The sequence below is a fragment of the Saccharospirillum sp. genome (assembly GCF_040881935.1).
Lineage (GTDB): Bacteria > Pseudomonadota > Gammaproteobacteria > Pseudomonadales > Natronospirillaceae > Saccharospirillum.
On record NZ_JBBECH010000081.1, the window covers coordinates 1 to 57,671 of the forward strand.

51 protein-coding genes and 5 tRNA genes (1 of these 56 running past the window's edge) are annotated in these 57,671 nt (G+C 56.4%); 6 read left to right on the plus strand and 50 right to left on the minus strand.

Annotated features, from left to right (window positions below; translation table 11 throughout):
* From WEB54_RS14695 to WEB54_RS14750, 12 genes are all read right to left on the minus strand, one after another.
* Window positions 1–77: transfer RNA gene (locus WEB54_RS14695), tRNA-Asp, on the minus strand.
* A gap of 7 nt (window positions 78–84) precedes the next feature.
* A tRNA-Val gene (locus WEB54_RS14700) sits at window positions 85–160 on the minus strand.
* A gap of 212 nt (window positions 161–372) precedes the next feature.
* Complete coding sequence (locus tag WEB54_RS14705; RefSeq protein ID WP_368053498.1) at window positions 373–1,650, minus strand: TRAP transporter large permease; 1,278 nt, start codon at window positions 1,648–1,650, stop codon at window positions 373–375.
* Complete coding sequence (locus WEB54_RS14710) at window positions 1,647–2,129, minus strand: TRAP transporter small permease (RefSeq protein WP_368053496.1); 483 nt, start codon at window positions 2,127–2,129, stop codon at window positions 1,647–1,649. The genes WEB54_RS14705 and WEB54_RS14710 overlap by 4 nt, the downstream gene beginning before the upstream one ends.
* Window positions 2,126–3,124, minus strand: a complete 999-nt coding sequence (dctP, locus tag WEB54_RS14715) for a TRAP transporter substrate-binding protein DctP (protein ID WP_368056514.1) — start codon at window positions 3,122–3,124, stop codon at window positions 2,126–2,128. The genes WEB54_RS14710 and dctP overlap by 4 nt, the downstream gene beginning before the upstream one ends.
* 27 nt (window positions 3,125–3,151) lie before the next feature.
* A complete protein-coding gene (locus WEB54_RS14720) occupies window positions 3,152–4,027 on the minus strand; it encodes a TRAP transporter TatT component family protein (protein WP_368053492.1) in 876 nt (291 codons plus the stop codon).
* A gap of 51 nt (window positions 4,028–4,078) precedes the next feature.
* Window positions 4,079–4,579 (minus strand): hypothetical protein, encoded by a 501-nt coding sequence (locus WEB54_RS14725; RefSeq protein WP_368056516.1) that lies wholly within the window; start codon window positions 4,577–4,579, stop codon window positions 4,079–4,081.
* A 1-nt stretch (window position 4,580) separates the two neighbouring features.
* Window positions 4,581–5,282, minus strand: a complete 702-nt coding sequence (locus WEB54_RS14730) for a flagellar motor protein MotB (protein WP_368053488.1) — start codon at window positions 5,280–5,282, stop codon at window positions 4,581–4,583.
* The gene (locus WEB54_RS14735) at window positions 5,279–6,514 is read right to left on the minus strand and encodes a hypothetical protein (protein ID WP_368053486.1); all 1,236 of its coding nucleotides are present in this window, start codon (window positions 6,512–6,514) and stop codon (window positions 5,279–5,281) included. The genes WEB54_RS14730 and WEB54_RS14735 overlap by 4 nt, the downstream gene beginning before the upstream one ends.
* 150 nt (window positions 6,515–6,664) lie before the next feature.
* Entirely contained in the window at window positions 6,665–7,831 is a 1,167-nt protein-coding gene (locus WEB54_RS14740; protein WP_368053484.1) for a sodium ion-translocating decarboxylase subunit beta, read from the minus strand.
* 11 nt (window positions 7,832–7,842) lie between these two features.
* On the minus strand, window positions 7,843–9,642 hold the full coding sequence (oadA, locus tag WEB54_RS14745) for a sodium-extruding oxaloacetate decarboxylase subunit alpha (protein ID WP_368056519.1): 1,800 nt from the start codon (window positions 9,640–9,642) through the stop codon (window positions 7,843–7,845).
* 41 nt (window positions 9,643–9,683) lie between these two features.
* On the minus strand, window positions 9,684–9,914 hold the full coding sequence (locus tag WEB54_RS14750; protein ID WP_368053480.1) for an OadG family protein: 231 nt from the start codon (window positions 9,912–9,914) through the stop codon (window positions 9,684–9,686).
* Between the two features lie 345 nt (window positions 9,915–10,259).
* Between WEB54_RS14750 and WEB54_RS14755 the strand changes: the two genes are divergently transcribed.
* Window positions 10,260–11,207 carry a tRNA dihydrouridine synthase gene (locus WEB54_RS14755; protein WP_368053478.1) on the plus strand — a complete coding sequence of 316 codons (948 nt, stop codon included), beginning with the start codon at window positions 10,260–10,262 and terminating at the stop codon, window positions 11,205–11,207.
* Window positions 11,208–11,337: 130 nt separating this feature from the next.
* Here the strand turns inward: WEB54_RS14755 and WEB54_RS14760 are convergent.
* The 9 genes from WEB54_RS14760 to WEB54_RS14800 all read right to left on the minus strand — a co-directional run bounded on the left by WEB54_RS14760 (window position 11,338) and on the right by WEB54_RS14800 (window position 18,843).
* Window positions 11,338–11,414: transfer RNA gene (locus WEB54_RS14760), tRNA-Arg, on the minus strand.
* A gap of 126 nt (window positions 11,415–11,540) precedes the next feature.
* Window positions 11,541–11,617: transfer RNA gene (locus WEB54_RS14765), tRNA-Arg, on the minus strand.
* 87 nt (window positions 11,618–11,704) lie between these two features.
* A tRNA-Ser gene (locus WEB54_RS14770) sits at window positions 11,705–11,794 on the minus strand.
* A gap of 106 nt (window positions 11,795–11,900) precedes the next feature.
* On the minus strand, window positions 11,901–12,095 hold the full coding sequence (csrA, locus tag WEB54_RS14775) for a carbon storage regulator CsrA (protein WP_028670139.1): 195 nt from the start codon (window positions 12,093–12,095) through the stop codon (window positions 11,901–11,903).
* A gap of 252 nt (window positions 12,096–12,347) precedes the next feature.
* Window positions 12,348–13,580, minus strand: a complete 1,233-nt coding sequence (locus WEB54_RS14780) for an aspartate kinase (RefSeq protein ID WP_368053476.1) — start codon at window positions 13,578–13,580, stop codon at window positions 12,348–12,350.
* A 110-nt stretch (window positions 13,581–13,690) separates the two neighbouring features.
* Entirely contained in the window at window positions 13,691–16,294 is a 2,604-nt protein-coding gene (gene alaS, locus WEB54_RS14785) for an alanine--tRNA ligase (protein ID WP_368053474.1), read from the minus strand.
* Window positions 16,295–16,636: 342 nt separating this feature from the next.
* Complete coding sequence (locus tag WEB54_RS14790; RefSeq protein ID WP_368053472.1) at window positions 16,637–17,107, minus strand: regulatory protein RecX; 471 nt, start codon at window positions 17,105–17,107, stop codon at window positions 16,637–16,639.
* 72 nt (window positions 17,108–17,179) lie between these two features.
* Entirely contained in the window at window positions 17,180–18,268 is a 1,089-nt protein-coding gene (gene recA / locus WEB54_RS14795; protein ID WP_368053470.1) for a recombinase RecA, read from the minus strand.
* 86 nt (window positions 18,269–18,354) lie between these two features.
* Window positions 18,355–18,843: a CinA family protein gene (locus tag WEB54_RS14800; RefSeq protein WP_368053468.1), complete on the minus strand. Its 489-nt coding sequence runs from the start codon at window positions 18,841–18,843 to the stop codon at window positions 18,355–18,357.
* A gap of 69 nt (window positions 18,844–18,912) precedes the next feature.
* On the opposite strand from WEB54_RS14800, the gene mutS reads away from it, so the two are divergent.
* Window positions 18,913–21,501, plus strand: a complete 2,589-nt coding sequence (mutS, locus tag WEB54_RS14805; protein ID WP_368056552.1) for a DNA mismatch repair protein MutS — start codon at window positions 18,913–18,915, stop codon at window positions 21,499–21,501.
* A 157-nt stretch (window positions 21,502–21,658) separates the two neighbouring features.
* A complete protein-coding gene (fdxA, locus tag WEB54_RS14810) occupies window positions 21,659–21,982 on the plus strand; it encodes a ferredoxin FdxA (protein WP_127554848.1) in 324 nt (107 codons plus the stop codon).
* A 102-nt stretch (window positions 21,983–22,084) separates the two neighbouring features.
* On the opposite strand, the gene rpoS is transcribed toward fdxA, so the two are convergent.
* Complete coding sequence (gene rpoS, locus WEB54_RS14815; RefSeq protein WP_368053464.1) at window positions 22,085–23,116, minus strand: RNA polymerase sigma factor RpoS; 1,032 nt, start codon at window positions 23,114–23,116, stop codon at window positions 22,085–22,087.
* Window positions 23,117–23,170: 54 nt separating this feature from the next.
* Window positions 23,171–23,797, minus strand: a complete 627-nt coding sequence (locus tag WEB54_RS14820) for a peptidoglycan DD-metalloendopeptidase family protein (RefSeq protein ID WP_368056554.1) — start codon at window positions 23,795–23,797, stop codon at window positions 23,171–23,173.
* Between WEB54_RS14820 and WEB54_RS14825 the strand changes: the two genes are divergently transcribed.
* Window positions 23,738–23,902, plus strand: a complete 165-nt coding sequence (locus WEB54_RS14825; RefSeq protein WP_368056556.1) for a hypothetical protein — start codon at window positions 23,738–23,740, stop codon at window positions 23,900–23,902. The genes WEB54_RS14820 and WEB54_RS14825 overlap by 60 nt on opposite strands.
* A gap of 290 nt (window positions 23,903–24,192) precedes the next feature.
* On the opposite strand, the gene WEB54_RS14830 is transcribed toward WEB54_RS14825, so the two are convergent.
* The 27 genes from WEB54_RS14830 to rpsB form a co-directional block, all read right to left on the minus strand.
* Window positions 24,193–25,086 (minus strand): DUF368 domain-containing protein, encoded by an 894-nt coding sequence (locus WEB54_RS14830; protein WP_368056523.1) that lies wholly within the window; start codon window positions 25,084–25,086, stop codon window positions 24,193–24,195.
* A 66-nt stretch (window positions 25,087–25,152) separates the two neighbouring features.
* Window positions 25,153–25,827: a protein-L-isoaspartate(D-aspartate) O-methyltransferase gene (locus WEB54_RS14835; protein ID WP_368053460.1), complete on the minus strand. Its 675-nt coding sequence runs from the start codon at window positions 25,825–25,827 to the stop codon at window positions 25,153–25,155.
* A complete protein-coding gene (gene truD / locus WEB54_RS14840) occupies window positions 25,824–26,849 on the minus strand; it encodes a tRNA pseudouridine(13) synthase TruD (protein WP_368053500.1) in 1,026 nt (341 codons plus the stop codon). The genes WEB54_RS14835 and truD overlap by 4 nt, the downstream gene beginning before the upstream one ends.
* Complete coding sequence (gene ispF / locus WEB54_RS14845; protein ID WP_368056525.1) at window positions 26,849–27,334, minus strand: 2-C-methyl-D-erythritol 2,4-cyclodiphosphate synthase; 486 nt, start codon at window positions 27,332–27,334, stop codon at window positions 26,849–26,851. Before ispF ends, truD begins: the two co-directional genes overlap by 1 nt.
* 50 nt (window positions 27,335–27,384) lie before the next feature.
* Entirely contained in the window at window positions 27,385–28,092 is a 708-nt protein-coding gene (gene ispD / locus WEB54_RS14850) for a 2-C-methyl-D-erythritol 4-phosphate cytidylyltransferase (RefSeq protein WP_368056527.1), read from the minus strand.
* 27 nt (window positions 28,093–28,119) lie between these two features.
* Window positions 28,120–28,434, minus strand: coding sequence for a septum formation initiator family protein (locus tag WEB54_RS14855; RefSeq protein ID WP_368053454.1), 315 nt, complete (start codon window positions 28,432–28,434; stop codon window positions 28,120–28,122).
* A 180-nt stretch (window positions 28,435–28,614) separates the two neighbouring features.
* Complete coding sequence (eno, locus tag WEB54_RS14860; RefSeq protein WP_368053452.1) at window positions 28,615–29,910, minus strand: phosphopyruvate hydratase; 1,296 nt, start codon at window positions 29,908–29,910, stop codon at window positions 28,615–28,617.
* A 189-nt stretch (window positions 29,911–30,099) separates the two neighbouring features.
* Window positions 30,100–31,722, minus strand: a complete 1,623-nt coding sequence (locus WEB54_RS14865) for a CTP synthase (protein WP_368056529.1) — start codon at window positions 31,720–31,722, stop codon at window positions 30,100–30,102.
* Window positions 31,723–31,896: 174 nt separating this feature from the next.
* A complete protein-coding gene (tilS, locus tag WEB54_RS14870; RefSeq protein ID WP_368056531.1) occupies window positions 31,897–33,255 on the minus strand; it encodes a tRNA lysidine(34) synthetase TilS in 1,359 nt (452 codons plus the stop codon).
* Window positions 33,252–33,737 (minus strand): GNAT family N-acetyltransferase, encoded by a 486-nt coding sequence (locus WEB54_RS14875; RefSeq protein WP_368053446.1) that lies wholly within the window; start codon window positions 33,735–33,737, stop codon window positions 33,252–33,254. The genes tilS and WEB54_RS14875 overlap by 4 nt, the downstream gene beginning before the upstream one ends.
* 151 nt (window positions 33,738–33,888) lie before the next feature.
* Window positions 33,889–34,845 carry an acetyl-CoA carboxylase carboxyl transferase subunit alpha gene (gene accA, locus WEB54_RS14880; protein WP_368053444.1) on the minus strand — a complete coding sequence of 319 codons (957 nt, stop codon included), beginning with the start codon at window positions 34,843–34,845 and terminating at the stop codon, window positions 33,889–33,891.
* Window positions 34,846–35,095: 250 nt separating this feature from the next.
* The gene (gene dnaE / locus WEB54_RS14885; protein ID WP_368056533.1) at window positions 35,096–38,605 is read right to left on the minus strand and encodes a DNA polymerase III subunit alpha; all 3,510 of its coding nucleotides are present in this window, start codon (window positions 38,603–38,605) and stop codon (window positions 35,096–35,098) included.
* Window positions 38,606–39,072: 467 nt separating this feature from the next.
* Window positions 39,073–39,672: a ribonuclease HII gene (gene rnhB / locus WEB54_RS14890; protein WP_368054588.1), complete on the minus strand. Its 600-nt coding sequence runs from the start codon at window positions 39,670–39,672 to the stop codon at window positions 39,073–39,075.
* Complete coding sequence (gene lpxB, locus WEB54_RS14895; protein ID WP_368056535.1) at window positions 39,669–40,823, minus strand: lipid-A-disaccharide synthase; 1,155 nt, start codon at window positions 40,821–40,823, stop codon at window positions 39,669–39,671. Before lpxB ends, rnhB begins: the two co-directional genes overlap by 4 nt.
* The gene (gene lpxA, locus WEB54_RS14900; RefSeq protein WP_368054584.1) at window positions 40,823–41,593 is read right to left on the minus strand and encodes an acyl-ACP--UDP-N-acetylglucosamine O-acyltransferase; all 771 of its coding nucleotides are present in this window, start codon (window positions 41,591–41,593) and stop codon (window positions 40,823–40,825) included. The genes lpxB and lpxA overlap by 1 nt, the downstream gene beginning before the upstream one ends.
* Window positions 41,590–42,048 (minus strand): 3-hydroxyacyl-ACP dehydratase FabZ, encoded by a 459-nt coding sequence (gene fabZ, locus WEB54_RS14905; protein WP_368054582.1) that lies wholly within the window; start codon window positions 42,046–42,048, stop codon window positions 41,590–41,592. The genes lpxA and fabZ overlap by 4 nt, the downstream gene beginning before the upstream one ends.
* On the minus strand, window positions 42,048–43,106 hold the full coding sequence (lpxD, locus tag WEB54_RS14910; protein ID WP_368056537.1) for a UDP-3-O-(3-hydroxymyristoyl)glucosamine N-acyltransferase: 1,059 nt from the start codon (window positions 43,104–43,106) through the stop codon (window positions 42,048–42,050). Before lpxD ends, fabZ begins: the two co-directional genes overlap by 1 nt.
* Window positions 43,107–43,122: 16 nt before the next feature.
* The gene (locus WEB54_RS14915) at window positions 43,123–43,677 is read right to left on the minus strand and encodes an OmpH family outer membrane protein (protein ID WP_368054578.1); all 555 of its coding nucleotides are present in this window, start codon (window positions 43,675–43,677) and stop codon (window positions 43,123–43,125) included.
* A 124-nt stretch (window positions 43,678–43,801) separates the two neighbouring features.
* Entirely contained in the window at window positions 43,802–46,144 is a 2,343-nt protein-coding gene (gene bamA, locus WEB54_RS14920) for an outer membrane protein assembly factor BamA (RefSeq protein WP_368056540.1), read from the minus strand.
* 74 nt (window positions 46,145–46,218) lie between these two features.
* Entirely contained in the window at window positions 46,219–47,568 is a 1,350-nt protein-coding gene (gene rseP / locus WEB54_RS14925) for an RIP metalloprotease RseP (RefSeq protein WP_368056541.1), read from the minus strand.
* Window positions 47,565–48,767 carry a 1-deoxy-D-xylulose-5-phosphate reductoisomerase gene (gene ispC / locus WEB54_RS14930; RefSeq protein WP_368054570.1) on the minus strand — a complete coding sequence of 401 codons (1,203 nt, stop codon included), beginning with the start codon at window positions 48,765–48,767 and terminating at the stop codon, window positions 47,565–47,567. Before ispC ends, rseP begins: the two co-directional genes overlap by 4 nt.
* A gap of 2 nt (window positions 48,768–48,769) precedes the next feature.
* Window positions 48,770–49,594 carry a phosphatidate cytidylyltransferase gene (locus WEB54_RS14935; RefSeq protein WP_368054568.1) on the minus strand — a complete coding sequence of 275 codons (825 nt, stop codon included), beginning with the start codon at window positions 49,592–49,594 and terminating at the stop codon, window positions 48,770–48,772.
* A gap of 2 nt (window positions 49,595–49,596) precedes the next feature.
* Window positions 49,597–50,352, minus strand: a complete 756-nt coding sequence (gene uppS, locus WEB54_RS14940) for a polyprenyl diphosphate synthase (RefSeq protein WP_368054566.1) — start codon at window positions 50,350–50,352, stop codon at window positions 49,597–49,599.
* Between the two features lie 182 nt (window positions 50,353–50,534).
* The gene (frr, locus tag WEB54_RS14945) at window positions 50,535–51,092 is read right to left on the minus strand and encodes a ribosome recycling factor (RefSeq protein ID WP_368054564.1); all 558 of its coding nucleotides are present in this window, start codon (window positions 51,090–51,092) and stop codon (window positions 50,535–50,537) included.
* Window positions 51,089–51,829: a UMP kinase gene (gene pyrH, locus WEB54_RS14950; RefSeq protein WP_368054562.1), complete on the minus strand. Its 741-nt coding sequence runs from the start codon at window positions 51,827–51,829 to the stop codon at window positions 51,089–51,091. Before pyrH ends, frr begins: the two co-directional genes overlap by 4 nt.
* A 200-nt stretch (window positions 51,830–52,029) precedes the next feature.
* Window positions 52,030–52,896, minus strand: coding sequence for a translation elongation factor Ts (gene tsf / locus WEB54_RS14955; protein ID WP_368054560.1), 867 nt, complete (start codon window positions 52,894–52,896; stop codon window positions 52,030–52,032).
* Window positions 52,897–53,065: 169 nt separating this feature from the next.
* On the minus strand, window positions 53,066–53,812 hold the full coding sequence (rpsB, locus tag WEB54_RS14960) for a 30S ribosomal protein S2 (protein WP_368054558.1): 747 nt from the start codon (window positions 53,810–53,812) through the stop codon (window positions 53,066–53,068).
* 351 nt (window positions 53,813–54,163) lie between these two features.
* Between rpsB and map the strand changes: the two genes are divergently transcribed.
* Window positions 54,164–54,940, plus strand: coding sequence for a type I methionyl aminopeptidase (map, locus tag WEB54_RS14965; RefSeq protein ID WP_368054556.1), 777 nt, complete (start codon window positions 54,164–54,166; stop codon window positions 54,938–54,940).
* 91 nt (window positions 54,941–55,031) lie between these two features.
* A protein-coding gene (glnD, locus tag WEB54_RS14970; protein ID WP_368056544.1) for a [protein-PII] uridylyltransferase crosses the window boundary here: on the plus strand, window positions 55,032–57,671 show its 5' portion. It continues 42 nt past the right edge of the window; 2,640 of the gene's 2,682 nt are visible here — the first part of the coding sequence; its start codon is at window positions 55,032–55,034; its stop codon lies beyond the right edge, outside the window.

A 57,671-nucleotide genomic window follows, 5' to 3' on the forward strand; every position in this document is an offset into this window, starting at 1 on the left:
TGGCGGAACGGACGAGACTCGAACTCGCGACCCCCGGCGTGACAGGCCGGTATTCTAACCAACTGAACTACCGCTCCACGGTATTGGTGGGTGTGAACGGGATCGAACCGCTGACCCTCGCCTTGTAAGGGCGATGCTCTCCCAGCTGAGCTACACACCCACACCAAACGGATACAAAGCCTCCCGGCTATACTCTTGGCTGATGTACCCAAGGCACTTCGTGCCCCAGCTGCACCCTGCGGGCATAAAAGCTACACACCCACACCAAACGGATACAAAGCCTCCCGGCCCCTCTCCAAGACCACTATGTGAACCTCGAAAGTGGAGCGCATTTTAGCGATTTTCCCAATTAAGTCAAACGTTTAGCGCAGATTATTTTACCAGGAACAGGACCATGGCAGGCCAGTAGGTAATCAGCAGCACGACACCCATCAGCACCAACATCATCGGCAGAGTGGCTACATACAGCTCGGTAATGGAGCGTTTAAACCGATAACTGGCAATAAAAAGGTTCATGCCGACCGGCGGAGTAAAGTACCCGATCTGCATGTTGGCGACGAATATTATGCCCAGATGAATGGGGTCGATTCCGTATTCCAGTGCGACCGGCAGAATCAGCGGAACGATGATGATCAGCGCCGCGAAAATATCCAGAACGGCGCCCAACGCCAGTAAACCGACGTTTAAACACAGCAAAAACACCCATCGACTGTCGATGTGCGTGCTGACCCAGTCGAACACCTGTGCCGGCACTTGCAGATCAATCAGCAGGTTGGTAAAGGCCAGTGAGACACCCAGTATCAGCAAGATTCCACCCACCATTTTCATCGATTCCGCCGCCACAGCCGGTAAGCGACGCAATGGTATTTCCCGGTAAATAGCCACTTCAATGATCAACACATAAAGGGCGGTGATGGCGGCTATATCAGAAACCACCAGCCAACCACTGAACATGCCACCAATAACGATAGCCGGGATACCCAGTTCCCACTTTGATTCCCATACCGCGCTGCCCAGTTCCCGCAGATTAAACGGCGTCAGCGGCACTGGCTGATGACGCTGCTGCCACAAGCCGAGTAGCCAAAGTGATATGATCATAATGAGCGCGGGAATGAACCCGGCCAGAAACAGGGATTGAATATCGACGCCCTGCACATCCATTTGCTGAGCCACGATGCCATAAAGAATCAATGGGATGGCGGGCGGTAACAGCAACCCCAGACTGCCTGACGTAGTAATCAGCCCCAGGGCAAAACGCTCGGTGTAACCCGCCTGAGTCAGTGCTGGCAACAACAAGGCCCCCAGCGCAACAATGGTGACCCCGGAGCCACCGGTTAACATAGTAAAAAAGGCGCAGGCCAACAGCGCAATCAGAATCATGCCGCCAGGCAGCCAGCCCATCGCCGCACGGGAAACCCGAACCAGGCGTTCAGCCGTGCGCGATTCACTGAGCAGGAAGCCGGCAAAGGCGAACAAGGGCAAGGCCATCAGCAAGGTGTTTTCAGTCAACCGGTACAGTTCGATGGGCAGCACCATCAAATCGATACCGCTAACCCAGAAACCCCAGGCGGCCGCGGCCAGTATAATCACAAAGAGAGGCGTGCCCAGAGCGGCGATCAGGGCCAATAACGCGGAAACAAGAGCATTCATATCGCGGGTTTCACCGGTGGTTTAACGGTATTCAGGCCAAAGCGGAAACACATCCAGGCGAAGCCCAGCGGCATGATGATTTCAAATGGCCAGACCGGCAGGCCCGAAAAGGTGGTGCCGCCAAATTGCCACTCATCCAGCACAAAGCGGGTGGAGTGCCACGCCATCAGGCCAGTGACCAGGGCAGCAAACGCCTGCGCCAGGGCACTCACCAGCCGAGCCAGGCGCGGCTTCAGGTAATGGCCCAGGGCGTCGATGGCGATGTGTTCGCCGGTTCGGGTGGCGACCATGGCACCTAACAAAGCCAGCCAGAGCACCAGCAAGCGGGTAAACGGGTCGATCCAGTACCAACTGGTGTCCGCCAGGTTGCGCAGACCAATCTGCAACACACTCAGAGTGATCATTGTCAGTAATATCGCCGCCAGCAGCACACGTTCAACCGTGGCCATCCAACGGTCCAGCAGACGCCAATAGCTCACAGGGTGTCTCGGTGCGCGGTCAGAATAGCGTCCACCTTTTGGTAGATGTCGGCCGAGAACTGATCACGCTCGATCAGCAGTCGGGTCGCCGCCTCTGATTCTGCCTCCAGCGCTGTCCGGTTCGCTTCACCCGGCTCCACGATGTCGATACCCAGAGTTTCCAGTGCCGCGAAAGAGCGCAGGTTGTCCTGGCGCGTCTGTTGGTCGATGCTGGCGCTGGCGTTACGGAACTCAGCCTCGACAATCGCCTGATCGGCTGGCGACAGCTTACCGAAAGCACGCTCCGACAAGGCCAGTACGCCGTAGGTGTACATGAACGGGGCGTCCGTCAGGTAGTCTACGCGGCTGTACCATTGCAGCGTAATGGCACCAACGGGCGGTGCAACGATGGCATCAATTGCCCCGGTTTGCAGCGCCGTCAGCACATCACCGATATTCAGCACAATCGGGTTGATGCCAAAGGCCCGGGCAATTTGTTCGGAAAAGGGGTCGTTGGCGGGTAACCAGAGTTTCTGCGCCTTTAAACTGTCCATGGAGGTGATCGGTTGCTGGCTCATGCCATAGGCAAAACCGGCCTCTATCAGACCAAAGGTTTGCCAGCCGCCGTCGGCAAAGCCCTGCTCTATATCGGCATCCAGCTGAGCTCTAACCGCATCGACCTCCTGATAATCCCGAAACAACAAAGGCGCATTGAGCACCTGGGAGTCGCGAAAGTCGTTCGCAAGTGCGCCACTTTGCACAAAAGCGCCGTGCAACTGACCGATCCGAATCTTGCGTTGAACGGCCCGGTCGTCCCCCATCACCCCACCAGGGTAATAGCGAATGTCGACGCGACCATCAGTTTGCGTCTTGATGGCCTGCCCGGCCCGGCGCAATTCATTCAACACCGCATTACCGTCGGGATACTGAGTGGAGATCTTCAGCTCTTCAGCCTGCGTCATCACCGCGGTGACGGCCAGAATGACGGCTAGAGTCATCTTGCGAATTGGTGTCATGGAGTCCTCACTGGGGTGTTCCCACCCTCAAAAATAATCATCGGCGCTGGCCAGAAGTCGCTCGGCCTGCTGTTGGGCGTATCGATTCTGCAGAGTCAGGCCTTCAACATACGGATCGCGGCTTAACACATCCTGAAGCAGCCGGTCATGGAGCTCCCGGTCAAAGACCAGGCGGGCAAACTGGGAGGCATAATACACCTGAATAATCAGATTCTGGCCATCGGCTGCCGCCAGTGCCTGCTCATAGTAAGCCTGAGCGACATCGGGCTTGCCACCCAGGCTGGGCGGCAGGATGCTGTTCATCACCCCAAGATACAACAGCGCTGTGCCCCGTTCGTAACCGGGTTCGATAGCAACGGTGCGCTCGAGCACCGCCTGGGCCTGGCCTAGCTGGGCTACCGCCAGCCAGTCATCACTGTTGTTTTGGATGTAACTGGCCCAGGCAGTACCCAGGGTGTAAAGGTAGGGTAAGTCATCAGGGTCGTCCCATTGTGCCAGGGCCTCTTCAATCTGATCCGGCTTCACCTCCCTTAGATTGCAGGCGCTGTCATCGTAGGTGCAGAAAGCCGAAAAAGCATAGTCAAGCGCCTTTGCCGACATGGTACGGCGTCGTTCAACCTTTTCTGGTGCAATAAAAACCCCAGCGTAGGCACTGTTCAGGGACGCCGCTGTCAGCTGCAATTGTTCGCTGTTGGGGTACGTCTCGACCATCGCATCAATCATCAGCAGGTAACTGGGCAGCCCGTCCTCAACGGTTTGTAAATCATCGCTATTAAGGATCGCGCTGGAGAGATTTTCAGGGAGCTTGAGAGTAGCGCAGCCGCTCAGCACAATGCCAGTCAATAACAGGCAGACGCACTTGAACACCCTACTTTGAATCCCGCTAAAGCTGAAAACATGCATTGATAATACTCCCTGGTCATGAAACGAGTGAATGAAGAAAGCGCCCCTGATTCAGAGCCTCCCTATCGGTTTAACTTTTTCACGGTCCCGGTTCAGCGGGTACAGTACATAGTCAGACCAGAAAGCTTCCAGCGAGAAACGCTCCAGAACCCGGCGGTTATGATACTCCTTACGCGCCTTTTGTTCGTCATACCCCTGATAGTTAAGAGTTTGCAGGCACGAAGAACACACGGTCGAGGTAGCTTCAAAAGCACGCATACTGGTTCCTGCCCGGTACTGGTCCCGGTCGGGAAAGCGGTCGCACTGCGCGAGGTGAAGTACCCCCTCGTCAATAATCGCCACACGGGAATTCTTGTAACACAGGCAATAATCGAGCAGACGACTCAACAACGATCGGGGTAGCGGCAACCCCTGTCGCGCCAACACGGAGCGCTCCTCTCCCGTCAAATGCCGGCTTGGATCGAACAGCTCAAATTGCCCGAACTGGTCCGTCCCCATGCGTTCCCGCATCTGGTTGAACGGCGCAAATTCCAGGAAATCATATAACTCCACGTTACAAATCCTGCTCTTCAAGCATGGCGGCTATCCGGCTTTCGGCATCGGTACGCAGACGAAACTCAACACGCCGCGAACGCTCACCATCTTCTTCACCGGTACTGTCCACTATTGGCTTGGAGGAAGACAATCCATTCGCCGTCATGTGTTCCTTCAGCCAGTTACGCTGGTTACTAACTGCAGGTAAATTCAGCACGTAGGCCAAGGTTGAGCGGGTACGTTCCTGGCTCAAGCCCATATTCAGGATGTAAGCCTCATCTTCCGTTTGCCCGAGCCAGCCACTGGAGGTGTGACCCTCTATCCGCACCTCGGCTATATCCTCACGGTAGGCGTCTGAGGTGATGATGCGCATATAACGCGGGAAAAACTCGGCGAGAATGGATTCAAACGCCAGACTCAGGTCACTCTCTCCTCGCCCGAAAATCAATGATTCTCGGTTAAACCGTATGCTCAAATCCGGATTAACCTCGGCACCCCAGCGCTCCAGGTCCGGCTCAAACTCTTCCAGTAAATCCTGATACAGCTGGGTGCGCAACCGATCGTAGAGTACCGCGACTTCACTGATTTTATTGCGTTCAATTTCAGCATCAACCATAAATACGATGGCCACCAGCAAGAAGACCATCATCAGGCCCGCCATCAGGTCACTAACAGAGACCCAATGCTCTTCCTGCTCGATATGCTCGGCATCATCTCTCATTTCGATTGATCGGCCAGCCTTACCAGGTCATGCAACTTGTCGGTCAAGGGGGTGTAATCGTTAACAAACTTTTCAGACAAGGCGGTCAGCTGATAGCCAAACGACTTCATGGCCCGGTTCAACTCGCTTTCCAGTGCCTGGTCCATCTGTTTCATTTGCTTGTCGTTACGTTCCAGCAATTGGGTCAGCTGAGTGCCCATATTCTGCTGGGCACGTTCAGTGCCCTCCATCAAAACGTCACTGACGTTTTTGACGGTATCGCGAATATCAGTGGCGGAACCCTCCAGCAAGGTTCTCATCTGCTGCCCCTGGGTCTCGACCAACTGCTGCATGCCTTCCGTCAGCTGTAATATCCGGGACTCCAGTTGCGGCAGCCCCTGCTGTGCGTCAACAACCAGATTGGAGAAGGTCGACAAGTACTCCCGCAGATGTTTACTCTGAGTCTGCAGCGTCGACAGCAGCGCCTCCATGTCTTCAGCGACACTGGTGAAAGAACGGGTTTGCTGAATCAACCGCTCGAACGACTCCGCCCCCAGCCTGGCACTCTCAGCACTTTGACGATTACTCGCGACCAGCGCTTCTATGGCTTCACGGTGCTCTTTTTGCCAGCTAATCATCTGCCCGACAGCCTGGTTCAACTGCCGAAAATTCTCGCCATACTGCTCTTCAATGCGCGTATTGAATTCACGCATAACATGGCCGATAGCCTGCTGCAGCGCTTGCTGGTTTGCCTCGGTCATATCCGCCTGGTAGTTGCGAATGGTGGCTTCCAACTGTTTGTGCTGCACCATCCGGGCATCATGTTGCTGCTTCAGCAGCGAACTGACCGGTTCGGCGTCTTCTGTTGCCAGGTGATTCGAGATCCGCTCCAGGTGCCAGGCCAGGTCATCCATGGTAGCGGTTTGTTTCGCTTCACGGTGAGCGCGCACGCGCATGCTGGCCACCGCATAGCGGAACTTGATGGTCAGAGCCCCCAGTAAACCGGCGATAGAAGTCCAGAACGCAGTTTTCAGGCCTTCCAGCAGTGCCGGAACACTGGACTGGATCGAACCGGTATCAAATTCATTCAGGCCGAGCGCCACACCGAGAAAAGTGCCGAAAATACCAATACTGGTAAGAATACTGGGGGTGTAGTTGGCGGTATGGGCGGAGTACACCGGGCCGTGAAAATACAGTAGCAATACGCCAATCACACCGATGAACACCCAGGTCAGGGTCGAAAATGACGCCATTATTTCCATGCCATACCTATACCGAAGAAAGCGATTGGCAGTATGCCACCGGCTGGCGTTCGCCTCAAAGGCTGAATGTCACCCGAGGGAGACTGGTAACAAGTATCAAAAAAGGCGGCCCGTGGCCGCCTTTTACAGTGAGCAGACAGGTCAGCCCAGGTAACTGAGCAGCACGCCCGCCGCTACCGCAGAACCCACTACACCGGCCACGTTCGGACCCATGGCATGCATCAACAGGAAGTTCTGGTTGTTGTTTTCCAGACCCACCTTGTTGGACACCCGGGCGGCCATCGGCACCGCTGAAACCCCGGCAGAGCCGATCAGGGGGTTGATCGGTGTCTTACTCATCAGGTTCATCAGCTTGGCCATCAGAACACCAGTGGCCGTGCCTACGCAGAAGGCTGCCAGGCCAAGAACCAGGATGCCCAATGTTTCCACGTTCAGGAAGGCATCTGCGCCCAGCTTTGAGCCCACTGCCAGCCCCAGAAAGATGGTGACAATATTCATCAGAGCGTTCTGAGATGTATCGCTCAGTCGCTCTACGACACCACTTTCTTTCATCAGGTTGCCAAAACAGAACATTCCGAGCAGCGGCGCCGCTGACGGCAGGAACATGGCCACTACAACCAGCACCATTAACGGGAAGATGATTTTCTCGCGCTTACTCACTACCCGCAACTGGGTCATGGTGATCTGGCGTTCTGTCTTGGTGGTCAGCGCCCGCATAATGGGCGGCTGAATCAGCGGTACCAGGGCCATATAGCTGTAGGCGGCAACGGCGATGGCACCCAGCAGATCCGGTGCCAGTCGGCTGGCCACGAAGATGGACGTTGGCCCATCCGCTCCGCCGATAATGCCAATGGCCGCGGCGTCTGCGAGCGAGAAATCCATCCAGCCCATCGACGACATCCAGACAGCACCGATGATGGTACCAAAGATGCCAAACTGAGCCGCAGCTCCCAAAAACAGGGTTTTCGGGTTCGCCAGCATGGGGCCGAAATCCGTCATCGCGCCCACGCCCATAAATATGAGCAACGGAAACACCCCACTCTCGATGCCCACGCTGTAAACGTAATACAGCAAGCCGCCAGCCGCTTCCAGGTGCCCATCGGCGGCATAGATGGGTTCAGCATACATCCCAGCTCCGGGAATGTTCACCAGAATGGCACCAAATCCGATCGGCAACAGCAACAAAGGTTCAAACCTTTTGTTGATGGCCAGGTACAGCAGCAGCAGCCCGACAATGATCATCGTCAACTGGCCCAGGGTCAGGTTGGCGAGCCCTGACTGCCCCAATAATATATTGAGCTTATCCATTCGTTATTCCCTCACAACGTCAGCAGGGTATCGCCAACGGACACCGAGTCGCCTTCTTTCACCTGGATGGTGCCCACCGTGCCAGCCTGGGGAGCGCTGACTTCAGTTTCCATTTTCATGGCTTCCAGAATCATCACAACCTGCCCTTCTTCAACGGTATCGCCCGGCTCCACCAGGATTTTGAAGATGTTGCCTGCCAGCGGCGCCGGCACTTCGGTGCCACTCTCTGCGGGCGCTGCTGGTGCTGTGACTTCACCGCCTTCGCTGATGTCCGTGTTATAAGTTTTGCCGTTGATGGACACGCTGACACCACCGGTCGCATCAACCTGAGCAACGTAGGACTTGCCATTGATTGCCACGGTGTAAGTCGCCGCTTCGGCCTTGCCAGCCTTGGCTGGCGTGGCAGAAGAAGCCGCAGTAGGCACCGGCTCGAATGCATCCGCATTGCCGCGATTCTGCAGGAACTTCAACCCGATCTGCGGGAACAGGGCGTAAGTCAGAACGTCATCTACCGTATCCTGAGCCAGTTTGATGTCTTTTTCTTTGGCAATCTGTTCAAGCTCGGCGGTCAGCTTGTCCATTTCATCGTCAATCATATCGGCCGGGCGGCACGTTATGGCTTCGCCACCGTTCAGTACCTTGGCCTGCAACTCGCGGTCGAACGGTGCCGGTGCGGAACCGTACTCGCCCTTGAGGATAGCCTGGGTTTCTTTGGAAATGGATTTGTAACGTTCACCGGTTAATACGTTCAGCACGGCCTGGGTGCCGACAATCTGGGACGTTGGGGTGACCAGCGGAATGTATCCCAAATCTTTGCGAACTTTGGGAATCTCATCCAGAACGGCATCGAACTTGTCGCCGGCGCCCTGCTCTTTCAACTGGCTTTCCATATTGGTCAGCATGCCACCTGGCACCTGGGCCACCAGAATGCGCGAATCAACACCACGTAGCTGACCTTCAAAGGCAGCATACTTCTTGCGGACTGTCCGGAAATAGGCGGCAACTTCTTCCAGCTTGAGCAGATCGAAGCCGGGATCACGATCGGTACCCTGCAACGCGGAGACGATGGACTCCGTGGGCGAGTGCCCATAGGTCATCGACATGGAAGAAATGGCAGTATCGACATGATCAATACCGGCCTCAATGGCTTTCAACAGAGTCATGGATGACAACCCGGCGGTGGCGTGGCAATGCAGGCTGATTGGGATGTCCAGGGCCGCTTTCAATTTGGTGACCAGCTCAAACGCACCATAGGGGGTAAGGATGCCTGACATGTCCTTAATCGCCAGCGAGTCAGCGCCCATGTCTTCCACTTCCCGGGCCAGTTGCACCCAGTTTTCCGTGTTGTGCACCGGGCTGGTGGTGTAGGAGATGGTTCCCTGAGCGTGAGCCCCGTTGGCCTTAACCGCCGCCATGGCACGCTGCAGATTACGCGGGTCGTTCATGGCGTCGAACACCCGAAACACATCAACACCGTTAGTGACTGCACGTTCGACGAAGCGATCGACCACGTCGTCCGCATAATGGCGGTAGCCGAGCAGATTCTGACCCCGCAATAACATTTGCTGACGGGTATTCGGCATGGCTTTTTTCAGCTCGCGAATACGATCCCAGGGATCTTCACCCAGATACCGAATACAGGCGTCGAACGTCGCGCCACCCCAGGACTCCAGGGACCAGTAGCCGATGTTATCGAGTTTTTCGCAAATGGGCAGCATGTCATCGATGCGCAGCCGGGTTGCGAACAGCGACTGATGAGCATCGCGCAGTACGACATCGGTCAGCTTAATTGGATTCTTGTTAGCACTCATGGCAATCGCCCTTAGCGTTCAGTAAAATGGGTTGGCAATGGTCAGTGGCCGTGAACGGCCTTAACAGCGGCGGCAACCGCCGCCAGTTCAGACAAATCCTCTGCAGCGGAAGACCGCTTCTTGCGCTTGGGTTCCGGTTCAGGCATGCCGAAAAACCGGTTGATGATCCGGGACATTAGCGTGGTACCGATCACCAGGATGGTCAGGAATACGAACACGGTACCCATGCCCATGATCAGGAGCGCAAAACCTTCATTTAACAAATCGGACATTGGAGGATCCTTAATGTTGGCCGGCTTTCGAGTTACCTTTCAGGCAAACGTTGCAACGGTGCGTTCAGCACTGTAGTCGGGGCCAGAAATTAGTCTCTGAATAATTGTTTTCGGCTGTTTCTGCCGGGGGCAGCACAGCGCCGAGCGACGGTAGAGTACCCTAAACCCGAGAATTGGCGCAACAGACGCAGGTTCGGCAACTTTCGCAACAAACTGTTGCAATATACTGAATTGACAGGGTTTTTTAACCTTGATTCGACCTTGGTCTCAGGTAGACTTCGCGCCTGCTTTTCAGCCAACTCGTGCATCAAACCGATGTCAACCCTCAACCATTGTGAGACTGCAATGCGCCTGATTCTGGCCCCAATGGAAGGGCTTGCCGATGTCTACCTGCGCCGCCTGATCACCGCTCAAGGCGGCTTTGACCGCGTGGTTTCCGAATTCGTTCGCGTGGTTGATCAGCTGTTGCCGGAAAGTGTTTTTTACAACGTCTGCCCGGAACTTCTTCAGGGAGGCCGAACGGACAGCGGAACCCCGGTTCGGGTTCAACTACTGGGTAACCATCTTGAAGCACTAGCGGCCAATGCCTGGCGCGCCATTGACCTGGGGTCGGACGGCATCGACCTGAATTTCGGATGCCCCAGCAAGACGGTCAATCGCAGCCAGGGCGGCGCCGTGTTATTACGCGAGCCCGACACCCTGTTTCAGGTCGTCAAAGCAGTCCGCGAAGCCCTTCCCGCCCCTATTGTCGTTTCAGCCAAGATGCGCCTGGGCTACGACGATACCGAGTTGATGCTGGACAACGCTCGTGCCATAGAAGAGGCTGGCGCCACCGAACTGACGGTTCACGCCCGAACCCGGGCACAGGGGTATGCACCTCCGGCTCACTGGCACGAACTGGCCCGGATCCGCTCCGCCATATCAATACCACTAATCGCCAACGGCGATGTCTGGACTCCGGCGGATTACCACAGCTGCAGTCAGACAGCAGGCACCGCAGACATTATGCTGGGGCGAGGGGCCATCCGGCACCCGGATTTGGCCCGGCGCATCCGCCAAAACGCCGAGACGCCCATGGGCTGGCCACTATTATCGCAATTGATCTCTCAATTCTGGAGCGAAGTGCGCGCGGATATGCCGGAGAAGTATTGCGCGGGCCGATTAAAGCAGTGGCTCAACCACCTGAGAGTGGCCCACCCGGGGGCTGAACAATTATGGCAAGGCGTACGGGCTGAGCGCTCGACCCAGGCGCTGGATGCGCTGATTCGCGCAATGGAAGCTGATACCGCATAAGACCTGTCAAACCAACCACAGTAGTACAGCGCACTGACGCGATCAGAAGCAGCCAAAAGTCGGACTCGGGGAATTAATTGAAGTTAGCGATTTGGCTTGAAATAACAGAACATCGGGAAGAACAGGGAAATGGCGCGCCCGGCACGATTCGAACGTGCGACCGCCTGGTTCGTAGCCAGGTACTCTATCCAGCTGAGCTACGGGCGCGTACAACACCGGATTTTTTACCTCGTCGGTTACGAGGGATCTTTTACCAGGAACAATGCCGCGTATTCCCTGGAACTGTCTTCTGGCGTCTATCACGGAACGAGTGCTTCCGGATATCAGCAAAAATGGCGCGCCCGGCACGATTCGAACGTGCGACCGCCTGGTTCGTAGCCAGGTACTCTATCCAGCTGAGCTACGGGCGCGTAACTTGGCGAAACCGTCTCTGTTTTCGCCTTGCCTTCCCAATTAACGCTTCAAGTTTAACTACCCTGAAACCTACCGGAAAACAATGGCGGAGAGAGAGGGATTCGAACCCTCGATAGGATTTCTCCTATACACCCTTAGCAGGGGTGCGCCTTCAGCCACTCGGCCATCTCTCCAAACAACGGCGCGCATGTTATCATGTTTTTCGCAAAAGAAAAGGAAAAACTTCAATAAAATGAAGCGATTAGCTCCATTTCATCAACATGCTCCGGCCCTGGCTGACTACAGATCATCCTCACCTTCAGGATGACCCATCTCGCGCTGAATACGCTGATAGATTTCCTCACGGTGTACAGCAACGTCCTTGGGGGCATTCACACCAATACGAACCTGATTACCCTTGACCCCCAACACAGTCACAGTGACTTCATCACCGATCATGAGTGTTTCACCTACGCGGCGCGTCAAAATAAGCATTTAAACTCTCCTAAAATGTTCTGGACACTTCCAGTATCCAGCTCCTGTCTGTGCATTTTGCTACTGGTGGCCCAATCCTGGGGACCAACATCCTTTTAACAAACACACAGTAGAGTATTGACCACATACATTAAAAATAAAGCCAGATTGCGCACATTTTCTGCAATAACCCGACTTTACCCACACATAGTAGCCTGTCACTCCGGGCAGTGGAGTGCAGACCCTGACTATCGAAACCGATGGACGACCGGTTTAACGATTCTGTTCACGCGCATCCAGCTCAAAGGCTGAATGGAGCGCCCGCACGGCAAGTTCAAGGTAGCGCTCGGCAATAACCACGGCGACCTTGATCTCAGACGTTGAAATCATCTGGATATTGATGTTTTCAGCCGCCAGTGTGTCGAACATTTTGGATGCCACTCCGGCATGGGAGCGCATGCCAACCCCAACGATCGACACCTTGGCAATGTTGGCATCACCCCGGACTTCACGAGCGCCCAGATCGTTACCAACTTCATTCAATACCTTCTTCACCCGCTCAAAATCGTTGCGATGAACAGTAAAAGTGAAGTCTGTGGTATTATCGTCCGCCACGTTCTGGACAATCATATCCACTTCAATGTTTGCGGCACTGACCGGGCCCAGAATGCGACTGGCGACACCGGGAATGTCCGGTACGCCCAGGACGGTCAATTTAGCTTCATCGCGGTTAAAGGCAATGCCTGAAATCACCGGCTGTTCCATTGGCTGTTCTTCCTCCAGCGTGATCAAAGTGCCCGGACCATCGACGAAACTCGACAATACCCGCAGCGGAACGTTGTACTTGCCAGCAAATTCAACCGAACGGATCTGTAGCACTTTAGATCCCTGGCTGGCCATTTCCAGCATTTCTTCGAAGGTGATCTTGTCGAGTCGACGGGCGCTGTCGACCACTCGGGGGTCAGTGGTATAGACGCCATCGACATCGGTATAAATCTGGCACTCGTCGGCCTTTAACGAAGCCGCCAGCGCCACCGCCGTAGTATCGGAGCCGCCACGACCCAGTGTCGTCGTATTACCCAGCTCATCGACACCCTGGAAACCGGCAACGACCACGACCCGCCCGGTCTTCAGATCATTCTGTATCGCTTCGACATCGATGTGCTTAATGCGCGCCTTGGTGTGCGCGCTGTCAGTGACAATACGCACCTGATCACCGGTGTAGGACCGGGCCGAACAGCCACGTTTCTGCAACGCCATACACAACAGGGCAATGGTAACCTGCTCACCGGTCGAGACCAGAACATCCATTTCCCGTGGGTTGGGCTGATCGGTAATGTCTGCCGCCAGCGACAGCAGACGATTGGTCTCACCACTCATGGCAGACACCACCACAACGACATCGTGGCCATTATCGCAAAATGATTTCACTTTATCAGCGACATGTTCAATCCGGTCGGTCGTGCCAACCGAAGTACCACCGTATTTTTGAACGTACAGAGCCATGGGACCCGTTCCGAAACATTAGCTGTGTTAAACAGGATAAACCGCACCCTGCCCCTATTACCGGCTTCCAGGGCAAACTGCTCCCGCAAGCCGGTGGTTGTTGTACTTTGTCAGATCAGGCGTTCAGTAACCCAGGGCACCACGGTAGCCAGCGCGGCTGCCAGGTGTTCGGGCTGATTGCCACCGGCCATGGCCATATCCGGTTTGCCGCCACCTTTACCGCCGACCTGACCGGCAACGTGATTCACCAGATCACCCGCCTTGATCTTGCCGAGGGTGTCTTTGGTCACACCGGCAGCAATCTGGACTTTGGCACCGTCTTTGACCGCCAACACGATAACGGCCGAACCCAGCTTGTCCTTGAGCTGATCCATGGTGGAACGCAGGGTTTTCGCATCAGCCCCATCCAACTCAGCTGACAACACTCTGACACCATTGATGGTCTCGGCGCTGGCCGCCAAATCGCTGCCCGCAGCAGAAGCCAGCTTGTTGCTCGCCTGCTCAAGATGTTTCTCAAGCTCACGAATGCGCTGCTGCGCCTGCTGAGTACGGTCGATCAACTGATCCGGAGCGCACTTGAGCGTCGCGGCCAGTTGCTGTAACAAAGCATCCTGCTGCTGCATGCTGGCCAGCGCATAAGGGCCGGTAACCGCCTCGATGCGACGCACACCGGAAGCAATGCCACTTTCAGAGACAATGCGAAACAAGCCAATATCGCCAGTGCGGCTGACGTGTGTACCGCCACACAACTCCATGGAGAAGCCTTCGGTACCCATGCTCAGCACCCGAACTTCGTTATCGTACTTCTCACCAAACAGGGCCATCGCACCCGCTGCCTTGGCCGCTTCAATGCTCATCAACTCGGTCTGTACCGGCGTGTTAGCCAGGATTTGCTCGTTGACCCGCTGTTCAATAGCGGTGATCTGCTCGGCGGTCACTGGCTCCAGGTTGGAAAAGTCGAATCGCAGCTTATCGAACGTGACCAGCGAGCCTTTTTGCTGAACGTGCTCACCCAAAATCTCGCGCAAAGCGGCATGCAACAGATGAGTTGCACTGTGGTGGCGGGCAGTATTACTGCGCTCCTCGCGGGCCACGGTGCCCTGCAAACGATCACCTACACTGACATTACCTTGCAGAATCTCTGCGTGATGCAAATGATGACCTTGAAGTTTGGTGCATTCGTTGACGGTAATGACCACACCCTCAGCGCTGAGCTGGCCGTGATCCCCCGCTTGCCCACCGGACTCGCCATAAAAGGGTGTCTGATCCAGGATCACGATGCCCGTTTCTCCAGCCTCCAACTGCTCAACCGCTTCGTTGTTCCGCAGCAGAGCTACAACCTGGCCTTCGCCCAGCAGGGATTCGTAACCAAGAAACCGGGTCTGGCCTGAAAGACCAAGATCAAGATTACGATCCATTTTAAACTTATTGGCCGACCGGGCGCGATCACGCTGGGCTTCCATTTGTGCATCGAAGCCCGCCTGGTCAATTTCCAAACCTCGTTCGCGGGCAACGTCGGCCGTTAAGTCGGCCGGGAAACCATAGGTGTCGTAGAGTCTGAACACCAGTTCACCAGGCAACACCTTGCCATCAAGCGCTGCAATGCCCTCTTCAAGCACCTGCATGCCGTGATCCAGCGTCCGGGCAAATTGCTCTTCTTCCAGACGCAGAACTTTTTTGACGTGATCTTTCAGTGTGATCAGCTCAGGATAAGCCTCACCCATTTCGGCGGCCAATGCATCCACCAGGCGGAAAAAGAACGCCTCGGTCTGACCCAGTTTGTGACCATGTCGTATGGCGCGCCGAATGATACGCCGCAAAACATAACCCCGCCCCTCATTGGACGGCACAATACCATCGACGATCAAAAAGGCGCTGGAACGAATGTGGTCGGCAATAACGCGCAACGACCGGTTTTCAAGGTCGCTGCACCCGGTCACGTCCATCGTTGCCCGGATCAGCTGTTGAAACAGGTCAATCTCATAATTCGAATGCACTGACTGCAGCACCGCCGCCAGTCGCTCAAGGCCCATGCCCGTATCAACAGAAGGCTTTGGCAGCGCAACCCGGGTACCGTCTTCAAGTTGGTCATACTGCATGAAGACCAGATTCCAGATCTCGATATAGCGGTCCAGATCATCGTCCGGGCTGCCCGGAGGGCCACCGGGAACATCGGGGCCGTGATCGTAAAATATCTCTGAGCAAGGGCCGCAAGGGCCAGTATCTCCCATCATCCAGAAGTTGTCTTTTTCACCCAGCCGGGACAAACGCTCCGCTGGCACGCCGATTTCGTTGATCCAGATATCAGCGGCTTCATCGTCGTCGTGAAATACCGTCACCCAGAGGCGTTCTTTGGGAAGACCCAGCTCTTCGGTCAGGAATGTCCAGGCAAAACGAATGGCATCCCGTTTGAAATAGTCACCGAAACTGAAGTTGCCCAGCATCTCAAAAAAGGTGTGGTGGCGGGCTGTGTAACCGACATTTTCCAGATCATTGTGTTTGCCGCCAGCGCGGACGCACCGTTGTGAGGTGGTTGCCCGCTTATAGTCACGCTTGTCGGCCCCCAGAAAGACATCTTTAAACTGCACCATTCCCGCATTGGTAAACAACAGCGTTGGGTCATTGCCCGGAATCAAAGGTGCACTGTCGACTTCGCTGTGGCCCTGGCTGACAAAATAATCCAAGAAGCGTCGGCGTATTTCAGAGGTTTTCATGGTCGGTCTGACGTCCTGTTCCACACGTGAATAAGCTACGGTCTGGGGTGGGGTTTATCCCGAAAAAAGCAACAAAGACCCGGTTTCGCGGTGCGCCAACCGGGTGGATGCTTTCAGTGTACAACCCAAGATTACTGCCAGAACCCAAGGAGGCTTTTCGGCAGGAGTTTAAAGGGCGCAATAGTACACAGATGCCGTGGATGACACCAGTAGGGACACTGTCAGGCAGGCCATTGGGGAAATTGGTCGTTAAAAACCATGAAAGACTTAACAGGAGAACAAAAGATGCCTACATCAGGCTGAGGGAAAACCCGGGTGGCTGCGAGGCTGACTTCACAGGTGTCAGGACAACCGATCATCTCGGTGTTCGTGCTGCAGGGTATCAAGCGTATAACGCACCTGGTCGCCGGTGAACCCGCGATACGCCAGAAAACGGGCAATGCGCGCTTTGATTTTCAGGTCAGACGGGTCGGATGAGCCCAGCTTGCGCCGGGCCGCCTCAAGCGCTAACTGAAACCAGTCTATATCCCAGTCGTCGAGTAATGGCCCGACCTGATCTGCGACGCCTTTCTGGCGGGCTTCATGCATTACCCGCACCGGGCCACGCGATCGATTGATCTGGGAACGCAGAAACGCCTCAGCAAAGCGTTCATCGTTCTGCAGGCCGGTATCGATCAGCCGTAACAGTGCGGATTCCACCGCTTCAGCTTGCTCCGGAAACCGCTCACGCAACCGGGTGCGCAATTCGGCCTGGCTATATTCCCTTCTCGCCAGCATGTTGAGCGCCGTGTTCCAGGGAGTCTTTTCGGTCATGCTCAATGCCACCCGGGGCTCGCATCAGCGAGCCCGATAGACAGATTGCGGAGGTACACGCTGATCACTGGATCAGACTTCTGCCTTACCCTTTTTGGCTGGCACTGGGGCATCAGAAGAGCTCGCCTCGGCCACTTCACCCTCGGGTTTGGTTGCTTCTTCCTTGGGCGCATTACTGACCAGGTAAGCATCCCGGATCTTGCCTTCAATGATCTTGGCAGTCTCCAGATTGTCTTCAAGAAATTTGGCAGCGTTCGCTTTGCCCTGACCGATCTTGTCACCCTGATAGCTGTACCAGGCACCGGCTTTCTCGATCAGCCCCAGCTTGACGCCCAGGTCAATCACCTCACCCATGTGGTAGATGCCCTTGCCGTAGTGAATCTGGAACTCGGCTTGCTTGAAAGGCGGCGCAATCTTGTTCTTGACGACTTTGACCCGGGTTTCAGAACCGACCACTTCATCGCCTTCCTTGATCGTACCGGTGCGGCGAATATCGAGACGCACAGAGGAATAGAACTTCAGTGCGTTACCACCGGTCGTTGTTTCGGGGCTGCCGAACATTACACCGATCTTCATGCGAATCTGGTTAATAAAGATGACCAGGCAGTTGGCAGTTTTGATGTTACCGGTGATCTTGCGCAATGCCTGAGACATCAGACGGGCCTGCAGACCCACGTGCATATCACCCATTTCGCCTTCAATTTCAGCCTTGGGTACCAGGGCCGCAACGGAGTCAATGACGATCACGTCGACCGCATTCGACCGGACCAGCATATCGGTAATTTCCAGAGCCTGTTCACCGGTATCTGGCTGGGACACCAGCAGATCGTCGACATTGACGCCCAGTTTATTGGCGTAGGAAGGGTCCAGTGCATGTTCGGCGTCGACAAAGGCACAGGTTCCGCCCGCTTTTTGAGCCTCGGCGATAACCTGCAATGTCAGCGTGGTTTTACCGGAAGATTCCGGCCCGTAAATTTCGACTACGCGGCCTTTGGGCAAACCACCAATGCCTAACGCAATGTCCAGCCCCAGAGAGCCAGTTGAAATAGCCGGCATCTGGATGTTTTTCTGATCCCCCATCCGCATAACCGAGCCTTTGCCAAACTGACGCTCAATCTGGCTGAGTGCTGCCGTTAGCGCTTTTTCTTTATTCGCGTCCATGGTGTTCTCCAATCAAAAGCCTGTATGAATGACCAGTATTCTTACACAGGGTAACTAGCAATGACAAGCCGGTCAGTCCGATTAATTCAAAGTCTTTGTTGCAGGCCCCGCAGCGCCTGCAATGTAGCCTGAGTGCGCACTTGCGTACGGTCACCGTCAAGGTGAAACACCTCGGCGTCAACCCCCCCGGGCCATGCCCAGGCTATCCAGACGGTGCCCACCGGCTTATCGGGGCTGCCACCCGCAGGGCCAGCAACCCCGGTCACCGCCACGGCGATGTCGACATCGGCCCGCAACCGCCCTTGTTCGGCCATCGCCCGGGCAACCGGCTCACTCACAGCCCCGTGCCGGTCAATAGCCTCGGCTGGCACCCCTAACTGCAGCTTTAGAGCATTCGAGTAGGTGATCCAGCCGCCCTCATACCAGTCGGAGCTGCCAGCACGATCGGTGATCAGGCTACCAATAGCGCCACCGGTGCAGCTTTCTACCGTCACCATGCGCCACCCCGATGATGTAAGACGGTGCGCCAGCGTTTCGACCAGATCCGCCCCGGTTAGCATTTCTGAAGGTGTCATGCATTTCATCCTGTGTGTGATTCGAATACCATGGGCGGTCGATTTCAAGCCAGCCAACAAGCCGACCCTATGCCGCCTATCAGTGCCAGTAAAATGCAACACACCCCCATGATGCAACAATACCTGCAGATTAAGCAGGCACACCCGAATGATCTGGTGTTCTATCGCATGGGGGATTTTTACGAGCTGTTTTATCAGGATGCCAAGCAGGCCTCACGCCTGCTGGACATCACCCTCACCCAGCGCGGGCATAGCGCCGGTGAACCCATTCCCATGGCCGGCATTCCCTACCACGCCGCCGAAGGCTACATCGGCCGCCTGGTGCGCCAGGGTCATACCGTTGCCATTGCTGAACAGATTGGTGACCCCAGCGCGAGCAAAGGGCCGGTGGAGCGCAAGGTGGTGCGGGTACTCACGCCCGGCACCCTGAGTGACGAAGCCTTCCTCAGTGACCGGCAAGAGAGTCTGCTGGTAGCCGTCTGGCCTGGCAAGGATGATTATGGCCTGGCCGCGCTGGACATGGCCTCGGGCCGGTTCACCGTTCAGTTGCTGTCAGACCGGGAAGCGCTGAGCGCCGAGCTGGAACGACTGCGCCCCAGCGAACTGCTGTTGCCGGAAGATCACCCGGCACCCGACCTTACCACCCGCACCGCCATCCGCCACCAACCCGTCTGGCTGTTTGATCTGGACAGCGCCCGACAAGCATTGACCCAGCAAATGGGCACCCGGGATCTGAGCGGATTTGGGGTTGAAGACATGCCACTGGCTCTACAGGCAGCCGGTTGCCTGCTCAATTACGCCAGCGACACCCAAAAAAGCGCCCTGCCCCACATTCGCGCCATCGTCCCGGAACGCCAGGACGAAGCGGTTATTCTCGATGCAGCCTCACGCCGTAACCTGGAGATCGACATCAATGTGCGCGGCGAGGAAGACAACACCCTGTTCCAGCTAATGGATCACTGCGCCACTACCATGGGCAGCCGGTTGTTGCGTCGCTGGCTGGGACGCCCCTTGCGTGACCGAACAGAGCTGCAGCACCGTCACCATGGCGTGACCACTTTGCTGACTGACTTTGTTTTTGAAGAGGTTAAGTCGGCACTGAAACCGATTGGAGACATTGAACGAGTATTGTCGCGCATTGCACTGGGATCCGCCCGCCCCCGCGACCTGATCCGCCTGCGCAGCACCCTGGCACAGCTGCCTGATCTGCAACGACTGGTGACCCCGCTGGACTCACCCCGGCTGCAACAGCTGCGCGAAGACCTGCGGGAACAGCCGATCTGGCTGGATACCCTGCAACGCGCCCTGGTCGACAACCCACCCGTGGTGATTCGCGACGGTGGCGTCATCGCGCCAGGCTTTGACGAAGAACTGGACGAGCTGCGCGGACTCGACACCAACGCCAGTGACTTTCTGGTCCAGCTGGAAACCCGCGAACGTGAGCGTACCGGCCTCAGCACGCTCAAAGTTGGCTATAACAGGGTGCACGGCTACTACATCGAGATCAGCAAGGCGCAGTCAGCCCAGGCACCGGTCGATTACAGCCGGCGCCAGACACTGAAAAACGCCGAACGGTTCATCACCCCGGAACTCAAGCAATTTGAAGACAAGGCGCTCAGTGCCAAGAGCCGTGCCCTGAGCCGCGAGAAATATCTGTATGAGCAACTGGTACTGTCGCTGGCTGAAGACTTGCTCACCCTGCAACAGCTGGGGCGCGCCCTGGCCCAGCTGGATACACTGATGGCCCTGGCCTCCTGTGCCGACCGCTATCAATGGGCCGCCCCAACCCTGACCAGCGAAGCCGAACTGGTTATCAAAGAAGGTCGCCACCCGGTGGTCGAGGCCGTTACCGAAACGCCCTTTGTGCCCAACGACCTGGAACTGAACAGCGACATCACCCTCAAGGTGATCACCGGACCGAACATGGGCGGTAAAAGCACCTATATGCGCCAGGCCGCCGTCATCGCGTTGCTTGCTCATATCGGCAGCTTTGTGCCCGCCCGCGAAGCCCGTATTGGCAAGCTGGACCGAATTTTTACCCGTATGGGGTCATCCGACGACATCGCTGGCGGCCGCTCCACCTTTATGGTGGAAATGACCGAAACCGCCAACATTCTGCACAATGCCACGCCCAACAGCCTGGTGATCATGGATGAAGTCGGACGCGGCACCAGCACCTTTGATGGCCTGTCGCTGGCCTGGGCCGCTGCCGAGCACCTGGTGCAAAAAACCCATGCTCTGACACTGTTCGCGACTCACTATTTTGAAATGACCGCCCTGCCCGAACACAACCCCCAGGCCAGCAACCTGCATCTGGACGCCACCGAACACGACGATAAACTGGTCTTTCTGCATCGTGTTCAGGCCGGACCAGCGAGTCAGAGCTTCGGTATTCAGGTGGCACGACTGGCTGGCGTGCCGGACATCGTCATCGCCAGTGCCCGCGCCAAGCTGAGCGATCTGGAGCGCGCGCCCATGCCATCCCGAACAGAACGCGCCTCAACCAGTGCAGGCAACCCGGCACCGGCGCCGCTGCAGAATGACCTATTCGCCGCAGAGACTCACCCATTGGTTGAGGCACTGCAGCAACTGGACCTCAGCCAGATGACGCCGCTACAAGCACTGAACTGGCTGGCCGAGCAACAGGAAACACGGTAAGCTGCACGTTTTAGAGCCTTTAAAGCCTAAAAACTAAATTTATATTCTAATTGGCTATAAAGCCTTGGGTAATTGGTCTTAGATCTCACTTGAGGGGGTCCGAACCTGCCACTAGAATACGCACACACTCAGCATCAGGTATTGGGAGAAGGGCCCGATGACATTCGTTGTTCTCGAGAACTGCATCAAGTGCAAATACACCGACTGCGTGGAAGTCTGCCCGGTGGATTGCTTCTACGAAGGCCCGAACTTTCTGGTCATTCATCCGGACGAGTGCATTGATTGCGCCCTGTGTGAACCTGAATGCCCGGCCGAGGCCATTTTATCGGAAGATGAAGTGCCGGAAGATCAGATTGAATTTGTTGAACTGAACGCCGAACTGGCTGAAGTCTGGCCAAACATCACCGAACGCAAAGACCCGCCCGCCGATGCCGACGAGCAAAATGGTGTTCCCGGAAAACGAGCAGCTCTGGCCCGTTGAACTCGATATTAGCTCATAAAAAAAGCGCCTTCAGGCGCTTTTTTTATGAGCAGAATTCCTCAGCAAGGCGGTGCAGTCTGGCTACAGCTTCATGCAATAACCTTACTCACCAAATAAAGCCGTCGCAGACAACCCCTGCTTTTCCATGATGTCACGCAACCGACGCAAGGCTTCTACCTGAATCTGCCGCACACGCTCACGGGTCAGGCCGATTTCGCGCCCAACTTCTTCAAGGGTGCTGGTCTCAAAACCGCGTAGCCCGAACCGACGTGCAACCACTTCCCGCTGTTTTTCGGACAGCTCATCCAGCCAGTGATCGATACTGAGCCGCAGATTATCGTCTTGCAGTGACTCGGACGGGTCGACCGATTTTTCATCGGCAATGGTATCCAAAAGATTTTTCTCGGAAGACGGCCCCAGAGGGGTATCAACCGACGTAACGCGTTCGTTTAGCGCCAACATGCGCTTCACATCTTCAATCGGCCGTTCCAGCAGGTCGGCGATGTCTTCTGCAGTCGGCTCGTGATCCAGCTTTTGCGTCAGTTCACGGGCGGCGCGCAAATAGACATTCAGTTCTTTGACCACGTGAATGGGCAAGCGAATAGTGCGCGTCTGATTCATGATGGCGCGCTCTATGGTCTGGCGTATCCACCAGGTGGCATAGGTTGAAAAACGGAAGCCCCGCTCAGGGTCGAACTTTTCAACCGCCCGAATCAACCCAAGGTTCCCCTCTTCAATCAGATCCAACAGGGTCAGACCCCGATTCAGGTAGCGTCGTGCAATTTTGACCACCAGCCTCAGGTTGCTTTCAATCATCCGCTTGCGGCCCGCCGGTTCGCCTTTCTGGGCCAACCGGGCAAAATAGACTTCTTCTTCGGGACTGAGCAGTGGCGAAAAACCGATCTCATTCAGATACATTTGCGTCGCATCGAGCGATCGCTGCATGCCGCTCAAATTGTTAACGGCATCTCGAAATTCGGAGTCGGTATCGCTTTCGTAATTGAGTTCCGAGGGATCGCCCGCCTCTGCTTTTTCAGCAGCGCTGACCTCCTCGTTGGGAGTATCCAGTAGGTTGGTATAGGGAGTGAAGGTATCATCCGCAATGTCGGAGCTGAGTTCCCGGAGTGCTGCCATAGTCGTTCACCTGTGCGATATAGGGCATATACCCTGTGGCCGGAATGTACCCGGTTACCGCGGAGGTAAAAACCTCATTGGATCAACCGGTTTACCCTCTTGCCGTATCTCGAAGTGCAGGCTGGGCTGGTCACCCTGCCTGCCCATTCGGGCGATGGCCTGCCCCTGAGTGACCCGATCCTGTTCCGACACCAGCAGTTCCTGGTTAAATGCGTAAGCACTCAGCAGCGAGCCCTGGTGTTCGAGAATAATCAGGTTGCCATAACCAGGCAAACCATTTCCTGCGTAGACAACAGAACCAGTCGCCGCCGCAACCACAGAATCTCCAATCTCACCGGTCAGATCAACGCCTTTACGATCGGACACATTCGAGTCGAATGTTCGCACTATTTTCCCACTGTGCGGCCACACCCAGGATAACTGATGATTACTGGCATTGACTGACGATGATGACGATATCGCTGGCGCAGATGTCGCATTTGTAACGGTTTGAGAAGCTGTGCGATCTGCAGCAAGCCGGGCGGGGGAGGATGATGTCGAGCGCCGGGACGGTGTTTCAGCTGCTGTGGGAGCATCCGCCTCTTTCAACGCCAATCTCTGGCCAGGGTAGATGGTATAACGATGATTGATGTCATTAGCAGCCGCCAATCGCCGGAAATCAAGGCCAAACCGAAACGCGATGGAATAGAGGGTATCACCCCGTCGAACCTGGTATTGGGTGGGCCGCGTCTCTGGGCGAGCATTCGACGCCGCAGCGCTGGCGGGGCGGGACTGAACCACAGGTGACGCGGAGCCACTAGTGGTAGAACGACGCACCCCACTCCCCCCGGTTTCCAGCGAACGATAGGCGCTGCTGGTACAGCCCGCCAGCACCACCAAAGCACATAGGCAAGTCCCGAGAATTGACGCTTTACGGACGTAAATCGTCACACCTGCTTCCTTCGGAAAATAAGATTCATCTACCCCTCAAACGCCGTTCACAATACTGCAATATAGCCCAACCTTAATACAGGGTAATTTATTAGGTGTAATTAATCTAAAAACGGGCAGATCCTGGGTCTGAATCGAGGACTGCTTCATGTTTCTGATTTGACAAGCCTGGAACCGCCCGTTTTCAGACTGAGCAAGGTCACCAGTATTGCACCGGTTACGGCCGCCAACAAAGCACTGTATAGCCAGGATGGCTGGCCAGACAAGCGCACGTAAGTCTCTGGCATTAGCCATTGCTGATCATGCTGCCAGGGCCAGACCTTGATCAACGCACCCATAACAAACCCCAGCATGAACCCCATAACCCGATCGTGCCAGCGCGCCAGCACCCATTGTAAAAACCGGCTGAACACCAGCAAGCCGATGAGGCACCCCAGTGCAACCCAGCCGATGGTGAGCAAATCTCGTTCGTGAACAGCCTCGGTAATGGCCGGATACAGCCCAAGCAGCAACAGTATAAAACTGCCTGATATACCGGGCAGCAACATGGCGGATATCGCCAGCGCACCGCCAAAAACCAGCGTTAGCGGCGTGACTGCCAGCGACATTTCGCCGGCAAACGAAATACCTGCAGCGATGGCAGTGCCAGCCAGGAACAACCCGATATCGACCCGTTGCCAACGGTGACTGGCCAGTAACATTACCAGCGATGCCACAATCAATCCGCAAAAGAATGCCCATAATATTGGCGGCGCGGTGATTAACAGCCACTGAACAAGATTCAAAATACTGAACAGACTAACCAGGATGCCAAGACCCAGGCTGACCAGAAAGGCCCCGTCAATTTCACGCCAGACCGATGCGACCTGGCCTCGCATCAGCTCAATCAGCATACCGGGCCGAAACGATGCCAGCGCGTTGATCAGTCGTTCATAAATGCCGGTGATCAGTGCCATGGTGCCACCTGACACGCCGGGAACGGCATCGGCCGCTCCCATAACTACCCCTTTAAAAAACCAGCTCAATACTGACTTAATCACAGAATGTCTCCTTCTTCATGCCTGTTCATCCTTTTGCAGTCTCCGGGAGTGGTACTGTACTTCTGATCAGAAGGCATCTGTTTCGCCGAGTTGAATACCGGCCAGCATGGGAACAAAACGCACCGCCTCGATTCGGCGCTCGCTGAAATCATCACCCTGGCGTTCCACCACGGTTAGATACTGTTCATCGGTACCCAGTGGCAGAATCAACTGCCCTCCGTCGGGCACCAGTTGATCCAACAGCGCCTGTGGTGCCTTTTCAGGAGCGGCCGTACCAATAATCACATCAAAGGGACCTGCATCAGGCCAGCCGAGAAAGCCGTCATCCAGCTTAAGCCTCACGTTGTAGAGTTTCTGCAATCGCAATCGTTCCCGCGCTTTCAATTGCAGCGGCTTGATGCGTTCTACCGAGTAAACTTCATCAACCAGGTGAGCAAGAACTGAGGTCTGAAAGCCCGATCCGGTGCCAATTTCTAGTATGCGCTCATGGTGGGGAGCAGCGAGTACCAGCTCGCTCATGCGCGCGACAATGTAAGGCTGCGACAGCGTCTGTCCGTAGCCGATGGGAACGGCGATGTCTTCATAAGCCTTATGACCCAGCGCTTCATCCACAAAGATGTGCCGGGGCACTTTCATAAAACAATCCATAACCCGGGGGTTACGGATGCCTTTGGAAAAGAGTCGTTCAATCAAGCGCTGGCGGGTTCGCTGTGAGGTCATGCCGATACCGGTCAGATTCACTGCGGGACCTCCTCGTGCCAGGCCGATACCTCACGCAGTGCTGTGGTGGCGTAACTGCCCGCCGGTAAAAAGAACCTGAACTGCGGATCGGAATCCTGCCAGTCCAAATGGCCCTGCTCCGGATAGACGCGCAACTTGCGCAAACTGCGCTGAATGCGCAGTCGTATCAGAGCTTGTGTCCACTCCGACTGTTGATCCAGCAGAGAGGCCTCGCGCGCATCCAATTGGGCAAAAACTTCGGTTTGTTCTCCCGGCAAGCTGGCGCTGGGCGATAACTGACCCGAAGCCACCCGCGACCACTCACTCTCAGTCGGCTCCAGGCATTCAAAACCGCGCTTACCTTCCTTGAATTGCAGAAAATCCCCCGGTACCAGCTGATTCCAGGTGCCCTGCTCAACGCGTTCAGCCAGCAAGCCATTAAACAAATAGCTGCGCATTGCAGACACATGAATACTTTGCTGCCCCCGCGGCAGGCGCGCTTCGCCACGAATCCACGCCAGGGCCCGACTCAGATTCTGGCCTTGCTCGCCAAACCGCTGGGGACCGAAGTAATTCGGGAAACCCTGCTCAACAACCGTTTGCCAGCGCTGTGTCAGCGCATCTGCATCCCCCTGCCAATCGCGCAACCGAATCACAAAATGGTTGCCGATCAGTTGGCCGGTGCGCAGCTTGCGGCCATGGCGCTGCAGGGCCAGCACCTGCACGCCATCCATAACAAACGGCTCTGACGGATCCGGCTTGCCCGGCAGGTGCAATGAAAAGGTCTGGCGGGTCACGGCATGACGATCTTTCAGCCCGGCATAACTGACATCGCGCGGGGGAATACCAGCCCAGCGTGCCAGCTGCTTCGCAAGCCAGGCGGTATTCTGGCCGGTTTTTTCCAGGGTAACCCACAGATGCTCGCCCTCGCCGGAGGCCGTTTCAGGCAGGGCTTCCTCGACATAAAAGTCAGCAGGTTCGGCTTTCAACTGTCCGGACCCAACCGCCTCACCCCAGGCTCTGGGCCATTCCGGGAGCATCATCAAGGCGCAACCTCCAACAGACAGACAGCCTCAGTGGCAATACCCTCTTTACGACCGGTAAACCCCAGTTTTTCAGTGGTCGTCGCTTTGACGTTCACCTGGCCCGGTTCGCATTGCAGCGTTTCCGCAATGGTCAGCTTCATGGCACCCTTGTAGGCACCCAGGCGGGGTGTCTGGGCAATAACGGTCACATCCAGATTAACCAGCCGGTAGCCCAGATCGGTAATGCGATGGTACACATCGGCGAGCAGCGCCCGGCTGTCGGCACCGGCCCACTGCACATCAGTATCCGGGAACCACTCTCCGATATCACCCAACGCAGCGGCACCCAGCAGCGCATCGGCAATGGCATGCAGCACCACATCGCCATCGGAATGCGCCAGTAACGGATGTTCAGCCGGAACCAGAACCCCGCCCAGTTTAATATCCATGGGACCCGAGTCCGGATCAAACCGGTGTACATCAAAACCATGGCCTATTCGCATGCCCTGCCTCATTGTAATTAGTCGCTATTAAAGATCAGTGTGAATAACGCTCAGTTCGAGCTCAGTCGACCCTGTTGCTTCAGGTAAAACGCCACCAGCGCCAGATCGTCCGGATGCGTTACTTTGATGTTATCGGCAGCGCCGCTGACCAGGCCGACCGGCTCAGCGAGCCATTCCATCGCAGACGCCTCGTCGGTCAGGGCTATGGCTTCGGCCAGGCCGAGTGTCAGTGCCTTGCGCAATACCCCATAGCGAAAACACTGGGGCGTCATCGCTGCCCATAACTGACTGCGATCTACCGTCGACACCCGCCCGGCCTGGTTCCGTTTAATGGTATCGGTTAGCGGGCGCGCCAGCAGCGCTCCCTGACCTTCAGTCTGACAATGAGCAAGCAACGCCAGAATGTCTGTCTGACGAACGCAGGGGCGAGCAATGTCATGCACCATAACCCAGTCATCGTCCGCCACGTTCATTGCCGTCAACCCGGCCAGCACCGAATCGGCGCGCTCCGCCCCACCTTCAACGCAGCGCAACCCCGGGTATCGCCGGGCAAGCTCCTGACCCACCGCATCATCGCCCGATAAAACCAGTAGTCGCTCGCCCTTAAATGGCAGGCCAATCCAAGCATCAAGAGTCCATTCGAGCAGCGTTTTGCCGGCCAGTTGCGTGTACTGTTTAGGGTGAGGCTGGCCAAACCGCTGCCCTGTTCCGGCGGCGGGAAATACCTGGTGCACTCGGGGGTGATGAGTTTCGTTCATAGAGTCCAAAGCACGATGCTGCTGCGATTATTCAGCGGGCATGACGTAGAAAACCTCGCCTGGTTTGACCAGCCCGAGATCACTGCGGCCCAGTTCCTCGACTGCATCCAGACCGGATTTAAGATCGGCAACGCGGGCACTCAATACATCGTTTCGCGCCCGGCGGTCGGCATTGATGCGCTCCTGTGCAGCCACATCGGTTTCCAGGCGGCTGACATCAACCCAGCTGTTTTCGCCCAGCCACCACCGGTACTGCAAAATAACCAGCATAATCAGCAAACCCACTTGCAGCCAGCGCAGCGGATTTTTGCGTTGCAGTTGTGGTACAGCCCTGGCATTCACCGGTCGGGTTCTCTCTGTTTGGCCACGCTATTGTGACGTTGGAAGTCCCCTATCGGGGGAGACGCTTCTATGATGCCCATTGTACAGCTCAGGCGGCATTCTGACCCAAACAAAAAAGGGGGCCAAGCCCCCTTTTGCATTTATGGCTCAATTTTCAGCCATATGGACGTCAGACCAGGGTTAACCCTGGCCTTTAATCTCTTTCAGGCCGTTATAAATCGCCTTGTCACCCAACTCTTCTTCAATGCGCAGTAATTGATTGTATTTGGCAACACGGTCGGAACGGCATAATGAGCCGGTTTTGATCTGCCCAGCGGCGGTACCCACGGCCAGATCCGCAATGGTGGCGTCTTCGGTTTCGCCTGAACGGTGCGAAATAACAGCGGTATAACCGGCATCTTTGGCCATCTTGATGGCTGCTAGTGTTTCTGTCAGTGAACCAATCTGGTTGAATTTGATCAGAATCGAGTTGGCGATGCCCTTGTCGATGCCCTCCTGCAGGATCTTGGTGTTGGTGACGAACAGGTCATCGCCCACCAGCTGAATTTTATCGCCCATCAGGCGGGTCTGGTATGCAAAACCATCCCAGTCAGATTCATCCAGGCCATCTTCGATCGAGACGATGGGGTATTCCTGGGTCAGCTGCTGCAAGTAGTTGGAGAACGCTTCAGAGGTAAAGACCTTGCCTTCGCCCTTAAGGTTGTACTGCCCGTTTTCATAGAACTCGGACGCCGCGCAATCCATCGCCAGAGTGATGTCTTTGCCCAACTGATAGCCTGCCGCTTCCACCGCTTCTTTGATAGCAGCCAGAGCCGCCGCATTGCTCTCCAGGTTCGGCGCAAAGCCCCCTTCATCACCCACAGCGGTGTTTTGGCCTTTGGCACTCAACACTTTCTTCAGGGCGTGAAAAATCTCGGCACCCATGCGCAGCGCTTCGCTGAACGATTTCGCGCCTACCGGCTGCACCATGAATTCCTGAATATCGACGTTGTTGTCAGCATGCTCGCCACCGTTGATGATGTTCATCATCGGTACCGGCAGGCTGTACTGGCCCGGAGTGCCATTCAGATCGGCGATATGGACATACAGCTCCACACCCTTGGACAACGCAGCGGCTTTGGCGGCCGCCAGAGACACGGCCAAAATGGCATTGGCGCCAAAGTTTGATTTATTTTCAGTGCCATCCAGTGTGATCATGGTGGTATCAAGACCCGACTGATTCAGCGCATCGAAGCCGAGCAGTGCATCGCGAATCGGACCGTTGATGGCCGCAACCGCTTTCAGCACGCCCTTGCCCAGATAACGGCTTTTATCGCCATCACGCAGTTCCAGCGCCTCGCGCGAGCCGGTAGAGGCACCGGACGGCGCGCAGGCACGGCCACGTAGGCCGCCTTCAACAATAACGTCCGCCTCAACGGTCGGATTGCCGCGTGAATCGAGCACTTCGCGTGCTTTGATGTCTAGAATCTTGGCCATCTGTGACTCTCCTGATTGTTCAATAAGCCGTGTTGTGGCGCCCGAGCCCTACTGACTGCACTGCCACACCGGCTTTTCAGCTGTGGCAAGGCCCAAGTCTCGACCGCTCAAAATGTAGTTTTATTACAAAACGGGCAGCGCCGGATTATAGGGGAAAAACCCCTAAATGCCACCCCTGATCAACCAGTATCACTTCTCCATGGCGCGCACAGCGCCGATGAAACCACTGAACAAACCGTGACCATCACGGGGTGTAGAGGTAAATTCAGGGTGAAACTGGCACGCCACAAACCAGGGATGATCGGGCGCTTCGATGATCTCGACCAGGGCCCCGTCGACTGAGCGTCCGGCGATGATCAGGCCCGATTTTTGTAAGTCTTCTACATAATGATTGTTCACTTCATAGCGATGACGGTGCCGTTCGACGATACGTGGCTTGCCGTAGCAGGCAGCCGACCGGGTGCCTTCGGTCAACATGCACTCTTGCCCACCCAGGCGCATGGTGCCGCCGAGATCGGTTTTATCGTCTCGCTCAACTTTCTTGCCGTCGGCTTCGATCCATTCAGTAATCAGCCCGACTACGGGGTGACGGGTCTGGCGATCAAATTCGGTAGAGTGAGCGCCGTCAAAGCCAGCAACGTTGCGGGCGTACTCAATCACCGCCACCTGCATACCCAGGCAAATGCCCAGATAGGGAATTTTGTTTTCACGGGCGTAACGCGCCGTCGCAATCTTGCCTTCCACACCCCGGTAGCCGAAGCCACCCGGCACCAGTAAGCCCTGAACACCCGCCAGGCAGTCAGTGCCCTGTTTTTCAACGTCTTCGGCATCAATAAAGCGAATCTTGACCTTGGTTCGCGACCGAATGCCAGCGTGATCAATGGCTTCGATCAGCGATTTGTAGGCGTCGAGCAGCTCCATGTACTTCCCGACCATGGCGATGGTGACTTCACCGTCCGGGCTCATTTTCCGGTCAGTGACGTCTTCCCAGTCGTCCAGATTGGGCTGCGGGCAATCGAGCCCAAATTTCTCGACGACGATATCGTCCAGCCCGGACCGGTGCAGCATGCCGGGAATCCGATAAATGGTATCCGCATCCGGCAACGGAATAACGGCGCGCTCTTCCACGTTGGTAAACAGGGATATTTTGCGCAGCTCACTCTTGCCGATAGGCCGCTCAGAGCGACACACCAGAATATCGGGTTGCAAACCAATGGTGCGCAGTTCTTTAACGGAATGCTGGGTGGGCTTGGTTTTCACCTCACCGGCGGTAGCAATGTAGGGTACCAGCGTCAGGTGCATCGACAGCGCGCGACGGCTACCGAGTTCGACCTTCAGTTGCCGCACGGCTTCCAGAAACGGCAGGGATTCAATATCGCCCACGGTGCCACCCACTTCGACCAGGGCAACATCGGCATCACCGGCCCCTTCAATCACACGACGTTTGATTTCATCGGTAATGTGCGGAATAACTTGCACCGTACCGCCCAGATAGTCGCCACGGCGCTCTTTGCGCAGGACATCCTGATAGATTCGGCCGGTGGTGAAGTTGTTGCGACGGGTCATGGTGGTTCGTACGAAGCGTTCGTAGTGGCCAAGGTCGAGATCGGTTTCGGCGCCGTCTTCAGTCACGAAGACCTCACCGTGCTGAAACGGGCTCATGGTACCCGGGTCAACATTGATGTAGGGATCCAGTTTGAGCATGGTCACCGACAGCCCCCGCGCCTGAAGGATGGCGCCCAGCGAGGCCGATGCGATGCCCTTACCCAAAGAAGACACCACACCGCCGGTGACAAAAATGTAACGCGTCATAATAGATCCCATCCGATAGTCGCAAAGTTGGTCTGCCGCAAAAAATCACCCACCACAACGCAAAAGCCCGCCCATTGGCGTTTTGACTGGCCACGAGACGTGTTGCGGGTGTGGGAATTTGTGCGACTTAAGATGGGAGGCCAGATTAGCAAAAAAGCCCCTCTGCCTCAATCTTTAATCTACGCCATCGTCGCTTTGCGACCGATTCGATGTTGGCAGCCTGGAGGGCTGCCAGTCCACAGCCCAACCCGGCTCTGCGGGGTTCGCCTGCCAGCCCACATCGATCGCCAGATTGGCGACCGCAACCAGCTGGTCGCCGGCAAATAACAACGGAACCCGATCACGCTGCCAGGGTGGTAGCCGGTATTCCTGCAACAACCGTTTCAAATCCCGGCGCGCCGAGCGCCCGGCTGGCCACAGCGATTCACCGCCTTGGCGAAGTTGCCAGCGCCAGGTCGCTGGCTCGCCCCGAATTCGCCCGGGCCCGTCACCGACGTGTCGTACCCGCAGCCAGCCAACGCCTGGCCAGTGTTGCCAGTCTTCACTGACATCGCCGGGGGGCGACGACAGCTCCTCGGTGTTGGGTACCCAATACAGAGCGGTTCGAAAGCGGCGGACTGACCCGTTGCCAAAGGTGACCTCAGGCTGGGCATCCACCCGGGCATTAACCACCTCGCTGACGATGCGCTGAAGCGCCGTTTCACTGGGCGACCTGACATTTTGCCGGTACAGCCAACGGTGGATCAGCGCCTGAACCTGTTCCGCTGGCCAGTCGTCCATTTGCACGACCTTCAGAGCGCCATCATGCGCCAGGCGCCGCTCAAGCTCACCATCCAGCTGGCGATGCTGCTGCCGGGCGGCCTGGTCCAGATGCCCCAGTGATCGGGCCAGGGTCTGGCGGTATTGCGGCCAGCGCGAGGCAATCAGCGGCAATACTTCCTGGCGCAAGAAGTTGCGGTCAAAGCGAACATCGTCATTGCTGTCATCTTCGATCCAGTGCAAGCCCAACTGATTGGCCCGAGCTTCGATTTGTTCACGGGATGTCGTCAGCAACGGACGCAACAGGTAGCGGTCTTCGCGGCTGACTTCATCGGCCATCGCCGACAGACCAGTCAAGCCACTGCCTCGTAGCAGGCGCAGCAGAAAGGTTTCAAGCTGATCATCCAGATGATGCCCCAGCCAGAGGCTATGACCTGGCGGCACCTGATGGAGGAAGATGCGATAGCGCTCCTGCCGGGCTGCCGCTTCCAGGCCGTCCCCGCTCGCCGTTACTTCAACCGGGTACGCCTCGAACCCACAACCCAGCTGCCGGCATTGCTGCTCACAATGAGCTTGCCAGGCTCCGGCCCTAGGGCTGAGACCGTGATTAACGTGTACCGCAACCACGTCACTGGCGGGAAGTCGGGCACAGAGTTCGTGCAATACCAGATGGGAATCCACCCCACCGCTGTAGCCAACAAAGACCGGGCGCAGGGCGTGCTCGGCTAACCAGTCATCGAAGCGGTGGAAGGTGGGGTATTCAGGTTGGGTCATGCAATACCCGCTTCGTCGGCCAGGCCCCAGCGATAGCGCAATTTCTCACGATCCCCGCGACGCCACAGCTCGGTTCCACGGGGTACCGCAACCCGCTCCACAAACTGAGCCCCGATGCGTTCACAGGTGCGTACCGAGGCTAAGTTGTCGGGGTTGCAGGTGATCCAGAGTTCTTTCATGCCATGGTCGAGAGCGACGGTTCGAATCAGCTCACAGGCTTTGGCCGCATAGTGGTGCCCGCGAAAGGGGCGATCGATGCCATAGCCAACCTGACCGGCATAGGTCACCAGAGCCGGGCTATTGCCAACTCGCAAGTCAATCTGACCGATCAGGGTGCCATCGTGCAGGACCACGTCAAACAGGTAGGCGGGCGCCCTTTCAAGCGCACGCTCGCCCTCCAGATATCGATTCAACAGCAATGCGATGTCATCTGAGACCAAAGGATCGTAGTGTCGAAACGCAAAGGAGTAAGCCGCCGTCATCAGTTTCTGCCACGCTGGGAGCTCTGTCATCCGGGCTTTGGCGACCGGACCGTCCGATGATACGAACTGTTGCCAGTAACAGACCAAAGCGATAACGACGTCCGCAGACGTCGCTTTACCAAGCTTAGTTGGTTTACTGGCAGGTTTCGAGTCAGGCGGTTTCAAGCCCAAATGACATCAGACGTTTGTAGCGATTTTCCAACAAATCGTCCAGGGCGACACCGCGCAGTTTATCGAGTTGCCCGACCAGGGCATGGCGCAAATCAGCCGCCATGGCTTCCGGGTTACGGTGTGCGCCACCCAGCGGCTCTTTGATAACGGTATCGACCAGGCCCAGTTCGCGCAATTTCGGCGCAGTAATACCCATAGCCTCGGCGGCATCGGACGCCCGCTCGGCGGTTTTCCATAGAATCGACGCGCAGCCTTCGGGTGAGATCACCGAGTAGGTGCTGTACTGCAGCATGTTCAGGTGATCGCAGACACCGATGGCCAACGCCCCGCCGGAACCGCCCTCACCGACAACCGTCGAAATGATCGGGGTTTTCAGAGACGACAGTTTAAGCAGGTTATAGGCGATAGCCTCACTCTGGCCGCGCTCCTCAGCACCGATGCCGGGGTAGGCGCCCGGTGTATCGATAAAGGTCAGTACCGGCATTTTAAACCGTTCCGCCATTTGCATCAGACGCAGCGCTTTGCGATAACCCTCGGGCTTGGGCATGCCAAAGTTACGACGTACCTTTTCTTTTACATCCCGGCCTTTTTGATGGCCGACGACCAACACCGGCTCTTCGTTTAACCGGGCCACGCCCGAGACAATGGCCGCATCGTCGCCATAATGGCGGTCACCGTGAAGTTCGTCCCAATCTGTAAAGACGTGATTAATGTAGTCGAGCGTGTAGGGACGTTTGGGATGACGCGCCAGCTGGGAAATCTGCCAGGAGGTCAGGTTGGAAAAAATCTGTTCGGTTAGCTTGACCGACTGGGCATTCAGCTTTTCAATTTCGGCTGAAATATTGAGGTCATTGCGGTTGCCAACCAGTCGCAATTCTTCAATTTTGGCAATCAGGTCTGCAATGGGTTGTTCAAATTCCAAGTAATCTGGATTCATGCCGTTTCCCTAGTGTGCCGTCAATGGTGTACTGCGTGTCCGCCAGCCGCCTAGTAAAGCAGGCTGCACGACAACGTCAACTCTCGACCTTGCCAATCCGGATCGCCGCATACCCGGGCGATTCAATTCAATAATGCACTCAGCCTAATGGGCGGGCTGCCATTGAGCAAGCGCATCAAACCTTATTGAGCTTTGAACAAACGGAAACAATCCGCAGATCGACTCCGCATTACTGTCTATGCCCGGACAATCAGTCTTGATAGCGAAACCGGTATGCCGAGTCGTCGAACGTTTGGCGAATGCGGTGTAACACCTCATCTTCCAGCGGGATCCGGTGCGCCGGGTTCAGCCGGACCTGCCCCTGGGCGACGCGAGACTCATAGCTGATCCACACCGGAGTGCCCTGCCCGTCTTCCAGGTCACTGCGCACCAGGTCGTTCAGGCGTTTTAGAAACTCCTGCGTCTGAGCTTCTGTTACCCGAAACTCGATGCCACGGATCAGTTCCTGACGAGCCTGAGCCAGGGTATAGATTTTTTGCGCCCGGATTCTAGCCCGCTCGGCGTAATCGTCCCAGCCGATCTCGGCTTCGACAAAAATCACCTGATCCGGTTCCAGCAAGGGTTTGAAGCGCTGGTAATCCTCTCCGAACAAGGTCATTTCAATACGACCGGTGCGGTCGTCCAGGGAGACGATGGCCATGGTATCGCCGCGCTGGGTCTGACGGGTGCGAACGCCGAGTACCAGGCCAGCCAGAGTCTTGGTCTGCTTGCGCAGGCGACGCAGCTCTTCAGGTGGCATGTCGAGCTCACCAAGACGCATCGAGGCGATTTTATTGACTTCAGACTCGTATTCATCGATCGGGTGACCGGTCAGATACAGGCCCAGCGTCTCTTTCTCGCCCATCAGTCGCTCTTTCAGTGAATGTTGCATCACCTGTTCGTAGGGCTCATAGGGCTCTTTCTGGCTTTCTACCTGGAGATCATTAAACAGGTCGATCATGCCTGCCGCCTGGTTACTGGCGGATTGTTCGGCGGTGCGCACGGCATCGTCCATCGCGGCCAGTTGCATTGCCCGGTGTGGCGCCAGCTGATCGAGGGCGCCTGCTTTGATCAGGGCTTCAATGCAGCGTTTGTTCACCTTGCGGCTGTCGACCCGCTCGCAGAAATTGAACAGGTCAGTAAAGGGCCCGCCGTTCGACCGGGCGGCGACAATGGCCTCCACCGGGCCTTCGCCGACGCCCTTAATGGCGCCGAGGCCATAGATGATCTGATCGTTTTCATTCACCGTGAACATGTAGTCGCCGGCGTTCACATCCGGTGGCAGAACATCAATGCCCAGTTGTCGGCAGTCTTCGATGAAGATAACCACCTTATCGGTGTTGTCCAGTTCCGACGACATGGTCGCGGCCATAAAGGCGGCCGGATAATGCGCTTTGAGCCAGAGTGTCTGGTAAGACACCAGAGCATAGGCGGCCGAGTGCGATTTGTTAAAGCCGTAACCGGCGAATTTTTCCACCAAATCAAAAATTTTGGTAGCCAGTTCCGCATCGACACCCTTGGAGGCGGCACCAGCAGCAAACACTTCTCTCTGCTTGGCCATTTCCTCGGGCTTTTTCTTACCCATGGCCCGGCGCAACAGGTCGGCGCCGCCGAGCGTATAGCCCGCCAGTTCCTGAGCGATCTGCATTACCTGTTCCTGATACAGGATGATGCCGTAGGTCGGCGCCAGAATCGGCTTTAGCCATTCGTGCTGATATTGCGGATCCGGGTAAGCCATCTCCTCGCGTTCGTGTTTGCGGTTGATGAAGTTATCCACCATGCCCGATTGCAGCGGGCCGGGCCGGAACAGGGCCACCAGGGCGATCATGTCTTCCAGGCAGTCTGGCTTTAGCCGTTTGATCAGATCTTTCATACCCCGCGATTCGAGCTGGAACACGGCCGTGGTCTGGGCTTTCTGCAGCAACTGGAAAGAGGGTTCGTCATCGAGCGGTATGTGTGCGATGTCGATTGCGGGCTTGCCTTTTGCAGCCAGCCTGGGGTTGATGATCTTCAGCGCCCAGTCGATGATGGTCAGGGTGCGCAGCCCCAGAAAGTCGAACTTGACCAGTCCCGCAGATTCAACGTCATTCTTGTCATACTGGGTGACCAGACCGCTGCCATCTTCTTCACACAGCAGCGGTGAAAAGTCGGTCAGTTTGGTCGGCGCGATGACCACGCCCCCGGCGTGCTTGCCGGTCTGGCGCGTAATACCCTCGAGCTTGAGCGCCATCTCCCAGATTTCCATGCCTTCTTCGTCGTCGGCCAGGAACTCCTTGAGTTCAGCCACGTCGTCCAGGGCCTTGGTCAGCGTCATGCCCGGGTCAGCGGGGATCATCTTGGAAATGCGGTCAGCCAGGCCATAGGCTTTGCCCTGCACCCGCGCTACATCGCGCACCACAGCCTTGGCCGCCAGGGTACCGAAGGTAACGATCTGGGATACCGCCTGGCGGCCATACTGATCGGCCACGTACTGGATAACGCGGTCGCGTTTTTCCATGCAAAAATCGACGTCGAAGTCGGGCATCGAAACCCGTTCCGGGTTCAGGAAACGTTCGAACAGCAGATCGTATTCCAGCGGGTCCAGATCGGTAATGTCGAGCGAATAGGCGACCAGCGAACCAGCACCTGAACCCCGGCCCGGCCCCACCGGTATGTCGTGTTCCTTGGCCCAGCGAATAAAGTCCATCACGATCAGGAAGTAGCCGGGAAAACCCATCTGAACGATGATGTTCAGTTCGAATTCGAGCCGGGTGACGTATTCGGCATGCTGGCTGGCATAATCCGGGGCGTCCTTTTTCAGGCTCACCGCCAGGCGGCGCTCCAGGCCATCAAAACTCAACTGACGGAAATACTCATCCATGGTCATACCATCGGGGATGGGGTACTCCGGCAGGAAATATTCACCCAGTTTTACCGTGGTTGAACAACGCTCGGCGATCAGCAAACTGTTGTCGATGGCTTCAGGCAAGTCGGAGAACAAGGCCGCCATTTCCTCGGCGCTTTTCAGGTATTGCTGATCGGAGTAACGGCGGGCGCGCTTGGGGTCGTCAATCGTCACCCCATCGTTGATGCAAACCCGGGCTTCATGGGCGTCGAAATCCTCCTGGGTCAGAAACATCACGTCGTTGGTCGCCACCACGGCAATGTCGAGCTCGCGCGCCAGCAACAGACTGCCCTGCACGATGACTTCATCCTGTTCGCGCCCGGTGCGTTGCAATTCCAGATAATAGCGGTCGCCAAATATCGACTGCCAATGCCGGGCAAGCCCGCCTGCCACATCGGCCTTGCCACGGCTTAAAGCCTCACCGACATCACCAAAACGACCGCCGCTGAGCAGAATTAGACCGTCATTTTTAGCCTCTATCCATTCGGATTTGATTACGGCGCGGTCATGTACCTGGTGCGTCTGATACGCGTCGGAAATCAGTTCGATCAGATTACGGTAACCCTGGGCATTTTGTGACAATACGGTCATCCGGAACGGCGCTGCCGCGTCCGCCGGATTCTCAACCCACAGATCGGCGCCCAGTAAAGGCTTGATGCCAGCACCCAATGCCGCATTGTAAAACTTGATCAGCCCGAAAAAGTTGGTGATGTCGGTGATCGCCACCGCTGGCATACCCTGGTTGAGCGCCGCCTGCACCAATGCCTTGGGGCGAATCAGGCCGTCGACCAGTGAATATTCGGTATGAACTCTGAGATGTACAAATTGAGCGGACACGCTGGGTTTTCTCCTTCTTGACCGGCGACCATGGTACTACTTGAGGCAGCCGGTTGGCAGGTACTGATGAGGGCTATTTGTAATTCAAGTTTCGGCGTTCAAATAGACTGAGTCGCCTTGAGTCCGCGCCTGGTGGTAGAGATGCACCTGCGGGGGCGCCGTGAAAACATCCATGTTGGCTTAACTTCGGCATCCATGCCTCAGATACCCCCGCAGGTGCATCTCTACCACCAGTCGCTATCTATTTCGTGAATTCCGAAACTTAAAGTAAATATTTAAATATCAAAGTCAGCACAGTGTGAGTGGCGGGTGCCGGTGATGCCTCTGCGGGGAAGTCCGCAGCAAGGATGCTGCGGTCTAGGCTCCATGGATGGATTTACGCCGACCCCGCAGAGGCACCACCGGTATCCGACGCGGGCCATGGCCTCTAAACTTGACAACGTTGAGCCGTGCCTAAGCTACCTAGCTTATGCCAGAATGGCCCTAACCGGCGCATAACTTCGGCGATGCTCGGCAATAATGCCATGGGCTTTCAACGCCGCCAGATGAACCGGGGTTGGGTAACCTTTATGGCGGGCGAAGCCATATTGTGGGTAGCGCTGGTCGAGCGCGACCATCTCGGCATCCCGGTGGACTTTGGCCAGTATGGACGCCGCTCCGATGGCAGCAATCAAGCTGTCGCCTTTGACAATGGCTTCCGCCGGGCATCGCAACCCGGAGGGCAGCTTATTGCCATCGACCTGACAGAATCCGGGTACCACCGACAGGCCAGCAACCGCCCGGCGCATGGCCAGCAAGCTTGCCTGCAAAATGTTCAGTTCGTCGATTTCGGCGACACTGGCGCGGGCAATACACCAGCTCAGAGCTCGGGCTTTGATTTCTTCACTGAGCTGCTCCCGGCGTTTTGCCGTGAGCGCTTTGGAATCGGTGAGGCCTACAATGGGCTGTTTCGGATCCAGTATAACCGCGGCCGCTACCACATCACCCGCGAGCGGCCCGCGCCCGACTTCATCCACGCCGGCGACAAGATCACCGGCATCCTGAAACACCAGGCCCTGCTGAGTCATTCGGGCTTCACCCCGGCAACGGCTAGCACCGCTTCAGCCGCCTGCTTATCAGCGTCACGCGCCAACTGGCGATGCAGAAACCGGGAGCGCTGTTCAAACTGATTGCGATAATCCCCATCGGTCAGAATTCGGATCAGGTCTTTAGCCAGGCGTTCGGGCGTGGCGTCATCCTGTAACCGTTCCGGTACCCAGTCGCTCTGGGTCAGAATATTGGGCAGGGAAACCCAGCGCGTGGTCGCCATGGCCCGCATGATCCGGAACGTCAGTGCGGTCAGACGATAGGATACGACCATTGGCCGTTTTAGTAGCATGGCTTCCAGCGCCGCAGTTCCAGACGCTAGCAGAACACCGTCGCTGGCGATCATGACCTCGGTAGACTGACCGGCATAAAGCTGAATGTGCAACCCATTACCATGCTGGCGCACCGCCGCCTCGATTTGCTCGCGACGAAACTCATTGGCAGCAGGAATCAGAACCGTCAGCGGCCCCAGTGATTTTTGGGCCAGTGTCGCTGCTTGTAGAAACAGCGGCGCCAGTCGCCCGACTTCACTGCCCCGACTGCCTGGCAATACCGCCAGGCAGAGTCCCTGCTCCGGCACACCCAGGCGTTGTCTGGCGGCCAATCGGTCCGGCTCCATCGGTAGCTGGTCGGCCAGGGTATGGCCGACAAAGGTCACCGGCACCTGATGCTGGCGATAGAAGTCGGCTTCAAAGGGCAATAAAGTCAGCATATGGTCGACACTGCGCCGGATCTTTTTAATTCGGCCCTGTCGCCAGGCCCAGACCGAGGGCGAGACGTAATGCACGGCCTTGATGCCAGCATCACGTAACTGACGCTCCAGACCCAGATTAAAATCAGGCGCGTCGATACCAACGAACACATCCGGCTGCCAGTGAATGCACCAGTCCCGATAGGCGGCCCGAATACGAAATAATTCGCGCAGTCGGCCCAGCACTTCGGTTAGGCCCATTACCGACAAGCGCTCCATCGATACACGGCTGTCCAGCCCTTCGGCGATCATGCGTTCACCGCCGATGCCGCCAAATTCTACCTTGGGATGGCGGGCACGCAACGCCCGCATCAGACCCGCGCCAAGAATGTCGCCACTGGCTTCACCGGCCAGCACGGCTACGCGTAAGGGCCGGGACATCAGCGCACAATACCCCGGCTGGCCGTTTCAATGCTGCGCACAAAGACAGCCACTTCGGGAAATTCGCCGGCAATGGGTGCGAGTTCAGCCAGCGCTGCCTTGGTGGTTTTGCTTTCGCGATACACCGTTTTATAGGCATTGCGCAGCGCCTTTACCGCCTCTGCGGAAAAGCCGCGGCGGCGCAACCCTTCGGTATTCATGCCATGAGGCGAGGCAGGATATCCCTGCACGGTAACGAAGGCGGGAATGTCTTTGAGCACGGTTGAACCGGTTCCGACGAAGGCATGGTCGCCGATAGACACATACTGGTGAACGCCCGCATTACCACCGATGATGGCGTGATAGCCCACTTTGACATGGCCGGCCAACTGAGCGGAATTTGCCAGAATCACCCGGTCCCCGAGAACAACATCGTGGGCCACGTGTGAATAGGCCATCAGCAGGCAGTGACTGCCAACCCGGGTTTCGCCGCTATCCTGAATCGTGCCCCGATGCAGAGTTGCGCATTCTCGAATCGTGTTGTGATCGCCAATGATCAGACGCGTCGGCTCACCCTGGTATTTCAAATCCTGGCAAGCTTCACCGACACTGGCAAACTGAAAGATTTTATTGTGTCGCCCTATGGTCGTCGGGCCATTAATAACAACATGCGGGCCGATCCAGCACCCCTCACCTATTTCCACGTCCGGGCCAATGACGGTATAGGGACCGATCACCACGCCATCGGCAATGCGAGCGGCTTTATCGACCAGAGCGGTGGGGTGAATCACGACGTTGCTTTCCGTTCGGCGCAGACGATATCGGCCATAGCGACTAACTGCCCGTCCACTTCGGCCCGGCAATTGAACTTGAAAATGCCACGACGCTCAGAGACCAGTGTGCTGAACAGATCCAACCGGTCTCCAGGTACCACCTGCTTCTTGAATTTGACGTTGTCGAGCCCGGCGAACAGGTAAAGATACCCCTCACCTGGACGATTCCCGGACGTTGCGAACCCGAGAATAGCTGACACCTGGGCCATGGCTTCACACATCAGCACACCGGGAAAAATGGATTGGCCGGGGAAGTGTCCATTGAACAGCTCTTCATTACCGGTCACGTTCTTGAACCCTACAATTGCCTCACCCGGGGTCAGTTCGGTGACGCGGTCAACCAGCAGAAACGGGTACCGATGCGGTAAAAATTGCTTGATGGCTTCATGATCCAGGGGCACTTCAATGCTCATTACGAGTCCTCAGATTCCGGAGCGGCGGGACCCTTGGCCAGCGCCTTCTCCAATGACTTCAATCGCTGTTCATACTGGTCTAATTGACGCAATCGCGCAACGGTGCGGCGCCATTCCCGACTGGGCTGTACCGGCCAGCCAGACGAATAGACACCGGCATCCGGTAAGCTTTTGGTCACCATGGCCTGGCCGGTAAAGTGCGACCCGGCGGCGATATCAATGTGGCCGGCAAAACCAGCCTGTCCGCCCACCGTGCAGCCCGACCCCAGGGTTGTACTGCCGGCAATACCGACCTGACCGGCAATGGCCGTCGACTGACCAATGACGACGTTGTGGGCAAGGTGCACCAGATTATCAATGATGACATCGTCTTCAATGCGGGTATCCTGAATCGCGCCCCGGTCGATGGTTACGTTGGCACCAATATCGACCCGGTCACCAATGCGCACGGTGCCTAACTGGGCAATGCGTTGCCAATGCCCCTGGTCGGGCGCAAAACCGAACCCGTCGGAGCCAATCACCGCACCGGGCTGAACCCGACAATCATCGCCCAGCACCACGGCATGACGCAGGGTGACGTTAGCCATAATCCGTGTATTTCTGCCAATTTGAACACCGGCCTCAAGTACTGCACCCGCCCCAATGTCACTAGCGTCTCCGACCACCACCCCAGGGCCGATAACCGCCCGCGCACCGACGCTCACGCCCGCACCGAGCACGGCATCCACCGCCACCGACGCGCTGCTGTCGATTTGCCCGGACGGAGCTGGCTCCCGGCTGAAGCAGTGCGATACATGGGCGTAAGCCAGATAGGGGTCGACAACGACAATCAGGGCTGCAGAGGCTGGTGCCTGGTCAACCAGGTCCGGTTTTAGCAGGATCGCCGTTGCCTGACTGTCCGCCAGGTACGAGGCATACTGACGGTTAGCCAGAAACGCCAGGCCACCGTGCCTCGCCTCGTTCAGAGCCGCCAATTGCTCCAGTGGCGTGTCCCACGCTTGTTCATTGCCACCCAGCTCGGCATCAAGCCGGTCAGCCAACAGTCGGGCTGTTATCATTGTTTTACTCGTCAGCTTATTGTTCTGCCTGGTACAGCGTATTGAACTCTTCCAATACCGCTTCGGTAATGTCCAGCGAATTACGATGGTAGACAACGGCGGCCTTGTCCAGAATCACATCGAATTCATTGCCATCCACTGCTGCTTCAATGGCCCGGGCCATCATCGGCTGATACTGCTCAATAAAAGCATTACGACGCTCACCCTGAACCTGCTGCAACTGACGCACCAGCTGCTCTCGCTGGCGGGCTCGCTGCTGCAATTCAGATTCGAGTTCGGCCATCTCGGCTTCTGTCATGATATCAGCGTCGGTACGCGCCCGACTTTGCAGTTGCTGGATCGACTGACCCAGCGTCTGCACTTGTTGTTCTTCCTGTTCAAACTCCCGTTTCAGCTCGGCGGTCGCATCCTGGGCTGCATCGCTGTTAAACAGGACATAATTCTGATCCAGTAGCGCGACTTCGGTAGCCTGGACGGACGCTGCCAATCCGAGGGCGACAAGTGCAAGGGTCGCCCGGCGCAGCCAGATTGATACTCTGGTTGAGACAATGCGTTGTGCTGAAATAATCATGCTATCTCCTGTTCAGTTCGAGTGATGCGGTACCAACCTGCAATTATCGCAGGTCATTCTAGTGCGAAAGGCCAAAGCTGAGTAGTGGGCTCCGCCAACCGCCATTTCAACCGGTCTTTCCGTCTCAGTAGCCAATGCCAATGGTAAAGGCAAAGTTCTTCTCAAGATCGCCTTCTCGCGCATTCAACGGCCAGGCATAACTGAAACTCAACGGTGCGAGCGGTGTAATCCAGGTGATATCAATACCAGCGGCATAGCGTAAATCGTCCAGATCAACACCGTTGGCGCAGTTTGCATTGCCGCTACGACAAGCGTCGGTAAAGACATTACCACCATCGATAAACAACGAGGCGCGGAAGGCATCCTGACTCTGAACAAAAGGCATCGGTATCAGCAATTCAGCACCGTATTCAATTTTGATATTGCCGCCTATGGGCGACGGGTCGGCCAGAGGGTCATTACTGCCATCCAGATTAGGGGTACTCAAAGGCCCCAGTGAACCATACTGATACCCCCTAACAGACCGTACACCGCCTGAATAAAAATGTTTGTAAAATGGCAGCCGCTCGGCATCGCCATAACCGCTGCCATAGCCCATATCGGAATGAAGTCGGATGCTAAACTGGTCGTTAATCGGAAAATACTGTTCAGCACTGCCGGTCAGTCGATAATAGGTTAGATCGCCAAGTGGCGTAGCTACTTCGCTCGACAGCGTCAGCTGGCGCCCGCGGTTGGCTTTGAAGGTTCCGTTCAGGCTGTTGTAATTCCAGGTTAACCGGGTATCAATGATTTCATAGTCATCGCCGTTACTGTCCCGGAAATCCGTCATTTCCTGTGGCGCGCTGTCACTAAGGAATAATTCATCCTGACTGTAGCCGACACCATAGGTAATCCGCTGGTTCTCAGACAACGGATAGCCCAAACGTAACCGGCCACCGGCCGTATTCGTTGCGTAAGTACTGAACGTCTGCTCACTGAAATCGGTACGACGGTAATACAGGTCGATCCCGCGGCTGACGCCGTAAATGGTGAAATACGGATCTTCAAACGACAGGTTATAATTCTGTTCGGAATTATTGACCGTCACCGACGCCGAGAAGTCGTAGCCCTTGCCCTGAAAGTTCTTTTGCTCAACCCTGGCTTCGGTAAAAAAGCCACTCACATCCGAATAGCCGACTGAACCGGTAATCTGACTGTTGGTGGTTTCTTCTACCGTGACGATCAGGTCGACCAGATCATCCCGCCCCTCAATGCGCTGGGTACGGATATCCACACGACTGAAATACCCCAGACGTTCGAGCCGCTGACGCGATAACCGAACGTTGCTGTTGATCACCAGCGCACGTTCCAGCTGGCGCATTTCACGTCGAATTACCTCATCGTTGGTTTCCGAGTTACCACGAATCTCGATGCGATTCACATACACCGGCTTGCCCGGGTTAACACTGAGTGTGACCTCCACGGTCTGTGCATCACGATCAGGGTCAAGCTCACTGTTGACCTCCGCAAACGCATAGCCCTGGTCACCCAGCACATCGTTGATGCGCGAGGACAAATCACTGATTTCAACGCGCGAATAGACGTCTCCAGCGGTTACGTTGATCAGCGCTTCAAGTTCCTCATCCAGATCGACCAGATCCCCGGTCAGTGACAATCCTGACACCCGGTAAGGTTCACCCTCGAATACATTCAGGATCAGCGTAATGTCCGCCTTGTTGTCGGAAATCGACACCTGATGGGATTCCAGCCGGAAGTCCAGATAGCCGCGATCCAGATAATAGTCTTCCAGGCGTGCCAGATCACCGGTCAGCTGCGCCTGACCAAAACGGTTGCGCCGCGCGATGAACTGAAACGGGTAGCGCTTGCTGGTCTCACGCAGGCGCAACGCTGCCTGCAATTCATCGTCGGTAAAAACTGAATTGCCGGTGATTTCGATATGATCAATCTTGGCCACCGGACCTTCACTGATCACCAGTTCGACGTCGACCCGGTTCAGCGACAGCGGTGTCACCTCAGGTACCACCGTGGCATTGTAACGGCCCTGAATGCTGTACTGGCGTTCAAGCTCAAGTTCAATCCCTTCCAACAGGGACTGATTAAAAATCTCGCCTGCTTCAAGCCCGACATCTGACATCACCCGTTCCAGTGTCTCAGTCGGAATCACCTTGTTGCCAGAAAAATCAACGGTGTTGATGGCGGGGCGTTCGGTCACCTCGAAAATCAGCGTATTGCCTTCGCGCAGCACCTGAACATCACTGAAATAGCCAGTGCTGTAGACCGCACGCAGCCAGTCATCTGCGGACTCAGTATCTATCTGATCGCCCTCCTGGATCGGCAACGCCTGCAAAACCGACCCCAGCGAAACCCGCTGCAGGCCATTGACGGTCAGGGCGTCAACCCGAAACGGTTCCGCCATGGCACCTGCACTGAATACCAGCGCCAGGGCTGCCGCGACAACAAATCTCATAGTTACTCCTGTTCGTTAAAATCGGTTCCGTCGGGGCAGCAGCCGGGACAGGCAATACGACCGATCATTGACCGTTACAATCGGCCGATATCATTCACAAACGCCAATACCATCAGCCCGACAATTAACATCAGGCCAATCTGAGACCCTATCACCTGCAAACGCTCCGATAGGGGCTTGCCGCGCATCCATTCAACCGCGTACATCACTATATGGCCACCATCCAGCACTGGAATAGGCAGCAAGTTAACCACACCCAGACTGATGCTGATGAACGCCAGAAACCGAATAAAACTTTCGGCACCACCCTGTACCGAATCACCGGCCATCTGGGCCATCGAAATAGGGCCACCAATCTGTTCAACCGACACCAGACCCGTCACCATTTTGCCGAGCATCGCAAAACTCAGCCCAACCATGTCGGCGGTATCCTGCAAGCCCAGCCAAATCCCGGTCCAGGGCCATTCACGCTGCACAATAATTTGCTCTTCCGGCCAGGGTGTCGGCGCAGCCACCGCGCCGATGTAGCCCTGGCTCTGGCCGTCGATCTCACGCTCAGCCGGGGTGACGATGATCGTTTGCTGGCTCAGATCACGTTCCAGCAATACTGATAAAGGCCGGTCGCCATTGGGCTGAATAATACCGACCCAGTCCACCCAATTTTCGATCATTTGACCATTGACCGAAACAATTCTGTCACCGGCTTGCAAACCGGCTGCTTCAGCCGCCCCTCCCGGTAGCACCTGTCCAATAACCGCCGGTATTTCCGGCCGGCTCGGATACAGACCCAAACTGGCCATGGGGTTCGGTTCGGTATCGCGCGCCATCCACTGGCTGATAGGCAGCTGCAGACGCTGCACCTGCTGCTCCCGACGCACCGTGAGCTCAATGACACCGGTGTCACCTACGCGTCGGGCCAGTGCAAGATTAATGTCCGTCCAGTCGTCGACGGATCGGCCATCGACCTGCTCGATGACATCACCCCGTTGCACCCCGGCTTCCGCGGCGGGTGTTTGTGCAGGAGGCGCGTCCGCCCAGGGCGCCAGCCCTTGCACGCCAATACTGTACAGCAGTGCGAACGCGAGAATGGCGAACAAAAAGTTGGCAATAGGCCCGGCAGAGGCGACCGCTATACGCTGGGCCGGGGTCTTGCGCGTAAACGCCCGATCGAGGTCAGCCTCGTCAACCGGGCCTTCCCGCTCATCGAGCATTTTCACGTAGCCACCCAGTGGGATCCAGGCGACCACAAATTCGGTGCCATGCCGGTCGTACCAGCGAAACAAAGGCTGGCCAAAGCCCACTGAAAAGCGCAACACCCGAATCCCGTTGCGCCGGGCCACCCAAAAGTGGCCGTATTCATGCACCGTCACCAGAATACCAAGAGCCACCAGAATACCGAGAATGTTGGTTAGAATGGCCATCATGTCCGTGCCTCTATCGCTGCCTTCGCCAAAGCCCGGGCGCGTGCATCAATGCCGAGCAGTTGCTCAACCGAGGTGGCGGGTTCATGCGCCAGTTGGTTAAGCACGAGTTCATTAATGTGGGCGATTTGAGGAAATGACAGACGCCGCTGCAGAAAGGCCTCAACGCTGACTTCATTGGCGGCATTCAGTACCGCCGGGCAGGTTCCACCGACGGCGATGGCTTCTTCCGCCAGGCGCAGGCACGGGAATCGGCCCCGGTCTGGCTGATCGAAGCTGAGCCCCAACTGGGCGGTAAACTCAAGGGCGGCACTGCCACTGTCGATGCGATCCGGATAGGCCAACCCGTAGGCTATCGGGGTACGCATATCGGGTGTTCCCAGTTGCGCAATCACTGAGCCATCGACGTAACGCACCATAGAGTGAATCACACTTTGCGGATGCACCACCACTTCGACATCCGCTGGTTGCAGACCAAACAGCCAGCAGGCTTCAATCAACTCCAGCCCCTTGTTCATCAGGGTGGCGGAATCAACCGAAATTTTCTGACCCATGGACCAGTTAGGATGCGCAACCGCTTGCTCGGGTGTTACCTGCTCCAGTTGCTCGGCGGTAAAGTTCAGAAAGGGACCGCCAGAGGCCGTCAGCAAAACAGACGCCACACCCTGAAGTCGGTGCTCACCGGGCATGCATTGAAAAATGGCATTGTGCTCACTGTCAATCGGCAGCAACTCGGCACCGGATTGCTGTACCGCCGACATCAGCAGATCGCCAGCCACAACCAGGCTTTCCTTGTTGGCCAACAACAGACGCTTACCCGCCCGGGCAGCCGCCAGCGAGGACAGCAGCCCGGCGGAACCGACAATGGCGGCCATCACTATCTGAACATCCGGATGCTCGGCCATGGCTTCAAGTGCGGCTGTCCCGACCAGTATTTCGGTGTGGTCGCCAGGCAGCCGTGCCGCCAGCTCACGCTGGCTGTTAACATCAGGCACAACCGCATAACGCGGCCGGTGCTGTTCAATTTGTTGCGCCAGCAAATCAATGTTGCGATGCCCCGACAGGGCAAATACCCCAAAGCGATCCGGGTGGCGGGCAATGACATCCAGGGTATTGCAGCCAACGGATCCGGTCGAGCCGAGCACCGTCACCCATTGACGTGACCCGGCAGCGGGCACTGAGACACTATAGGAAAGGGCCATGGCTACAGAATCACCACTAGCAACAACACACAAAACATCGGCGTCGCAGCACAGAGGCTGTCGATCCGGTCCAGTATCCCGCCATGCCCCGGCAGCAGGGCAGAACTGTCCTTGATACCCCGGTGACGTTTCAGCAGGCTTTCAAACAAATCACCCAGCACCGAAATGGCCACCACCAGGGCGCTGATCACCAGCAACAATGCCCATTGCACGGGCGACAGTCCGGGTAGAAAAAACCAGGCCATCAGGGCTGACAGCACCACCGATGTAGCCATCCCGCCATAGACGCCCGCCCAGGTCTTGCCAGGGCTAACAGAAGGCGCCAGCTTGCGGTGGCCATACGTTTTGCCAGCAAAATAGGCACCGATGTCGGCACCCCAGACCAGCAACATCAGCCAGGTCAGTACCAGATTGGCATTCGGCTGCCCCTTGAGCACATTCAACCCCAGCCAGAGCGGCAGCAACACCGGCAAGGCCATCAGCAGGCTTACCCAACGGTGCCGTATCCAGGCCTGACTGGCCGGGTACCGAAATACCATGACCAGGGCGAACAACCACCACAGCAAAGACCACAGAGTCAATTGCAACCAGGTCACCGCCGTGCTGGTCTGCAGCCACCACAGTACTCCGAGTGTGCAGGCCGTCAACACGGCCATGCCCAGACGCGTGGACAGGCGTTGAAAACCGGCCAGATTGGCCCATTCCCAGGCACCCACTACAACGATGGCGCCAATAAAAGCCGCGAACCAGGTTTCCGGCAGCCAGTAAATACAGGCCAGCATCAGCGGGGCCAATACCAGTGCGGTCATCACGCGTGTGATTAACATAATTAAGAGGTCACTCTTTGTTCCAGTTGCTCGTCGGTCCGGCCAAAGCGGCGCACCCGGCCGGCGAAACTGGCGAAGGCTCGCTGCAACGAATTTTCATTAAAATCCGGCCAGAACTCATCGGTGAAGTAAAATTCGGTATAGGCAAACTGCCAGAGCAGGAAATTTGAAATACGCTGTTCACCCGCCGTCCGAATGCACAGATCCGGCGCGGGCAAATCACCCAGAGCAACACGGGCTTGCATGGCCGCTTCGGTGACATCGTCCGGGGTCAGCCGCCCACAGGCTACATCACGAGCCAGGCTCCGGGCCGCCTGGGTAATGTCCCAGTGACCGCCGTAGTTGGCCGCGATAACCAGCGTCATACCGGTATTGTTGACCGTCAACGCCTCAGAACGGGCTATCGCTGCCTGAATAGCAGCGCTGAACCCGGTCTTGTCGCCAATGATGCGCAGTTTCAAATTATTCTCGTGCAGCTTTTTAACTTCACGGTTCAGCGCCATCAAAAACAATTCCATCAGGGCGTTGACCTCGTCTCGGGGACGACGCCAGTTTTCAGAGCTGAACGCGTACAGCGTCAATACTTCCACACCCGCTCGGGCACTGTGTTCGACAACGGTTCTTACCGCTTTTGCACCAGCTTTGTGCCCTGAAATACCGCCCAACAATCGCTTTTTCGCCCAGCGATTATTTCCATCCATGATAATGGCCACATGGCGAGGAACAGAACTGGCTCCTGCTGAAGTTGCTGTGGTCATAGGCTTCCTTTAACGGCTCTGACCGCTGCCAGCCAAATGCATATTGCTGGCAAAAACGGCCTGAACTCGGCTGTTCATTTCAGCGGCGACGGCACCCTTGTTGTTTGTGCTACGCCGTCCCTACAAAAAACAAAGGCAACATGGGGCTACCATGCTGCCTGAGTCGAGGTCCTGTGACGGCACTAAACCGTCATCAGTTCCTTTTCTTTACTGGCCAGATGCGCTTCAACCTGAGCGGTCGCGGCGTCGGTCAGCTTTTGTACTTCGTCCTCGGCACCGCGGGCCTCATCTTCAGACAGTTCTTTCTCTTTAACCAGTTCCTTGATGGTGGCATTGGCGTCGCGTCGTCCGCTGCGGATCGACACGCGCGCCTTTTCGGCTTCAGCGCGCGCCACCTTGATCATATCTTTACGCGACTCTTCAGTCAGCGAGGCCATAACCACACGAATTTTGTCGCCAGACGTGGCCGGGTTCAGACCCAGATCTGCCTTCATGATGCCGCGCTCAATTTCCGGCACCAGATTCTTCTCCCAGGGCACGATCCCCAGGGTACGTCCGTCTTCAACGCTTATGTTCGCCACCTGCTTAAGCTGAGTGGGCGTTCCATAATAGTTGACCATCACGCTGTCGAGAATCGCGGGATTGGCCCGGCCAGTTCGAATCTTGTTGAAACCGTCGTCCAGTGCGCCAATTGCCTTGCGGTTGTGCGCCTCAACTTCTTTTTTTATGTCTTCGATCATGCAGTTATATCCTCTACCATCAGCGTTCCTTCGTTACCGCCTACCATCAGCGATATCAACGCTCCTGGTTTGTTCATATTAAACACCCGGACCGGCATTTTATGGTCCCGCACCAGACAAACAGCGGTCAAATCCATCACACCTAACTGTTTCTCAAGCGCCTCGTTGTAGGTCAGACGATCATATTTTACCGCATCCGGATTGGTTCGGGGATCATCATTATACACACCGTCGACATTCGTTGCCTTGAGCACCAGATCCGCCTCAATTTCGATACCGCGCAGGCAGGCCGCTGAATCGGTAGTGAAAAAGGGGTTACCGGTACCGGCGGCAAAAATTACCACATCACCCTGAGTCAGGTAGCGAATGGCGCTGCGCCGGTCGTAGTGCTCAACAATACCGGACATGGGAATGGCTGACATCACCCGGCTGCGAATGTTGGAGCGCTCCAGCGCGTCGCGCATCGCCAGGGCATTCATAACCGTCGCCAGCATACCCATGTGATCCCCGGTTACCCGATCCAGCCCGGCTTCGTTCAGTGCCTTGCCGCGAAACAGATTGCCGCCCCCGATTACCAGCCCAACCTGAACCCCGATACCCACCAACTGACCAATCTCCAGTGCCATGCGATCCAGAACCTTCGGGTCGATGCCGAAGCCCTGTTCGCCTGAAAGTGCTTCGCCGCTGAGCTTGAGCAAAATGCGCTTATGACGCGGATGGGGGTCTTTCGAGGGCATGGTAGTCTCCTAAACAAGGTCACTGAAACGTAAAACAGAGGGGGATATCCAATCCGCGCTGCTACTGTGCGACGCGAACGTCGCTGGTGCAAGCGGGATTCGCGTAAACAGACCCGCCTGCGAGTCCGGCACTATGCACTGGCCTGCACGGAGTGCCGGTGCGGGCCAAAAAAAAGGGCAGTCAAACTGCCCTTTCTAGCTTAACTGCCCTTGGCAGCGGCGGCGACTTCAGCGGCGAAGTCGACTTCTTCACGCTCAATACCTTCACCCACTTCCAGGCGCAGGAAGTTGAGGATTTCAGCACCAGCATTCTTGGCCAGAGTGCCGACCCTGGTATCCGGGTCCTTGACGAACGGCTGTTCCAGCAGTGAAATCTCCGCAACAAACTTCTTCAGGCGGCCCTGAACCATCTTCTCGATGATTTCAGCTGGTTTGCCAGAATTCTCGGCCTGAGCAAAAACCACTTCTTTCTCACGCTCCAGCACGTCTTGTGGCACCTGATCAGCAGAAACAAACTGCGGATTGATGGCGGCCACGTGCATGGCAACGTCGCGACCCAGCTCTTCATTACCACCTTTCATTTCAACGGCCACGCCGATACGGCCACCGTGAACGTAGGTTGCAACGGTTTTGCCTTCACCACCGAGCAATACAACACGGCGCACAGAGATGTTTTCACCGATTTTCTGAACCAGCGCTTCACGCGTTGATTCCAGTTCACCCGCCATCAGGGCTGCAACGTCACTCTGCTGATCAGCAAAGGCTTTATCGGCAACCGCATTGGCAAAATCCAGGAAGTTGTCGTCACGGGCGACAAAGTCGGTCTCGCTGTTCACTTCGAGCAGCAAGGCGCGGCTGTTGTCCGCAGACTGGCGCGTTACAATAATGCCTTCAGCCGCGGTACGACCAGCTTTCTTGGCCGCTTTCAGGCCTGATTCCTTGCGCATGGTGTCAATAGCGGCTTCGATGTCGCCATTCGACTCAACCAGTGCTTTTTTGCACTCCATCATGCCAAGACCGGTACGCTCACGCAGTTCTTTTACCAGGGCTGCTGTGATATTAGCCATAGTGTGTTCCTCATTTATTAATTGGATTCGGTTCACCCGCCCAGTGCGTACAGCAGCGGGCGGACCCTTAAATTCGCTACACCGGCTGCGACAGGCTGGTCGCATTCAGGCGTCTGTATAGCAAAAAGGGGCCTAGGCCCCTTTTTCGCTTGCCTGAGCCGTGCTCCGATTACTCGGCTGGGGTGTCTACGACGGCGTCAGCAACTTCAACAAACTCGTCAGCCTGGGTTGCATTGGCAGCCTTGGCTTCCAGAACAGCGTTAGCCACTGAGCTGGCGTAGATCTCAATGGCGCGAATAGCGTCATCGTTGCCCGGAATCACAATGTCCACACCGTCGGGGTTCGAGTTACTGTCGACAACGCCGATGACCGGGATGCCCAGTTTGTTGGCTTCCTGAATGGCAATGCGCTCGTGGTCAACGTCGATCACGAACAGGGCATCCGGAAGACCGCCCATGTCCTTGATACCGCCGATGGTGCGCTCCAGCTTATCGATTTCGCGCTCGCGCATCAGACGCTCTTTCTTGGTCAGCTTGTCGAAAGTGCCGTCTTTGCTTTCCGCATCCAGTTCACGCAACCGCTTGATCGACTGGCGAATGGTTTTGTAGTTGGTCAGCATGCCGCCCAACCAGCGGTGAGCCACATAGGGCATGCCAGCGCGGGTAGCTTCTTCGCGAATGATCTTGCTGGCAGACCGCTTGGTACCAACAAACAGCACTTTATTCTTGGCAGCGGCCAGTTCACCAATCTGTACCAGTGCCTGGTTCAGGGCCGGAACAGTATGTTCTAGGTTAATGATGTGAATCTTGTTACGGGCACCAAAGATGTATTTACCCATCTTCGGGTTCCAGTAACGGGTCTGGTGACCAAAGTGAACGCCTGCTTTGAGCAGGTCACGCATAGAAACAGTAGCCATAGTATCCTCACTGGTTCGGGTTAAGCCTCCACACACCCCATGATTCAACCCCAGACCAGATATGGCCCCGGGCACCCGGAATCATGTGCCGGTGCATGTGAGAGTTAATAGACACAGCCTGAATCAACAACGATTCTGACCGCATTCCTTTGAACAGTCTGTCCAAAGCGGCGCGCTTTATACCATAAACAGAGGCTGAATCAAAGCTTTTTGCCACCCTGGCAACCCCGCCGGGCCGTGTCAAAAGCCGCTCGCAGCGCCTTCTATACGGGTTTGTGGCAGCGGTGCTGCAAGTCGATGCCAAAAGCTTTAGAATGATGCGCCACTATTCACGTTCGCCCTGGGAAACTCATGTCTGTAACCATTAAGACCGCCGAAGAAATTGAAAAAATGCGCGTGGCGGGCCGGCTTGCCGCTGAAGTACTGGAAATGATTGGAGAGTACGTTCAGCCGGGCGTCAGCACCGGGGAACTCGACCGGATCTGCCACAACCACATTGTGGAAGTCCAGGGAGGCATACCGGCGCCGCTTAACTATGGCAGCCCGCCCTTCCCCAAGTCGATCTGCACCTCAGTCAACCACGTGATCTGCCATGGCATTCCCAGCGATGACAAGATTCTGAAAAAAGGCGACGTCGTCAACATCGACGTTACCGTTATCAAAGACGGCTATCACGGTGACACCAGCAAGATGTACTTTGTCGGGGAGCCCCAGCCTCATCTGGAACGCCTGGTCCGGGTCACTCAGGAATGCCTGTATAAAGGTATTGAACTGGTGCGTCCGGGAACCCGCCTGGGCGATATCGGGCATGTTATCCAGCAACATGCCGAGGCCAACTATTATTCGGTTGTCCGCGAGTATTGTGGCCATGGTATCGGTGCTGTCTTCCACGAAGAACCCCAGGTGCTGCACTACGGCCGGCCCGGTACCGGCATGGAATTGAAGGAAGGCATGATCTTCACCATTGAACCGATGATTAACGCCGGCAAGGCGCAATCAAAAGTGCTGGGTGATCAGTGGACTGTGGTGACCCGGGACCGCAAGGCCTCAGCTCAATGGGAGCACACCCTGCTGGTAACGCCCACCGGCGTCGAGGTACTGACCCGGCGTCAGGAGGAATCCTTTTAATCCCGGCCCTTTCAGTCCGAGGGGTTACCGTCCCGGGGCCCAGCCGGACTCTTTAACACGCACCATGATGTCGTCTCTTTAGGATGAGTGCATGAATCTGAACGATTATGCCGATGCTGACCTGATTGATGCAGACAGTCTGACGCAGGTAAAGACCCAAAAACCGCCCAGGAAGGCATTGCGTCGAGCTCTGGATCACCTCTATCAGACGCTGGAGCGGCGGTTTCTGCAGGGCGAACCCATTCGCACCCTGGTGTTCGGCCGGACCTGGGCCATGGATCAGATTCTCACCGCGGCCTGGCGACACTTTGACTGGCACCACGAACAGAACATCGCTTTGGTCGCGGTCGGTGGCTACGGGCGTGGCGAGCTGCTGCCCAAGTCAGACATCGATTTGCTCCTGCTGTTCGACGAAGAAGCCGACATCGACGTCAATGTCGATTCGATCCAGGCGTTTCTGACGCTAATGTGGGATCTTAAACTCGATATCGGCCACAGTGTGCGCACGCTGGAGGCGTGCCAGGAAGAAGCCAGGGGCGACGTCACCATCACCACCAACCTGATGGAAAGCCGCACTCTCACCGGCAACCCAACCCTGCGTCAGCGTGTTTCCGGGCTGGTCAGCCAGGCCCACATCTGGCCCAGCGATGACTTCTATAAAGCTAAACTGAACGAACAGACCCATCGTCACCAAAAGTACAATGAAACCGAGTACAACCTGGAACCCAACGTCAAAGCCGGGCCCGGCGGACTGCGTGACATCCAGACCATCGCCTGGGTGGCGAAACGCCATTTTGGCGACACAGATTTGGCCGAACTGGTCGAGCGCGGCTTCCTTACCGATGCCGAATACCAGGCTCTGATCGACGGCCAGGACTACTTATGGCGCATCCGCTACGCACTGCATCATTTCAGCGGCCGCGAAGAAGACCGCTTGTTGTTTGATCTGCAAGAGAAGGTCGCCGAACAGTTTGGCTACCAGGACCGTGAAGGACAGCTGGCCGTCGAACATTTAATGCAAGATTATTTCCGCCAGGTGTTCAAGCTTCGGGCTTTGAACATCATGCTACTGCAACTGTTCGACGAAGCCATTCTGCACCAGAACGAAGACGACCAGCTGATTCCGATCAACACCCGGTTTCAGGTGCGCAACGGCTATATCGAAACCCTTCATGACGCTGTGTTCATCCGCACACCCTCAGCTTTGCTGGAGATCTTTGTGCTCTGCGCGCAACGGCCCGATACCAAAGGCATTCGAGCCTCTACCATTCGCCAGATCTTTGCCAACCGGCATCGCATCAATGGCAAATTCCGCCAGGATTTGCGCAACATCACCTTTTTTATGGAATTGCTGCGCAGCCCGGCGGGGGTGTCGACCAACCTAATGCGGATGAACCAGTACGGCATTCTTGGCCGCTATCTGCCGGAATTCGGGTTGATCGTTGGGCAAATGCAGTACGACCTGTTCCATGTGTTCACCGTCGACGCCCATACCCTGCTGACCATCCGTAACCTGCGCCGTTTCCGCCACGCCAATAACACCGCCGAATTTCCCATTGCCACCAAGGTGATTCACCAGTTACCCAAAGTCGAACTGGCCTACATAGCAGCGCTGTATCACGATATTGGCAAGGGTCGCGGTACCGACCATTCCGTCGAAGGTGCCGAGGAAGTACGACGTTTCGCGCTGCGTCACCGGATGACGGCCTGGGAAAGTGATTTGGTGGTCTGGCTGGTGCGCAACCATCTGCTGATGTCGACCACCGCCCAGCGACTGGACATTTCCGACCCCGAAGTAATCAACCACTTCACCCAGCAGGTCGGCGACATCCACCGGCTCAATTACCTCTACGTGTTGACGGTGGCCGACATTTACGCCACCAACCCCAACCTGTGGAACAGCTGGCGCGCCTCGCTGCTGAAAAAGCTCTACAACGAGGCCATGTCCGCCCTGCGGCGCGGCCTGGAAAACCCGATGGACAAGGAAGAACGCATTCGCGATGTCCAGTCGGCGGCCATGGCCATGCTGCGCGACGGCGGCTTTACCGAAGCCGAAATCCTGCAGCTCTGGGACAACCCCGGCGGCGACTATTTTCTGCGTGAAAGCCCGGAAAATATCGCCTGGCATACCCGTGCCATCGCCAACCACGGCCTGAATGTACCGTTGGTGCTGATTCGTGAAACCGATGAACACAGCTTTGCCGGTGCCACCCAGATCTTCATCTACGCACCGGACCGACCGCACCTTTTTGCCGACATCGCCGCCTGTCTCGACAGCTGTGAACTGGACATTCAGGATGCGCGCATCATGACCTCCTCGGCCTCGGATTTCAGTCTCGATACCTTCATTGTGCTCGACGAGGAAGGCCACAGTATTGGCAACAACCCGGCCCGCCTGCGCGATGTTCAGCACCGCCTGCTGCTTGCCATTCAGGACCCGGAAGACACCGCCACGCCCAACCGTCGTCTGTCGCGCCGGCTGAAGCACTTCAGCATCCCGCCCATCATTACCGTCAGCAACGATCCGGCCAACCACCGCACCGTGGTTGAAGTCATCACGTCAGACCGGCCAGGCCTGCTCGCCGACATCGGCCTGGCGTTCAAACGCCTCGACCTGCGTATGCAAAGCGCCCGCATTTCGACCCTGGGCGAACGGGTGGAAGACGTCTTCTTTGTGGTCGACAACCAGAATGAACCGCTGCACGATTCGCACCGCGTTGCCGAATTGCAG

What these genes read in the sequence shown, in the direction of transcription:
- WEB54_RS14705 (WP_368053498.1), bottom strand. Translation starts at nt 1,650, where the DNA reads ATGAATGCTCTTGTTTCCGCGTTATTGGCCCTGATCGCCGCTCTGGGC.
- dctP (WP_368056514.1), bottom strand. Translation starts at nt 3,124, where the DNA reads ATGACACCAATTCGCAAGATGACTCTAGCCGTCATTCTGGCCGTCACC.
- WEB54_RS14720 (WP_368053492.1), bottom strand. Translation starts at nt 4,027, where the DNA reads ATGCATGTTTTCAGCTTTAGCGGGATTCAAAGTAGGGTGTTCAAGTGC.
- WEB54_RS14730 (WP_368053488.1), bottom strand. Translation starts at nt 5,282, where the DNA reads ATGAGAGATGATGCCGAGCATATCGAGCAGGAAGAGCATTGGGTCTCT.
- WEB54_RS14735 (WP_368053486.1), bottom strand. Translation starts at nt 6,514, where the DNA reads ATGGCGTCATTTTCGACCCTGACCTGGGTGTTCATCGGTGTGATTGGC.
- WEB54_RS14740 (WP_368053484.1), bottom strand. Translation starts at nt 7,831, where the DNA reads ATGGATAAGCTCAATATATTATTGGGGCAGTCAGGGCTCGCCAACCTG.
- oadA (WP_368056519.1), bottom strand. Translation starts at nt 9,642, where the DNA reads ATGAGTGCTAACAAGAATCCAATTAAGCTGACCGATGTCGTACTGCGC.
- WEB54_RS14750 (WP_368053480.1), bottom strand. Translation starts at nt 9,914, where the DNA reads ATGTCCGATTTGTTAAATGAAGGTTTTGCGCTCCTGATCATGGGCATG.
- WEB54_RS14755 (WP_368053478.1), top strand. Translation starts at nt 10,260, where the DNA reads ATGCGCCTGATTCTGGCCCCAATGGAAGGGCTTGCCGATGTCTACCTG.
- csrA (WP_028670139.1), bottom strand. Translation starts at nt 12,095, where the DNA reads ATGCTTATTTTGACGCGCCGCGTAGGTGAAACACTCATGATCGGTGAT.
- WEB54_RS14780 (WP_368053476.1), bottom strand. Translation starts at nt 13,580, where the DNA reads ATGGCTCTGTACGTTCAAAAATACGGTGGTACTTCGGTTGGCACGACC.
- alaS (WP_368053474.1), bottom strand. Translation starts at nt 16,294, where the DNA reads ATGAAAACCTCTGAAATACGCCGACGCTTCTTGGATTATTTTGTCAGC.
- WEB54_RS14790 (WP_368053472.1), bottom strand. Translation starts at nt 17,107, where the DNA reads ATGACCGAAAAGACTCCCTGGAACACGGCGCTCAACATGCTGGCGAGA.
- recA (WP_368053470.1), bottom strand. Translation starts at nt 18,268, where the DNA reads ATGGACGCGAATAAAGAAAAAGCGCTAACGGCAGCACTCAGCCAGATT.
- WEB54_RS14800 (WP_368053468.1), bottom strand. Translation starts at nt 18,843, where the DNA reads ATGACACCTTCAGAAATGCTAACCGGGGCGGATCTGGTCGAAACGCTG.
- mutS (WP_368056552.1), top strand. Translation starts at nt 18,913, where the DNA reads ATGCCGCCTATCAGTGCCAGTAAAATGCAACACACCCCCATGATGCAA.
- fdxA (WP_127554848.1), top strand. Translation starts at nt 21,659, where the DNA reads ATGACATTCGTTGTTCTCGAGAACTGCATCAAGTGCAAATACACCGAC.
- rpoS (WP_368053464.1), bottom strand. Translation starts at nt 23,116, where the DNA reads ATGGCAGCACTCCGGGAACTCAGCTCCGACATTGCGGATGATACCTTC.
- WEB54_RS14825 (WP_368056556.1), top strand. Translation starts at nt 23,738, where the DNA reads ATGATTGATGTCATTAGCAGCCGCCAATCGCCGGAAATCAAGGCCAAA.
- truD (WP_368053500.1), bottom strand. Translation starts at nt 26,849, where the DNA reads ATGATGCTCCCGGAATGGCCCAGAGCCTGGGGTGAGGCGGTTGGGTCC.
- ispF (WP_368056525.1), bottom strand. Translation starts at nt 27,334, where the DNA reads ATGCGAATAGGCCATGGTTTTGATGTACACCGGTTTGATCCGGACTCG.
- ispD (WP_368056527.1), bottom strand. Translation starts at nt 28,092, where the DNA reads ATGAACGAAACTCATCACCCCCGAGTGCACCAGGTATTTCCCGCCGCC.
- eno (WP_368053452.1), bottom strand. Translation starts at nt 29,910, where the DNA reads ATGGCCAAGATTCTAGACATCAAAGCACGCGAAGTGCTCGATTCACGC.
- WEB54_RS14865 (WP_368056529.1), bottom strand. Translation starts at nt 31,722, where the DNA reads ATGACGCGTTACATTTTTGTCACCGGCGGTGTGGTGTCTTCTTTGGGT.
- tilS (WP_368056531.1), bottom strand. Translation starts at nt 33,255, where the DNA reads ATGACCCAACCTGAATACCCCACCTTCCACCGCTTCGATGACTGGTTA.
- WEB54_RS14875 (WP_368053446.1), bottom strand. Translation starts at nt 33,737, where the DNA reads ATGACGGCGGCTTACTCCTTTGCGTTTCGACACTACGATCCTTTGGTC.
- accA (WP_368053444.1), bottom strand. Translation starts at nt 34,845, where the DNA reads ATGAATCCAGATTACTTGGAATTTGAACAACCCATTGCAGACCTGATT.
- rnhB (WP_368054588.1), bottom strand. Translation starts at nt 39,672, where the DNA reads ATGACTCAGCAGGGCCTGGTGTTTCAGGATGCCGGTGATCTTGTCGCC.
- lpxB (WP_368056535.1), bottom strand. Translation starts at nt 40,823, where the DNA reads ATGTCCCGGCCCTTACGCGTAGCCGTGCTGGCCGGTGAAGCCAGTGGC.
- fabZ (WP_368054582.1), bottom strand. Translation starts at nt 42,048, where the DNA reads ATGAGCATTGAAGTGCCCCTGGATCATGAAGCCATCAAGCAATTTTTA.
- lpxD (WP_368056537.1), bottom strand. Translation starts at nt 43,106, where the DNA reads ATGATAACAGCCCGACTGTTGGCTGACCGGCTTGATGCCGAGCTGGGT.
- WEB54_RS14915 (WP_368054578.1), bottom strand. Translation starts at nt 43,677, where the DNA reads ATGATTATTTCAGCACAACGCATTGTCTCAACCAGAGTATCAATCTGG.
- bamA (WP_368056540.1), bottom strand. Translation starts at nt 46,144, where the DNA reads ATGAGATTTGTTGTCGCGGCAGCCCTGGCGCTGGTATTCAGTGCAGGT.
- rseP (WP_368056541.1), bottom strand. Translation starts at nt 47,568, where the DNA reads ATGATGGCCATTCTAACCAACATTCTCGGTATTCTGGTGGCTCTTGGT.
- ispC (WP_368054570.1), bottom strand. Translation starts at nt 48,767, where the DNA reads ATGGCCCTTTCCTATAGTGTCTCAGTGCCCGCTGCCGGGTCACGTCAA.
- WEB54_RS14935 (WP_368054568.1), bottom strand. Translation starts at nt 49,594, where the DNA reads ATGTTAATCACACGCGTGATGACCGCACTGGTATTGGCCCCGCTGATG.
- uppS (WP_368054566.1), bottom strand. Translation starts at nt 50,352, where the DNA reads ATGACCACAGCAACTTCAGCAGGAGCCAGTTCTGTTCCTCGCCATGTG.
- frr (WP_368054564.1), bottom strand. Translation starts at nt 51,092, where the DNA reads ATGATCGAAGACATAAAAAAAGAAGTTGAGGCGCACAACCGCAAGGCA.
- pyrH (WP_368054562.1), bottom strand. Translation starts at nt 51,829, where the DNA reads ATGCCCTCGAAAGACCCCCATCCGCGTCATAAGCGCATTTTGCTCAAG.
- tsf (WP_368054560.1), bottom strand. Translation starts at nt 52,896, where the DNA reads ATGGCTAATATCACAGCAGCCCTGGTAAAAGAACTGCGTGAGCGTACC.
- rpsB (WP_368054558.1), bottom strand. Translation starts at nt 53,812, where the DNA reads ATGGCTACTGTTTCTATGCGTGACCTGCTCAAAGCAGGCGTTCACTTT.
- map (WP_368054556.1), top strand. Translation starts at nt 54,164, where the DNA reads ATGTCTGTAACCATTAAGACCGCCGAAGAAATTGAAAAAATGCGCGTG.